Annotated in this window: 44 protein-coding genes (1 of these 44 only partly in view); 27 read left to right on the forward strand and 17 right to left on the reverse strand. The window is 39.1% G+C overall.

The features are described from left to right. Positions 1–705 carry the 3' portion of a hypothetical protein gene (locus AC23ME_RS04275; RefSeq protein ID WP_487726505.1) on the forward strand. 246 nt of this gene lie to the left of the window's left edge, so the window shows 705 of its 951 coding nt (coding positions 247–951); its start codon lies beyond the left edge, outside the window; its stop codon occupies positions 703–705. Between the two features lie 16 nt (positions 706–721). On the opposite strand, the gene AC23ME_RS04280 is transcribed toward AC23ME_RS04275, so the two are convergent. After that, the gene (locus AC23ME_RS04280; RefSeq protein WP_487726506.1) at positions 722–1207 is read right to left on the reverse strand and encodes a hypothetical protein; all 486 of its coding nucleotides are present in this window, start codon (positions 1205–1207) and stop codon (positions 722–724) included. Between the two features lie 96 nt (positions 1208–1303). On the opposite strand from AC23ME_RS04280, the gene AC23ME_RS04285 reads away from it, so the two are divergent. From AC23ME_RS04285 to AC23ME_RS04300, 4 genes are all read left to right on the forward strand, one after another. Then, a complete protein-coding gene (locus tag AC23ME_RS04285; protein ID WP_487726507.1) occupies positions 1304–1960 on the forward strand; it encodes an SGNH/GDSL hydrolase family protein in 657 nt (218 codons plus the stop codon). A 164-nt stretch (positions 1961–2124) separates the two neighbouring features. Further along, positions 2125–4077 carry a DNA primase gene (gene dnaG, locus AC23ME_RS04290; protein WP_487726508.1) on the forward strand — a complete coding sequence of 651 codons (1953 nt, stop codon included), beginning with the start codon at positions 2125–2127 and terminating at the stop codon, positions 4075–4077. A 16-nt stretch (positions 4078–4093) separates the two neighbouring features. Continuing rightward, positions 4094–4459, forward strand: coding sequence for a YraN family protein (locus tag AC23ME_RS04295; protein WP_487726509.1), 366 nt, complete (start codon positions 4094–4096; stop codon positions 4457–4459). Further along, complete coding sequence (locus tag AC23ME_RS04300) at positions 4437–5516, forward strand: glutaminyl-peptide cyclotransferase (RefSeq protein ID WP_487726510.1); 1080 nt, start codon at positions 4437–4439, stop codon at positions 5514–5516. The genes AC23ME_RS04295 and AC23ME_RS04300 overlap by 23 nt, the downstream gene beginning before the upstream one ends. 310 nt (positions 5517–5826) lie before the next feature. On the opposite strand, the gene AC23ME_RS04305 is transcribed toward AC23ME_RS04300, so the two are convergent. Next, positions 5827–6354, reverse strand: coding sequence for a DUF4251 domain-containing protein (locus tag AC23ME_RS04305; protein ID WP_487726511.1), 528 nt, complete (start codon positions 6352–6354; stop codon positions 5827–5829). Positions 6355–6519: 165 nt separating this feature from the next. Next, entirely contained in the window at positions 6520–8166 is a 1647-nt protein-coding gene (gene pgi / locus AC23ME_RS04310; protein ID WP_487726512.1) for a glucose-6-phosphate isomerase, read from the reverse strand. Positions 8167–8336: 170 nt separating this feature from the next. Here pgi and AC23ME_RS04315 point away from each other — a divergent pair, with 170 nt between their 5' ends. Together AC23ME_RS04315 and AC23ME_RS04320 are read left to right on the forward strand one after the other, a co-directional pair. Further along, positions 8337–8849, forward strand: coding sequence for a hypothetical protein (locus AC23ME_RS04315; RefSeq protein WP_487726513.1), 513 nt, complete (start codon positions 8337–8339; stop codon positions 8847–8849). 89 nt (positions 8850–8938) lie between these two features. Further along, a complete protein-coding gene (locus AC23ME_RS04320) occupies positions 8939–10243 on the forward strand; it encodes an amidohydrolase (protein ID WP_487726514.1) in 1305 nt (434 codons plus the stop codon). A gap of 563 nt (positions 10244–10806) precedes the next feature. Here the strand turns inward: AC23ME_RS04320 and AC23ME_RS04325 are convergent. The 3 genes from AC23ME_RS04325 to AC23ME_RS04335 all read right to left on the reverse strand — a co-directional run bounded on the left by AC23ME_RS04325 (position 10807) and on the right by AC23ME_RS04335 (position 13743). Then, entirely contained in the window at positions 10807–12012 is a 1206-nt protein-coding gene (locus tag AC23ME_RS04325; RefSeq protein ID WP_487726515.1) for a DUF418 domain-containing protein, read from the reverse strand. A gap of 497 nt (positions 12013–12509) precedes the next feature. Then, complete coding sequence (locus AC23ME_RS04330) at positions 12510–13139, reverse strand: NAD(P)H-dependent oxidoreductase (RefSeq protein WP_487726516.1); 630 nt, start codon at positions 13137–13139, stop codon at positions 12510–12512. A 7-nt stretch (positions 13140–13146) separates the two neighbouring features. Next, on the reverse strand, positions 13147–13743 hold the full coding sequence (locus tag AC23ME_RS04335) for a TetR/AcrR family transcriptional regulator (RefSeq protein ID WP_487726517.1): 597 nt from the start codon (positions 13741–13743) through the stop codon (positions 13147–13149). Positions 13744–13997: 254 nt separating this feature from the next. On the opposite strand from AC23ME_RS04335, the gene AC23ME_RS04340 reads away from it, so the two are divergent. Continuing rightward, a complete protein-coding gene (locus tag AC23ME_RS04340; protein ID WP_487726518.1) occupies positions 13998–14954 on the forward strand; it encodes an outer membrane beta-barrel protein in 957 nt (318 codons plus the stop codon). A 170-nt stretch (positions 14955–15124) separates the two neighbouring features. Here the strand turns inward: AC23ME_RS04340 and AC23ME_RS04345 are convergent, their stop codons facing one another. The 3 genes from AC23ME_RS04345 to msrA all read right to left on the reverse strand — a co-directional run bounded on the left by AC23ME_RS04345 (position 15125) and on the right by msrA (position 16959). Further along, complete coding sequence (locus AC23ME_RS04345) at positions 15125–15514, reverse strand: DUF1398 domain-containing protein (RefSeq protein WP_487726519.1); 390 nt, start codon at positions 15512–15514, stop codon at positions 15125–15127. Positions 15515–15588: 74 nt separating this feature from the next. Next, positions 15589–16350, reverse strand: a complete 762-nt coding sequence (locus AC23ME_RS04350; protein ID WP_487726520.1) for a helix-turn-helix domain-containing protein — start codon at positions 16348–16350, stop codon at positions 15589–15591. 9 nt (positions 16351–16359) lie between these two features. Then, a complete protein-coding gene (gene msrA, locus AC23ME_RS04355; protein WP_487726521.1) occupies positions 16360–16959 on the reverse strand; it encodes a peptide-methionine (S)-S-oxide reductase MsrA in 600 nt (199 codons plus the stop codon). A 508-nt stretch (positions 16960–17467) separates the two neighbouring features. Between msrA and AC23ME_RS04360 the strand changes: the two genes are divergently transcribed. Then, on the forward strand, positions 17468–18430 hold the full coding sequence (locus AC23ME_RS04360; RefSeq protein ID WP_487726522.1) for an isopenicillin N synthase family dioxygenase: 963 nt from the start codon (positions 17468–17470) through the stop codon (positions 18428–18430). 60 nt (positions 18431–18490) lie between these two features. Here the strand turns inward: AC23ME_RS04360 and AC23ME_RS04365 are convergent, their stop codons facing one another. Beyond that, positions 18491–20641 carry an OstA-like protein gene (locus AC23ME_RS04365; protein WP_487726523.1) on the reverse strand — a complete coding sequence of 717 codons (2151 nt, stop codon included), beginning with the start codon at positions 20639–20641 and terminating at the stop codon, positions 18491–18493. A 200-nt stretch (positions 20642–20841) separates the two neighbouring features. Here AC23ME_RS04365 and tilS point away from each other — a divergent pair, with 200 nt between their 5' ends. From tilS to bshA, 4 genes are all read left to right on the forward strand, one after another. Then, positions 20842–22173, forward strand: coding sequence for a tRNA lysidine(34) synthetase TilS (gene tilS / locus AC23ME_RS04370; RefSeq protein WP_487726524.1), 1332 nt, complete (start codon positions 20842–20844; stop codon positions 22171–22173). Between the two features lie 3 nt (positions 22174–22176). Further along, the gene (locus AC23ME_RS04375) at positions 22177–22659 is read left to right on the forward strand and encodes a hypothetical protein (RefSeq protein ID WP_487726525.1); all 483 of its coding nucleotides are present in this window, start codon (positions 22177–22179) and stop codon (positions 22657–22659) included. 127 nt (positions 22660–22786) lie between these two features. Then, positions 22787–23254 carry a hypothetical protein gene (locus tag AC23ME_RS04380; protein ID WP_487726526.1) on the forward strand — a complete coding sequence of 156 codons (468 nt, stop codon included), beginning with the start codon at positions 22787–22789 and terminating at the stop codon, positions 23252–23254. Between the two features lie 139 nt (positions 23255–23393). Then, a complete protein-coding gene (gene bshA / locus AC23ME_RS04385) occupies positions 23394–24524 on the forward strand; it encodes an N-acetyl-alpha-D-glucosaminyl L-malate synthase BshA (RefSeq protein ID WP_487726527.1) in 1131 nt (376 codons plus the stop codon). Between the two features lie 17 nt (positions 24525–24541). Here the strand turns inward: bshA and AC23ME_RS04390 are convergent, their stop codons facing one another. From AC23ME_RS04390 to AC23ME_RS04405, 4 genes are all read right to left on the reverse strand, one after another. After that, positions 24542–25075 carry a hypothetical protein gene (locus tag AC23ME_RS04390; RefSeq protein WP_487726528.1) on the reverse strand — a complete coding sequence of 178 codons (534 nt, stop codon included), beginning with the start codon at positions 25073–25075 and terminating at the stop codon, positions 24542–24544. Positions 25076–25097: 22 nt separating this feature from the next. Continuing rightward, positions 25098–25589 (reverse strand): hypothetical protein, encoded by a 492-nt coding sequence (locus AC23ME_RS04395; protein ID WP_487726529.1) that lies wholly within the window; start codon positions 25587–25589, stop codon positions 25098–25100. Positions 25590–25630: 41 nt separating this feature from the next. After that, on the reverse strand, positions 25631–26731 hold the full coding sequence (locus AC23ME_RS04400) for a lactonase family protein (RefSeq protein ID WP_487726530.1): 1101 nt from the start codon (positions 26729–26731) through the stop codon (positions 25631–25633). A 70-nt stretch (positions 26732–26801) separates the two neighbouring features. Continuing rightward, positions 26802–28139 carry a pseudouridine synthase gene (locus AC23ME_RS04405; protein ID WP_487726531.1) on the reverse strand — a complete coding sequence of 446 codons (1338 nt, stop codon included), beginning with the start codon at positions 28137–28139 and terminating at the stop codon, positions 26802–26804. A 230-nt stretch (positions 28140–28369) separates the two neighbouring features. Here AC23ME_RS04405 and AC23ME_RS04410 point away from each other — a divergent pair, with 230 nt between their 5' ends. From AC23ME_RS04410 to AC23ME_RS04420, 3 genes are all read left to right on the forward strand, one after another. Beyond that, the gene (locus tag AC23ME_RS04410; protein WP_487726532.1) at positions 28370–29152 is read left to right on the forward strand and encodes a lytic transglycosylase domain-containing protein; all 783 of its coding nucleotides are present in this window, start codon (positions 28370–28372) and stop codon (positions 29150–29152) included. 201 nt (positions 29153–29353) lie between these two features. Continuing rightward, entirely contained in the window at positions 29354–30403 is a 1050-nt protein-coding gene (locus AC23ME_RS04415; protein WP_487726533.1) for a 2Fe-2S iron-sulfur cluster-binding protein, read from the forward strand. A gap of 105 nt (positions 30404–30508) precedes the next feature. Continuing rightward, a complete protein-coding gene (locus tag AC23ME_RS04420; RefSeq protein WP_487726534.1) occupies positions 30509–30904 on the forward strand; it encodes an endonuclease domain-containing protein in 396 nt (131 codons plus the stop codon). Between the two features lie 149 nt (positions 30905–31053). On the opposite strand, the gene AC23ME_RS04425 is transcribed toward AC23ME_RS04420, so the two are convergent. Beyond that, positions 31054–31941 (reverse strand): pirin family protein, encoded by an 888-nt coding sequence (locus AC23ME_RS04425; protein WP_487726535.1) that lies wholly within the window; start codon positions 31939–31941, stop codon positions 31054–31056. 283 nt (positions 31942–32224) lie between these two features. Between AC23ME_RS04425 and AC23ME_RS04430 the strand changes: the two genes are divergently transcribed. Next, positions 32225–33736, forward strand: a complete 1512-nt coding sequence (locus AC23ME_RS04430; protein WP_487726536.1) for a SulP family inorganic anion transporter — start codon at positions 32225–32227, stop codon at positions 33734–33736. Between the two features lie 174 nt (positions 33737–33910). On the opposite strand, the gene fabV is transcribed toward AC23ME_RS04430, so the two are convergent. After that, the gene (fabV, locus tag AC23ME_RS04435) at positions 33911–35113 is read right to left on the reverse strand and encodes an enoyl-ACP reductase FabV (protein WP_487726537.1); all 1203 of its coding nucleotides are present in this window, start codon (positions 35111–35113) and stop codon (positions 33911–33913) included. Positions 35114–35901: 788 nt separating this feature from the next. Here fabV and AC23ME_RS04440 point away from each other — a divergent pair. The 6 genes from AC23ME_RS04440 (at position 35902) to AC23ME_RS04465 (ending at position 49637) form a co-directional block, all read left to right on the forward strand. Continuing rightward, the gene (locus AC23ME_RS04440; RefSeq protein WP_487726538.1) at positions 35902–36426 is read left to right on the forward strand and encodes a tetratricopeptide repeat protein; all 525 of its coding nucleotides are present in this window, start codon (positions 35902–35904) and stop codon (positions 36424–36426) included. Positions 36427–36516: 90 nt separating this feature from the next. Beyond that, on the forward strand, positions 36517–37497 hold the full coding sequence (locus tag AC23ME_RS04445) for a helix-turn-helix domain-containing protein (RefSeq protein ID WP_487726539.1): 981 nt from the start codon (positions 36517–36519) through the stop codon (positions 37495–37497). A gap of 144 nt (positions 37498–37641) precedes the next feature. After that, positions 37642–38655, forward strand: a complete 1014-nt coding sequence (locus tag AC23ME_RS04450) for a hypothetical protein (protein WP_487726540.1) — start codon at positions 37642–37644, stop codon at positions 38653–38655. A 404-nt stretch (positions 38656–39059) separates the two neighbouring features. Continuing rightward, on the forward strand, positions 39060–45803 hold the full coding sequence (locus AC23ME_RS04455; protein ID WP_487726741.1) for a T9SS type A sorting domain-containing protein: 6744 nt from the start codon (positions 39060–39062) through the stop codon (positions 45801–45803). A 356-nt stretch (positions 45804–46159) separates the two neighbouring features. Then, positions 46160–48997, forward strand: a complete 2838-nt coding sequence (gene uvrA / locus AC23ME_RS04460) for an excinuclease ABC subunit UvrA (RefSeq protein WP_487726541.1) — start codon at positions 46160–46162, stop codon at positions 48995–48997. A 331-nt stretch (positions 48998–49328) separates the two neighbouring features. After that, entirely contained in the window at positions 49329–49637 is a 309-nt protein-coding gene (locus AC23ME_RS04465; protein ID WP_487726542.1) for a GIY-YIG nuclease family protein, read from the forward strand. Positions 49638–49816: 179 nt separating this feature from the next. Here AC23ME_RS04465 and yiaA read toward each other — a convergent pair whose 3' ends face one another. Continuing rightward, positions 49817–50224 carry an inner membrane protein YiaA gene (gene yiaA / locus AC23ME_RS04470; protein WP_487726543.1) on the reverse strand — a complete coding sequence of 136 codons (408 nt, stop codon included), beginning with the start codon at positions 50222–50224 and terminating at the stop codon, positions 49817–49819. Between the two features lie 232 nt (positions 50225–50456). Here yiaA and AC23ME_RS04475 point away from each other — a divergent pair, with 232 nt between their 5' ends. The 4 genes from AC23ME_RS04475 (at position 50457) to AC23ME_RS04490 (ending at position 57400) form a co-directional block, all read left to right on the forward strand. After that, positions 50457–52370, forward strand: a complete 1914-nt coding sequence (locus tag AC23ME_RS04475) for an ATP-dependent DNA helicase (RefSeq protein ID WP_487726544.1) — start codon at positions 50457–50459, stop codon at positions 52368–52370. A gap of 301 nt (positions 52371–52671) precedes the next feature. After that, positions 52672–53745, forward strand: a complete 1074-nt coding sequence (locus AC23ME_RS04480; protein ID WP_487726545.1) for a T9SS type A sorting domain-containing protein — start codon at positions 52672–52674, stop codon at positions 53743–53745. A gap of 74 nt (positions 53746–53819) precedes the next feature. Next, positions 53820–54695, forward strand: a complete 876-nt coding sequence (locus tag AC23ME_RS04485) for a hypothetical protein (protein WP_487726546.1) — start codon at positions 53820–53822, stop codon at positions 54693–54695. After that, on the forward strand, positions 54578–57400 hold the full coding sequence (locus tag AC23ME_RS04490; protein WP_487726547.1) for a pectate lyase family protein: 2823 nt from the start codon (positions 54578–54580) through the stop codon (positions 57398–57400). Before AC23ME_RS04485 ends, AC23ME_RS04490 begins: the two co-directional genes overlap by 118 nt. Positions 57401–57671 lie beyond the last annotated feature (271 nt).

Raw genomic sequence — 57671 nt, forward strand, 5'->3', positions numbered from 1 at the left:
GATAAAAAGAACAAAGTTGATGGGAAGATCTATCGTAAGATTAAACACAACAACGATGGTCCATACAGAATGGAATATCTGGTTAAAGAAGATAATGGGAAGGTCTACAAAAAGAATGGAAAATATCAGTTGTACACAGTAGAAATGTTCGATTACATTTTTATGAACGCCTATAACACCGATTTTGTACCAAACTCAGCGCCTAGTGCTAGCAAAGGAAAAAAGGGAGGAAACGAGGGTTATAAAGACAAGCTTAAAACGTTAATATTTAATCCAGGCAGACCAATTAAAGGTATTCCTTTTATAGGTAGCAAAACCGAAATTTTTACGGCTAATATGCGTCAGTATTATGATTATGCTTTCCATAGCGGTACCTACTTAGATTCAATTCCAGTATATCGGTTCAAGGTATCTGTAAAGGAAGATCTTTCCAAATGGACCAAAGATGGGATCATGATTAAAGAGCTGGTAACCATTTTCGATAAGCGTAATTTCGAGATTTTAGGCCGCTACGTAGACATGAAATACAGTAATATGCTTTTTGATTTCGATGTGCAAATGAATATCGAAATGAGCTATTTTGATGAAGTAAAACTGCCCACCAAAATCACCTACCAAGGTAATTGGGACTATCCTTTAAAGAAAGAAGAACGGGCTAGCTTTTTAGTGCTCCACAAAGATTACCGATTGGGCAAGGGAAAATAAACTGAAGGCTTCGCTGTTATTGAGTAACTACGTATTTGCTTAATTTTTGCGAAACACTGTTGTAGTCAATCTTCTCTTTGCTTGCTTTCATTTTAACTTCAGCACCATGTATCACATCGTGTAACACCATGCTTAAGCCAACTACAGCTACTGTTCCACCCACGCCTACTAGCAGAGCAACATTTGCATCATCTATAGATTGTGCAGTTACAATCGTGCCAGCAGCTAACGCACCGGTAACTACGGCATAGCCCACATCACCGTGTGTTTTAAATACTTTAATACGATTGATCTTGTTGTACGATAGCTGATGTGTAGTTTCTTTTTTGTCTACCAATACAAGCTCTGTTTGGTTAATCGCAGTAATTTTTCCGTGATATTTCACATCTTCTGCTATTACCACAGCATGGTAAGGTGCCCTTTTTTTCTTTTGAGCATAGCTGATATTAACGAGAAGAAGCATTAGGAAGATGGTAAATGAAGATTTAACCAGTAATTTCATTCAGAGTGATTTGATAATTCAATACAAAGATAGAAAATAATAAGCATGTTGTTATTTGATGCCAAACAATTAAATTCGCTTTACAAAATAATTGAGATGAAAACCCTTTTAAAACTATCAGTTGTGGCTTGCGCCATTTTTCTGCTATCTTCTATGAAACCTAAAGCAAAAAGAGTAATATTCTTTGGCGATTCCATTACACAGGCGGGCGCACAAGGAAACGGCTATATCAATTTGTTGAAGAAACAAGTAGATAGCAATAAATTTGAGCTACTGGGTGCTGGAATTGGCGGCAACAAAGTTTATGATCTTTACTTAAGAATGGAAGAAGATGTGCTGAACAAAAAACCTGATTTGGTATTCATCTACGTTGGAATTAATGATGTTTGGCATAAAGTAGGCGCTCGAACTGGGACAGACTATCCAAAATATATCAAGTTTTATCAAGCCCTAATTAATAAAATACAGGCAGGCGGTAGTAAGGTTGTGTTGTGCACGCCATCGGTTATTGGTGAGAAAAAAAGTGGTGCAAATGAATTAGATGCAGAATTGGATAAATACGCTGAAGGAATTAGAGAATTGGCAACTAAAAATAATCTTCCACTATGTGATTTAAGAAAAGCCTTTTTAACTTACGAAGAAAAAAACAATCCTCAAGATTTAGAGAAAGGTGTGTTAACGAGCGATAGAGTTCACTTAAACGACAAAGGAAATCAGTTTGTTGCAGAGCAGATACTGCCTTTTATCAAATAATACATTTAAACAACCTGAGACACCTTAGTTTACTTGAAGTGAGTTATCTGATAGCTTTCGTCGAATAGTTGCTCATAATAAATGTGCTAAGGTTTTCTTAAATGTCTTAGGTGGTGAAATAAAATCGTTAAATTTGAAGCCCATTTAGGTGAGATTAGCAGCAGATGATTACAGCGGAAACTATTGAAAAAATTAAGGAAACAGCCCGAATTGAAGAGGTTGTTGGCGATTTTGTGCACCTTAAAAAACGTGGTTCTAGCTTAATCGGAAATTGCCCTTTTCATGGAGAGAAAACGCCCTCATTTCACGTATCGGTAAATAAAGGTATCTATAAGTGCTTTGGCTGCGGTGTTGCTGGTGATTCCGTTCGCTTCGTCATGGAGCACGAGAAGTACAGCTATCCAGAAGCGCTGAAATTTCTCGCCAACAAATACAATATCGAAGTTGAGGAAACGGTAGAAAGTAAGGAAAATATCGAGCTAAATAGTGCTCGCGAAAGTCTTTACATCGTTTCACAATTTGCGGCTAACTTTTTCGAAGAACAACTATGGAATAGTGCCGATGGCCGAGCAATTGGTTTAAGCTATTTCAAAGAGCGTGGTTTTAGGGAAGATATCATTAAGAAATTCAATTTGGGCTATTCGCCTGATGTTTGGGACGCCCTAACATTGGATGCCGAAAAAAACGGTCATGCGGTAGAGTACCTAGAAAAAACAGGACTTTCCATCAGAAATGATAAAGGGAAGCTGTATGATAGGTTCCGTGGGCGGGTAATGTTCCCCATCCATAATTTTACGGGCAGGGTAATTGGTTTTGGTGGTCGTACCTTAAAAACCGATAAAAACGTACCTAAATACGTTAACTCACCAGAAAGCGATATTTACCACAAGTCGAACGTACTGTATGGTTTGTTCCATGCGAAAAAGGCCATTCGAGATCAGGATAACTGTTATTTGGTAGAGGGTTATGCCGATGTTTTGGCGGTACACCAAGCCTATATTGAGAATGTTGTAGCCTCTTCGGGAACATCATTAACCATAGAACAGATTAAGCTTATTGCTCGCTTCACGCAAAACGTAACCATTTTATATGATGGCGATGCTGCAGGTATCAAAGCTTCGTTGCGTGGTTTGGATATGATTTTGGAGGAGGGATTGAACGTTAAAGTTGTTTCTTTTCCCGATGGTGATGATCCAGACTCTTACATGCACAAGGTTGGTGCTGGTGCTTTCAAAACTTATATCGAAGAGCAGCGTCAAGATTTTATCCTTTACAAAGCCAATATTTTACTGGCGGAAGCTGGAAAAGATCCAATCAAAAAGGCGGGAATTATCAGGGATATTGTAGAAAGTATTGCTAAAATTCCAGATAACATCAAAGCTTCGGTATTCATTAAGGAATGCAGTCATTTACTCGAAATTGAAGAGCGGGTACTGCTTACCGAACTGAATGCGATAAAGGTTGCTAAACAGAAAAAAGCGTCGGCACCGCCGAAGTCTTCTAGTTATGGACAGCCAGATATGCCGCCAGATGATTTGTTTGCAGATGAAACACAGGGAGAGCCAATTAGAGAAATTTCTAATTCAGCAGATGATATACATATAGAGAAAGAAATTTTGAGAGTTCTTATTACCCATGGACATGAACTTGTTACATGGGAAGAAATCGAAAATATGTATATAGGGACTTTTATAATACAGAATTTAAGTGATGTTGTATTCAAAAGTGGTTTGGTTGATAGAATTGTAAAACATTACTGGAGTAGTATTGAGGGTGGTTATCTCCCGACTTTAACGAGCTTTCTGCATAATGAAGACAGTGAAATATCGAATATTTCTATTGATTTATCTTCTTCGAAATATGAGCTAAGCCCAAATTGGGAGAATGTGCATAAGATCTATGTGAAGGCACTCGATGAGAATATTAAAAAGACAATTTTGGATGCTATATTTCACTTGAAGAGAAATAAAATAAGAATTATGAAGGTTGATGCTAGAGAAGAGTTAAAGTATGAAAAGGATCCAGCAAATGTTGAAATTCTTTTGAATCAGTTTATGCTTATTAAGCGAGTTGAAATCACGATAGCAAATTATTTTGGTATAGTAATAGCTGAATAAGATATACGTCTAATTTATGGCAACCCACAACGATACAGGAAAAGCTGGAGAAAAAGCAGCAGTGCAGTTTCTGAAGCAAAAGGGTTATGAAATTTTGGATGAAAACTGGACCTATCGTAAATGTGAAGTAGACATTGTTGCGCTTCAATCAAATACCATTATCTTTATCGAAGTTAAAACACGCAGCTCTGTGGCTTTTGGAATGCCCGAAGATTTTGTAAGTTCGGCTAAACAACATCAGTTGCAAAAGGCAGCACAAGCTTACATCGAAATTATGGACCACAAAGGAGAAATAAGATTTGACATTGTAGCGGTGTTATTAACTAAAGACAATCAGTTTAAAATTAACCACATAGAAGATGCTTTTTGGCCATACGCGTAGAATTACTGTAACCGCTTTCATATTGTTGTCTGCAACTTTATTCCAACTCGCTTGTAATAATAAAGTGGCTAACTATATTACTTTTAAAAACCCTTTGCAGGGCGAAAGCTTTAATAGCGGTAAACCTGTAAAAATAGAATTAGATATTCCTGAGAAAACGAATATTGAAGCTATTAGTTATTTGGTGGATGGAAAGCAATTTGCGGAAAGTAAAACCAAAGAGTCTGTAACGCTTGATACGCAAAATCTGCCTTTGGGTTATCGAATGTTAACTGCCATTGTGAAAAGCGGAAACCAAACGGATACCATTACCAATAATATTATTCTTACTACCGATAAGAAACCTGTAAAGTTGAAATACACTTTGGTGAATACTTTTCAGCATGATACTTCTTCGTACACGCAAGGTTTGAGCTTTGTAGATGGAAAATTATTGGAGAGTACAGGTAGAAAGGGGCAATCGCATTTAAAGTATGTTGATTTGAAAAGCGGTAAAGCAATCAAATCGGCGGCTTTAAAACCTGAATATTTTGGTGAAGGTTCTGTAAAAGTTGGCAATAAAATTATTGTACTTACTTGGGAAGAAAATGTTGGTTTAGTGTACGATGCCAATACTTTCGAAGAAATTGCTACTTTTCCGTACCAAGCTAGTCGACAAGGTTGGGGTTTAACTTACGATGGCAAGCAATTGCTACGCAGCGATGGCAGCAACAAAATTTGGTTCATGAATACTGAAACCTACAGAGAGGAAAGCTTCATTGAAGTGTATGATAACAAGGGTGCTGTTGAGCGTTTAAACGAGCTAGAATTTATTGACGGTAAATTATATGCTAATGTTTATGGAAGTAACAAGATTGTAATCATAGATACTAAAACGGGTATCGTAGAAGCGGAAGTAGATTTGAGTAAACTTGTTCCCAAGAATTTCTTTAAAGATGATTACGATGAAGCCAATAATGTATTAAACGGCATAGCCTATGATGTTGCTGGCAAACGTTTATTTGTAACTGGCAAGAAATGGCCAAATCTGTTTGAAATTAAATTGCAAGGGCTGTAGAGACGCAAAATCTTGCGTCTGTATTTGTACAATTTAAAAGTAGGCATCTTGCTGGTAAGAACGTTCAAAAATAGACCCGATTAAAGCGGAAATACTTTTTTGTTACGTCATTTCGAAGAAGGAACGACTGAGAAATCTGTTAGTTAGAAGTGCTTAGCTTGGAGATTTCTCTCTAAGGTTGAAATTGCGCATTAACAGAATACAAAAAAGATTGTAGCAAAAAGCGGGACTGCGTTTGCCACGAAGAACAGTTATGGCTCTTCTAAAAAAAGAAAAACCACTCGTTTGAGTGGCTTCTCTAATTTTAATACTATTTCTTAGTATCGTTTTCTTTTAAATATCCTTGATAAGTGATTGATTGCTTTGCGTTGCTGTTTAAAGACAAACTAGCATAGCCGCCTTCACCAATATCTAAGGCTAAACGATAGCTTTCTTTTGCATCATTTGGCTGAATTGTGATGTTCCAGCCACGTTTTTTGCCCTTCTTCTCTTTATACTCGAACTTTGTAGAAGTGAATTTTACACCGCCCTCGTTTTGATTAATTGGTGCTGTAAATGATCTTCCAAAATAAGGTAAAAAGGCAATTACGCTATCTGGAGTAACCTTCACTTCGTAATAGGTTTCGTTAAGTTGGATGGAACCGCCTTGCATATTGCCAGGCATTCGGCTCATTACTGCGCTAATATCCATTACGTTTAATGGTGTAGCACTTCTAGCCACGAAGGTGTAGGTTTTTGCTTCTACTATTTTTGCCGTAGTTGCTTTATCGGTTTGGGCTGCAGCATTCATAGAAATGAAAGCTATTGCTGCGGCACATAATGTTTTTAACTTATTCATGTGTCTGTTATTTAATCAATTTACAGCTATGATGATAAAAACGTTCGAAATCCATAAAAAGTTTAAAAGTTAGCCCGTCATTTCGACGAGGCACGAGGAGAAATCTACAAGTTTAAAGCGATTTACTAACAGATTTCTCCCAATGGTCGAAATGACGGGATAAATTTATCTCCAGCTTTTATACTGATTAATCAATCCGTTGGTAGAAGAATCATGCGACGCTACTGGCGAATTATCTTTCAATTCTGGTTGTATTTTTTGCGCCAATTGTTTCCCCAGTTCTACACCCCATTGGTCGAAACTGAAAATATTCCAGATAATACCTTGTACAAAAATCTTGTGTTCGTAAACAGCAATTAAGCTTCCCAAGCTAAATGGCGTAACTTTCTTTAATAAAATTGAGTTCGTTGGGCGATTGCCTTCAAAAACTTTAAACGGAGCTAGTTTCTCAATTTGCTCGTGGGTTTTTCCTGCTTTGGTTAATTCAGCAACTACTTCTTCTTCGTCTTTACCGTTCATTAAAGCTTCGGTTTGTGCAAAAAAGTTAGATAATAACACAGGGTGATGTTCGCCAATTGGGTTTAAGCTTTGTGCTGGAGCAATAAAATCTGAAGGAATTAATTTAGTGCCTTGGTGTATCAATTGGTAAAAAGCATGCTGGCCGTTTGTACCTGGTTCGCCCCAAATTACTGGCCCAGTTTCGTACATCACAATATCGCCATTGCGGTCTACATATTTTCCGTTACTTTCCATATCTCCTTGCTGGAAATATGCCGCAAAGCGATGTAAATATTGGTCGTAAGGTAAAATAGCTTGCGTTTCTGCACCGAAGAAGTTAGTATACCAAACACCCAGCATCGCTAAAATTACAGGAACGTTTTGTTCAAAAGGAGTTTCAGCAAAATGTTTGTCGGTAGCGTGGGCACCAGCCAATAATTGCTTAAAATTATCGAAACCGATACCTAATGAAATTGATAAACCGATAGCACTCCACAATGAGTAACGACCGCCAACCCAATCCCAAAACTCGAACATATTTTCAGTATCGATACCAAAAGCAGCGACGTCTTTTGCGTTTGTAGATAAAGCAGCGAAATGTTTAGCGATATCAGCTTCTGTAGCGCCTTGCTCTAAAAACCAACTTCTTGCCGTGTTGGCGTTGCTCATGGTTTCTTGTGTAGTAAACGTTTTAGAGGCTACTAAAAACAAAGTAGTTTCTGGATTTACAGTCTTTAAAGTTTCGGCAATGTGTGTGCCATCTACGTTAGAAACAAAGTGCAAATTTAACCTCGTTTTGTAATGCTTTAAAGCTTCGGTAACCATCACGGGGCCTAAATCTGAACCGCCAATACCAATATTAACTACATCAGTAATTTCTTTGCCTGTGTAGCCTTTCCACTCGCCAGAAATAATAGCAGTGCTAAATTTTTCCATCTTCGCCAAGACCGCATTTACTTCGGGCATCACATCCTTACCATCAACTAAAATTGGGGTGTTGCTTTGGTTACGCAAAGCGATGTGTAATACTTCTCTTCCCTCGGTTTCGTTAATTTTTTCGCCGTTATACATCGCCTTAATGGCTTCGTCTAACTTACATTCTTTGGCTAATTGCGTTAACAAAGCCATCGTTTCATCGTCAATTCTGTTCTTCGAATAATCGAAAAGAATATCCTCAAATAAAATTGAAAACTTGCTAAAACGCTCTGGGTCTGCTGCAAAAAGTGATTTAATATCTGTTTGGTTGATATTGATATAGTGGTCGGCTAAATATTGATAGGCCTTTGTAGTGGTAAAATTTATTTTAGGTAACATAATGTGATGTTTTAGTATTTCCGTAAAAATACAAATCTGTAAGTTAAATGCTAATTAATTAAAATTTGGTACGTAATGTGCTAAGCCAATACTACGGTTAAGTAGGCGAGATTAGATATATTTTTATTTTGGCTGTTTGCTTATCTTAGATAATAATAAAATACATACCTATGTTAGAAAATTTAGTACAATTAGTACGAGAAAATGCACAAGAAGCAATTGTAAACAATTCGGCTTTGCCAAACGAAAAAAATGAAGTTGCTATAGAGGCAGCATCTAGTTCTATTTTTGATACTTTAAAGGAGCAGTTAGCTTCTGGAAACGTATCGCAGATTGCGGAAATATTTAACCAAGGCCAAGCAAATGAGGCTAATCCGGTAGTGCAACAAGCTACCTCTAGCTTAACAGATAAGCTTGGTGCTTTTGGTATTAATGCTGATACCGCAAAGTCTATTGGTGCTGCTTTAATTCCTGTAATTTTAGGCAAGTTAGCCAACAAAACGAACGACCCTAACGATAGTTCTTTCAATATTCAAGACGTGTTAGGCAAATTAGCTGGCGGTGCCGATGGTAAATTTGATTTGACTGACGTTATTGGAATGTTTAATGGTGGACAAAACCAAGCCAACGGCGAGCAAGCTGGAGGTGGAATGTTAGATAAGCTAAAAGGATTATTTAATTAATCGAATTTCATTCATTTGAAGCCGAATTCTTAATTTGAGTTCGGCTTTTTTATTGCTTTTTGTTACCTTGTTCTATCAATTTTCTCGGCATGAAAACTACTCTTTCGTCAGTATTACTGATAATTCCATTTTTTGCGATAGCGCAAAGTAATTTAAGGCAAGATGCCGCAAAGCGGACAGATGCCATTACCCAAAAAATAATAGATTGGCGCAGAGATTTTCATCAACATCCCGAATTGGGAAATAGCGAGGTGCGAACAGCTGGGATTATTGCCAAGCATTTGCAGGCTTTAGGTTTGGAAGTGAAAACTGGTGTTGCAAAAACTGGTGTGGTAGCTGTTTTAAAAGGCGGGAAACCTGGTCCGGTGGTGGCGCTACGTGCCGATATGGATGGTTTGCCTGTAACCGAGCGTGTCAAATTGCCATTTGCCTCGAAAGTGCGTACTACTTATAACGGACAGGAAGTTGGTACCATGCATGCCTGCGGTCACGACTCGCATGTGGCAATTTTGATGGGTGTAGCTGAAGTGCTTACCGCAATGAAAAAGGATTTGGCAGGAACGGTGAAGTTTATTTTTCAGCCTGCAGAAGAAGGTGCGCCAGTTGGCGAAGAAGGCGGAGCAGAGCTGATGGTGAAAGAAGGTGTGTTGGAAAATCCGAAAGTGGAGGTGATTTTTGGCTTGCACATTAATTCGCAAACGCCGGTTGGTCAGCTGACTTACAAGCCGGGCGGAACCATGGCCGCTGTAAACGATATGAAAATTACGGTAACCGGACAGCAGGCACATGGGGCTTACCCTTGGAGCAGCATTGACCCAATTGTAGTTTCTGCGCAGATTGTAAATAACTTGCAAACTATTGTCAGTAGAAATTTGAATGTTACCGAGAACCCTGGTGTGGTTACTATTGGAAGTATTCAAGGAGGAGTGAGGTCTAATATCATTCCCGAAAAAGTAGAGATGTTGGGCACAGTGAGAAATTTCACTAAAGAAGATGAAGCGATGTTTATTGAGCGTATTAAAACTATTGCAACCAAAACTGCGGAAGCTGCTGGCGCAAAAGCTGAAGTTCAAATTCCTTACAGTGCACATTACCCTGTAACATTTAACGATTTGGCTTTAACTGAAAAAATGTTGCCGAGTTTGCAATATACCGCAGGGGCGGATAACGTTAAACTGAAACCGCCTGTAACTGGTGCCGAAGATTTTTCTTTCTATCAGGAGAAAGTGCCGGGTTTGTTTTTCTTTTTAGGCGCATTACCAAAAGGGCAAGACCCGTTGAAAGCGCCATCGCACCATACGCCAGATTTCTTTATTGATGAAAGCAGTTTTAATTTGGGTGTAAAAGCATTGTGCAATTTAACGTTGGATTATATGGGGATGAAGAAGAAGTAAGCTCATTCCGTCATTTCGAAGAAGGTACGACTGAGAAATCTAACAATTAATGATTTGAGTTTTCCTAGCAGGATGGCGTAATGTATTTTGAAGTTCGATATTTGTAATGCCTAGTTTTCTATTTGGAATTTGTAGTTCTTCGGTTAGTTTGATTGGTGATAACACCAACCAAAGGAGAAATTAGAGTTGACCCTTAGCTAGCGTACGCCTGTGGCGTTTGAAAATCAGCACAAGCGACACGCTTGCGCTACCATAAGCTGTAAATAAATTTGTCTAACCGTTTTTTACCATACGTCATTCTTCCCAGGTGCTGGCGCACGCCTGTGGCGTGTGAAGATTAGACTTTTCTTCGCGGTACTTGGCGAAAACTTCATAAACCTTTGCGGTTGAATTTTAACGCAAAGAAAAGCAAGAGTTCGCAAAGAACGCAAAGGCTTTTACTTTGTCAATCCTGTAGATGAGTTGAAAATTAGAGTTGACCCTTAGCTAGCGCACGCCTGTAGCGTGTGAAGATAAGCACAAAAGACACGCTTGCACTAGCCATTAACTACAAACAAATTTGCCTATCTATTCTTTCCATAAGTCATTCTTCTCCACATCTTTTCCATTGGACCAATTTTATAATATTTAAACCAAATGTTACTGTAGATAATTTGGAAAATGTAGATTAAAACTGCAACTAAAAAAGATTGTAACAGGCTAAGCTTTCCACCTAAGCCAAATCCATAGCCATAAAGGAGTAACATGCAAATTAAGGTTTGAGCGAGATAGTTGGTTAAACCCATACGGCCTGTGTGAGCAATCCATGTTTGTAATTTTGATGAATGTTTGCTTAGCATGGAAGTTAGTAACACTAGATAAACAAAAGTGAGCAGTAAACTTCCAACGCTTTCGCTAATGTTATCGATGAAGATTTCCCATGTTGGCTGGTTTGGCAATAGTTGAATTTGCATTGCATCTAAACTGGGAATTGCTTTAATCGCCAATGCAAACGGAAGGATAATTAAAGCCCATTTCGTGAATTTTGCGCCTAGCTCGGCAACACGCTGAAATATATTGGTTTTTCCGGCTATCAGCCCAAGTAAGAATAGGATTTCGAAGTGGATAATGCTAATCATGCCGCCGCTTATTGATTTAAACCAGCCCATTGCTACACCCAATTTTTGCATACTGAATACCTGTAGTACTGTGCCGTTTTTCCAAGTGTCTAGCACTTCCATAATTACTTTATCAAACTCTTTATCGTTTGCTGCAATTGATTGCGGAGTAACAGGTAGGAAAATGGCTAATGCTAGCTGAATGACTAGCATGAAGAACAATAAACCTATAATCCATTTTATTAAATAGCTTACAGATTTTCTATTGAAGTAGATTAACGAAAAACCCAAAATCGCATACTTGTGTAATATATCACCGAACCAAAAAACAAAAGCATGTATTAATCCAATCAATAACAACGACCATAATCTGCGTTTGAAAAGCTTATCTGCATTTAAACCTGTCTGGTTGTTTTTTTGCCACATTAGGTAAAAGCCTAAACCAAAAAGAAAGCTGTAGATGGTATAGAACTGACCTTTAACCAACAGGTTGATTAAAAACTGCAACGGTCCGTAGGTTTCTGGTTTGTCTAAACCTAAATTATATACCTGTTCTGGACGAAGAAAGGCAAAAAAGGCATAAGTCTGTATGTTGAAGATGAGTATGCCGAGTAATGCAATTCCTCTAATTTGATCTATGGTTTGTATTCTCGGATTGTTAGTTTGGGTCATGCGCTAAATGTAGCAATTTGGGTTGGTTTTTTTTAGGGGTCAAAATACGCTATTTGCTTGATTTGTAGTGAGTAATTGGGTTTTGTTATTGTCGATCTAGTAAGCATGATGCCGGTGAGATTGACAAAATAGAGTTAGGCTTTCGTAGACTAAACCCGGTAGTAGCGGAAATACTTTTTGTTGTGGTATCATCCTGAGCTTGTCGAAGGATTGTTTGGTGATAGATGCTTCGATAAACTCAGTATGACAATTATTAATGGGCAGTGCCAAACAAAAAGATTGCAGCGAATAACGGGGCTTTCGGAAGAGAAGAATTACTGCAATTGCTTTTTAAAAGGTCTTAGGAAAGCTCATTGGAGAAGATGGAGGATAAGGTGCAGTTATAGAAACACCAATTGCAAAAAGTTACGATAATTTTTGTGCTCCGAATAAAGTAAGCCCGCAGATATCGCCTTTCTATCATTTGTTGGTAAATCGGCGAAATCTGCGGGTAAAAACTATTTCTGGATTAAGAAACTTTCTTTAGATTGACGTACTTTCTTCAAACCAACCAACCAATCGTTAGCTTCGTCGCGGTAGCCTAAAGGTAAAACGGTAACACTTTTTAAACCCTGTTCTTTGAGGTTTAAAATCTCATCGTACTTTGCGTTATCGAAACCTTCCATAGGTGTAGCATCTACTTTAAGCAAAGCTGCCTCGGCAATAGCGGTACCAAATGAAATGTAAGCTTGACGAGCTGCGTGGTTAAAATTAACCTCTGCATCTCTATGTAAATACGTTTTCTTTAAAGTAGCTACATAATCTGCAGTAGCCTCGTTAGGTACGCCACGTTCTGCGTTGGTGCGGTTAAAAACTTCGTCAATACGCTCTTCGGTATAGTTATCCCATGCGGCGAAAACCAACACATGAGAAGCGTCTACAATTTGCGATTGATTGAAAGAATGTGGCAATAACTCTTGTTTTAAAGCCGGATCGGTAATTACGATAACCTTGAAAGGCTGTAAGCCCGATGAAGAAGGAGCCAAGCGAGCAGCTTCTAAAATTTGATCTACTTTTTCTTGAGGAACGGGCTCTCCGTTCATTTTTTTAGTGGCGTAACGCCAGTTTAATGCTTCAATTAAGCTCATGATCTTTTTAACGATTGATATTTTTAATAAATCCTTGTATGGCATCCAGAAGAATATGCTGCTGCATTTCGTCGGGAGCCGCTGTTAGGTTAACCATACTGATAGAGGTTAGTCCGTGGAGAATTGACCAAAGTGTGTGAAATTTTAGCAGTTTTCGCTGCTCGTCGTTATCCATCATTAAACTACTAATGGCATTAATAACGATACCGCTAAATTTTGCTATTTCTTCAATTTCTCGTACTTTTTGACAGCTTGGAATTCCCAAGCCGAACATCATTTTGTAATAAGCTGAATTACGAAAAGCGAAATCAAAATAAGTTAATGCCATTTGGGTAAGCTGTTGCTCTGGTTCCGAGTATTCCTCTTTTGTGCTTTGCATAGCAGTTGCAAGCATGTTAAAACCGTTCTTCACAAATTCTTCCTGTATGGCATCTTTGCTTTCGAAATGGTTGTACACCACAGGTAGGCTGTAACCAATAGCTTCCGCAATTTTACGGATAGAAACGGCCTGCCATCCTTCTTTTAGCACAATTTCTTCTGCCACTTTCAGGATAGCGTTTTTGGTAATTTCCTTCTGTTTTTGCCTATCGTTTTTAACTAACATTTATATAAGTTAACACTGTTAGCAAAGTTATAAGTTAACACTGTTAACCAAAAATGTTTTGTCTGTTTTTGACTAAAGGATGATAGAGTGCTTATTCATTAATGAGAGTTAATACTCGATTGTGATTTGTTTATCCTATGGTTAAATAAAAGAAACTGACAAACAATTTGATGTTAATCAAGGTTCTTTTTATGCGAGCATAGCTTTTTGCTTTGCTTTAAATATGAGTAATACTAGATATTAAAATTAAGACGATGAAAAAACTAATATTATCAGCCGTTTTGGTGGTTGCTGCGGTTGCAGGAGCGATGGCGCAAGAGGTGAGAGGTTTTTATTTGAAACCTACAGGGAGTTATTTCTTAAAAGTTACTCCGGTTGAGTTCCCGAACGTTGGCGAATTACAACCGAGAGATAGGGTTGTGAATATCAATCCACTTAATGGTAATCAGACTTTAGTATCGGAAGAAGCGATTACGGGTTCTTTTGGTCAGGGTTGGAGAGCAGGAGTAACGGGTGGATTTAGATTTAGTCCCGTAGTGGCGTTTGAAATGGGTATAAATTATTTTCAAAGCGATAAGCAGACGATGGCTCGCCAAACTGGATACAACGAAAATAATGGTGCTACTTTATTGTCTATCCATTCGCAAGGACAGGTGAAGGCAATTGATTTAACACCAACTTTGGTTTTTCACGTACCTACTTCTAAGAACTTTAGGCCATACTTAAAAATGGGAGCAGTATTGCCAGTTTACGGTTATTTAGATATTAGTACTACTCTGAATGACCAAACAGGAACAATTGCAAGCGAAATTAACCCAGGTTTAAGGGCGGTTCAATTAACTAGGGAAGAAAGAGTAGAGCCCAGACCAACCATTGGTTTTTTAGGTGCTGCAGGTTTTAGTGTGCCTATTGGTTCTAAAGTAAGTTTCTTCAGTGAGATCGAATATCGTAATGTATCGGTAAGCAGTAAGGAAAAAGAGATTAGAAAATTTGAAGGTACTGGAACTACGCTTTTAGGAACGCAAGTGCCAATTACAATAAATGATGTGCCAAGAGCGCAACGTTACACCGATTATCATAAGAAAATCGATGCTAATTCTAATGTGCCGGGTAATGCCGGTTATGATGAAGATAGAAGAGGTGACGATTTGAGATCTTACATCAATATTGGTGGCTTGGGTATGAATGTAGGTTTGAAATTGGCGTTTTAGATGGCCTTTGTTATTCTGAGCGTAGCGAAGAATCTATTGATAATATAATAGATTCCTCGTGCCTCGGAATGACAGTACCTAGAGGAAGATATTCCCGCAGCTAAATAAAAATTCTAATTATATTAACCATTAAGGAGTTAAGATTTTTTAAGGCTTCTTAATGTTTTAACCTAAGCTGGAATTTGCTCCACCACTAACTCGTTGTCTGTTTTATCGAAATAAATACAGGTCATCTTGTTCAAATCTACCACCCATTTCTCAATACCGTTTACTGCACAATCTTTACAAAATGTGTAATAGTCAGTTTGCCCTTGCTGGTGTGCTTTCAGTTGTTTTACGAACTCATCTTTGTTTACTTCATCAGTAATGGTGAGGTTTTCGTATTGAGGCTCCGATGAGGTTCTGTAACCATTTGCACCAAAATATTCGGTGTGGCTGTCTTTTACCCAAGTTTCGAAACCTAAAACGCCCATTGCTTTAATTTCTTGGATATATTTAGGGAAATCTGCACCAGATTTTACTTTTTCGTGCGCTTGTTCTATTTGTGCTACTGTAAACATTTTTCTTTGCTTTAAATTGATATTGCAAAGATGAGGTGAATTATTGGATGGTAATTGTAAAAAATCGTTTTTGGCTAAAAAATCTTAAAACTTTCAGGAGTATATCCGGTGTGTTGTTTAAAGTCTTTGATGAAATGAGATTGATCAAAAAAGTTGTTGTCATAGCAAATTTGTGCCAGAGATTTCTCTGTGTTTAATTCGCTCAGCACATTGTTAAACCGAACGATGGACGAAAATTTCTTTGCTGAAACACCTACTAGTCTTCTAAATCTTTTCTCAAAAGGGCTTTGGCTGATATTGAAATATTCGTTAATCTCTTTGATTTTGATATTGCCTTTGTGCTGATAAATCAGTTTTACTGCATTTACAATAACTTGATCTTGTACTATCTCTTTCAACTGAGAAAGCAGAAATTGCTCTACCACTTTGATGCGGCTAAGATCTGTGGTGGCTAAATGTAGCTTCTCTTCGGTTTCATTGATCTCGTGTTTGTCGAAAATTTCAGACAAGGAAATGCTTTCGTTAAACAGTTGGTTTGCTGGGCAGGTGCTAAACGAAGCTAGGCCAACCTCCGTGAAATAAACTAGAATGGTACCGATGTTTGCAGAGTTTTTGAAAATCTTGAAAGTATCGGCAACACCACTGATACCAGCATTGGATAATACGGTTTCTTTAGAATCGCTGATGCTAGAAAGTTGCCCCCGATATTGAAAACCTATCACCAAGCCTGTCGACGGCAAGACTTTGTAAGTGTTTGCTTCACCGTTTTCGGATATCACAAAATACTTAATGTACGGTTTTAGTCGTTCGGTAGGGGCAACCTTTTCAAATCGCATTTGCTTAAGCTAGTTCTTTATCTTCGATTTGAACAGTTTCTCTAGTTTATCCATTTTAGGCAGGATAACTGCTCTGCAATAGGGCGCTTGCCCGTTTTTGATGTAGTAATCTTGATGATAATTTTCTGCTACGTAAAAAGTTTGAGCTTTATCAATAGCTGTTACCACAGGTTTGCCAAAAGCGTTTTCTTTGTTAAGCAAAGCTTTGTATTTCTCGGCAGTGGCCTTTTGTTGCTCATTGTGGTAAAAAATTACAGAACGATATTGCGTGCCAACATCTGCGCCTTGTCTGTTCAACGTAGTTGGATCATGCAATTTCCAGAAAATTTCTAACAGTTCTTCGTAGCTAATTTTTGTTGGGTCGTACTGCATTTCAATTACTTCTGCGTGGTTAGTGGTGCCAGTACAAATATCTTCGTAAGTTGGATTTGGCAAATGCCCGCCTTCATAGCCCGAGCGTACATTGCTCACGCCATTTAAACGTTGAAATACAGCTTCGGTACACCAAAAGCAGCCCATTCCAAAAGTTGCTTTTTCAAGTTTTGTTTTCTGCGCATCGGCGCCAAGTATAGAGAAGAGAATTAAGGATGTCATAATTAACCTTTTCATTTTATAGTGTTATTTTATACAGTTTACCCTCATTGCAAGGCATGAAACAATCTCCAGTATTGTTTATAAGCGAAATTTGCTTTAGGATTACTTCGTGCCTGGCAATGACGAGCTGGTTTTTAGCTCGCTAATAAAGATACGTAAAAGCCATTGCAATAGTTTTAGCTGGCGATAAAATGACATGAGGCTTAATAATGTTTGTGGTATGTACTGGCTTTTGTAAGATAGCCCCGATTGAAGTGAAATACTTTTTTGGAGCACCTCCATCCGTTCGGTGTTAGCGATACAAAAAAGATTGAACTGAAAGCGGGACTATCGGGAAATAGTGCTGCCGCAATTGCGCTTCAGATTTAAAACGCCATCCGTTATCCACATAATATTGTGTTTATTTCAGTGTGTTAATAACTTAAAATGTTGATTTTTAATTTTTTATATTGATATTTTTAAGGTAAATGAGGTTTGTTAACATATCTTTTCTAAATTTAACTTGAACATTAAAATAAACGATATGTCAACACCTTATATTCCGTGTTTAGACTTAAACACCTACGTTAACGGAACTGAAGAACAACGTAAGAAATTTTCTGATGAGTTAGGGAAAGCTTTTAACGATTCGGGTTTTGTAACGATTACCAATCATGGCGTTAGTCAGGAACTGATAGATAAACTCTATACAAACATTAAAGAGTTATTTGCATTGCCAGTGGAGACGAAGCGCAAGTATGAAAAAGTTGAATTAGCGGGGCAACGCGGTTACACGAGTGCGGGTAAGGAAACTGCAAAAGGTGCAAAAACTGCCGATTTAAAGGAGTTTTGGCAAATTGGGCAAACGGTTACTGATGGGGATTCGATTAAAAATGAATATCCAGAAAATGAGGTTGTAGAAGAATTGGCAGAATTTAACACGGTAACTAGAGAGATTTATCAAAAATTAGAGGAGAACGGTAAACATTTGTTGAGGGCTATTGCCACGTATTTAGCATTGCCGATCGATTATTTTGACAAGCATGTGCACAACGGAAATTCAATTTTGAGAGGTATTCATTACTTTCCAATTGAAAATCCAGATTCTATTGCGCCTGATGCGGTACGTGCTGGTGCGCATGAGGATATTAATTTAATTACGTTGTTGATTGGCGCTAGTGCAGATGGTTTAGAAGTGTTAACTCGTAGCAATGAGTGGTTGCCAATTAAGGCGCATCATACTGATATTGTAGTGAATGTAGGCGATATGTTGCAACGTTTAACTAACAACAAACTGCGTTCTACTACACATAGAGTGGTAAACCCACCTCGAGAATTGATGAAGACTTCGCGTTTTTCGGTGCCTTTCTTTTTGCATCCGCGTAGCAATATGAGTTTAGCTAGTTTGGATTCTTGCATAGATGCGGCGCATCCAAAAGCTTATACCGATATGACTGCTGGTGAGTATTTAGATGAACGTTTGAGAGAAATTGGCTTGAAGATGTAATCTTGGAATACGATACGATTTAAGTAAAAAAGCTCCGGTTATCATCGGAGCTTTTTTATTTTATTGCTTTTTGATTAGGCTATCAATTTTTATAGAGTCTGCAACTTTTGGTATTAACTTTGGAAGTTCCTCAGGGTTAGCCAAAGGTTTTACTGCTTCTTTTACAACAGACTTAGATGGTATTTTTGTAGTGCTAGTTGTTTTTGCCTTTACATTATTTTTTGCTGCGGGCTTAGCTGCACTGGCTTTAGGCTTCGGTTTTACAGGGACGCCTTTAATGATATCGGCTTTGCTGGTTGGACGTAGTTCTGGCTTCCAAATAAAGCCTGTTAGTAGTGCTTCTTTAGCGAGTTTATCTAAAGGATCTACGGCGCCTTCTACCTCACGCACGGTTACAATGTGGGTAAGTTCTTTGTCTGAGAACCTAAAACGAAGCCGACTGCTTACCGTTTGGTTTACGTTATCGTACTCGCCTTTGTTGTTTTTGCTGTAGTAAATACTTTCTGCATTACCGTCAACATACATATTACGGAGTTCTCCTTCTACAAAAAATCCGGTAATGACTTTTCCCTTCACCTGGTTAAACTTGGTAGAATCGCCTTCTACGTTCACCAAAAATCCGTTTTGCAACACTTGGAAATTGTGTATTTTACTGTTTTTGAAGAACACGTTGATGGTGTCACCAGTTTGTTGTGTGCCGTTAGACCATAGAATTGGGTTATTATACCAACGCAAAGTAGAATCGGCAGAGGTGTAAAACAGCGAGTCGGCTTTTGCCTGCATATTCGCTTTGTACACTCTTACATTATGAAAAGCCTTGATTACACGAGCCCTAACCGTATCTGTCGGGTTGGTTACGACTGTATCTTTCGCCAAAGTTTTAACAGCGGTACTTGCTGCATTTTTTGCTACGGTTACAGTTGCAGCATTTGGTTTAGTGCTTTGCTTGGCTTTTGTTACCACAGCTTTAGTCGGTTTGTCGATAGTTTTTTTCGTCGAATCCGCGACAACAGCAGCAATTTTTAACAAGCTGTCGGCTTGCAAGCTATCTTGTTGTAGTTTATTTTTAGCAAGCGTTAAGCTGTCGGGCAGCTTGGGTGGAGGTTCTACTTTTGTACTCCCACCATTTTTTTCCAGCTCTTCACGCTCTCTACGTTCTTTTCTGCTCAGTTTTCTATCTGTAGCTGTTGTTGGAACCTTTTTGTTTTTTAGTTCCTCGCTTTGCTGCTGAAATAATTTTCGTGCTTCTGCCTTTTCTTTTTCCTTTTCAGCTTTTTCCTGCTCGTCTTCTACACCAATTTCATTGTCTTTTTTAACTTCCGGTCTGCTCAATAAACTTAGATCTTTCACGAGTGGGCGTTGGCTTTCTAAAGTATCGGCGCCAAGCCAAAGTGTATCTGGAATTCGTTTCTCGTTTACGGTTATGGTATCCTTTGTGCCAATGGCTACGTATGCCTTTTTGGTTACTACAATACGTTCTTCGTTTCTGTAGTACTCGCCTAACTGCCCCCAGATATTAGTTTGGTCTTTGGTGTCCTTAAAAAGGATGTTTTTAACCGCCTTGCCATATCCTGTTTTGCCGTAATAATATAAACTATCTCCCTTTAAAGATCTACTGCCGTTGGTATATAAATTCTTTTTCCCGAACATGGCGTTTTCACTTTTCGTGTTGTACGTGCCATTTTCAGTGTAAAGTTTATCTTCTTTATTTTTGATGTGCGTTGGACCGTAAAAATAAGTCCAGTTGGTGCCCGTATTATAGCGTAAAGTTTCTTCCGAAGTTATGGTGGTTTTTTCGGCAGTTACCACTAAAACGTTAACTTTAAAATAAGCATCTCGGGTATTAGAAAAATAAAATCCCTCTTTACTGGTGATGGTCGCATCTTTGTTGACAAGCTTTCCTCCAGTAGTGTAGGTGCCGATTTTAGCCACCATATCGTAATCTAGGACGTTACTAGTAAGTGTGTTTTCCCTATCTAACAAGCGTACATTTTTATCCAAGTGTGCCTTTTTAGCATTTCCATCGTAGTTCAACAAATCTGAATAGATGTTTAGGGTATCGCCTTGATTAATGTGGACATTTCCAAAAGCCTCGAAGTAATTGCGGTCGCCACCATAAAGTACAGCACTATCGCATTTAAGAATGGCGCCATCATGACTAAATATTGGTTTACGTAAATAACTAATGTTTGCTTTAGTAACACCAGACATGTTTTCAGCCCCTTCCAGTTTTATTTGGGTACGGTTCTGCGCAAGCAATGCGAATGGACAGATTAAAAGAAGTAATAAAAGGCGTAACTTTTGCACAGTACAAATTTACAATTTTAGATTCAGTTTATAGTTAGCAGCAATCTATCAATTCAACAATCAAACAATTTAGCAATTCAACAATTACTTCCTATTTTTGGATAATGTTACCACTACAGCAATTTACCGATTACATTTCCCAGCATCAACTTTTTAAAGAGGCTGATCATATCTTGTTGGCTGTAAGTGGAGGCAAAGATTCGGTGTTGATGGCACAGCTATTTAAACTCGCTGGTTTTCATTTTAGTATAGCGCACTGTAACTTTAATTTAAGAGCTGATGAAGCAATGCGTGACCAAGCTTTTGTGAAGTTATTAGCAGAAGAAATGGAGGTGCCTTTCCACGGAGTTCAGTTTGATACCAAGGCCTTTGCCAAGGAACAGGGAATTTCTACGCAAATGGCCGCTAGGGAGCTGCGTTACAATTGGTTCGAAGAAATTCGTTCGCAGCACAACTATCAGGCTATTGCCGTAGCGCAACATCAAAATGATGCCATAGAAACGGTTTTATTGAATTTAGTTCGTGGTACCGGAATTAGCGGTTTGCATGGTATTTTGCCCAAGCGTGGAAACATCATTAGACCTTTACTTTTTTTATCGCGGCAGCAAATAGATAACCTGGTTGAAGATAATAACCTGCCTTTTGTAGAGGATAGTTCAAATTTGAGCAGTAAATATGCCCGTAATAACATTCGTTTGAATGTAGTGCCGCACCTGCAGGAAATTAATCCGAATTTGGAAGATACTTTTGCGCAGAACATGCATCGCTTTGCGGAAACCGAAACTTTGGTGGAACAAGTGGTGGCACAAACCAGCGAAAGGGTGTTGAGGCGAGAGAACGGATTCACAATCTTGAGCTTGGCAGATATTCGGGCGCTCCATCCCCAAAAGTTGTTGCTGTATGAATTGCTAAAGCCTTTCTGTTTTACTAATAAATTGGTTGATGAAATTTTGTTTTCGCTCGATAAACAGAGCGGAACTTCTTTTTACAGTGCTAGCCATAGGGCTACCATAGATCGTGATCAGTTGTTGATTTCGGGTTTAGATAAGCAGTTAAAAGGCGAGTTGCAGTTTTTTCACGATGAAGGAAATTTGAGGGTAGATGATGTGCACACTTTGTCTTTAACATTTTCTGAAAACCTCAACTTTATGGCAGATAAGAATTATGCCTATGTAGATGCTAACTTGCTCATTTTTCCGGTGATATTGAGGTTTAAGGAAGATGGAGACAGATTTAAGCCACTTGGCATGAAATCGTTTAAAAAGCTAAGTGACTTTTTTGTGGATGAAAAAGTGCCTTTGCCTCAGAAGGATAAGGTGCCTTTGCTAGTCAATGGGAATGGAGAAGTTATTTGGGTTGTAGGGATGCGCCAAGATGAAAGGTATAAATTAACAGCAACAACAAAAAAAGTTGCTATATTCGAATTATCAAAATAATAAATGGACAGTAGATACACCTATATCGAAAAACAATACATCGGTCGCGATTATATCCGTATTAGCATACGCTTAATTATGGCAGCGTTCTGTTTTGCCGTTTATGTGTACGAAAGAGATAGAGATAATACTGTTGATTTATTTTTGGTAGTTGGTTTTGGTATCATAGGCGTTTCTATCATTTTACTATTCATGGTGCAGTATAAAACTGTTATTGAGAACAAAAAAGTTGTAATAGACGGTTTGTGGACCACTAAAAAAGTGATGATTGACCTTAATAATGTTGTAGATATCCGTAAGGAAACTTACAGCAGGTATTTTTTTAATAATCCGGTTTATAATCTTCATAAGAACGGTACAGTTCGCTTTTTTTCGTCTGGAAGAGATGCAGTAGTATTAACGGATAGAGATGGGCTCCAGTACTATATAGGTACCCAGCGCCCTAATGAAATGTACTTAGTTTTGCAGAACGAAATGAAGGCTTAAAGCCTGCTATTGTGAAATCCATTTCCCAGTTTTTCCCTTTTTTCATTTAAAGTCAGCGTATTTTCTGTGTTGTAAGCTGTTTTGGCTAAAGGCATCGAATTTGCAATACCCCCGAAAATACATAACCATGAAAAAGTACATCTATCTATTTCTTACGCCGTTTGCGCTGGGAATTTCTGTTGCTAAAGCACAAACTTATACAGCAAAAGTATCTAAAGATTCTGTAGGGATTTTAACAAATAGGCTCGAAGCTTTAAAAGTCAACCAGAAAATACAAGAGTTGAAAATTGAAGAAGCAAAAGAAGAAGCCGAGGTTGAAAAGCTAAGGGTAAAGCTTCTGGATGCCAATGATAGAGCTAAAGAATCTGCAGCTAAAAGCAGCAGCAATATTGCTGGTACTGGTAGTACCAATGTTAACGTTAAAGAGACAGAAAAGCTAGCTAAGAAGGCTAAAAGCGATATGCTCGACTCTCAAAAAGCTTTAGAGCGATTTAATAAGCAAATAAGTGCGGTAGAAAAGGTGAGGTCGCAAATACAAGCCGAAGAAAGAAAGGCAGGTTATAAAAAACCTGCAATCGTGTTTAGTTATCAGTAATTAATTATTAAGGTGCCAATGGCACCTTTTTTTGTGCGCTTGGTTTTTATCAATTTTATTACCCACAGATAACAATGTTTAAATAAGATATCATTTACATTTGCCTTCGTAATCTTCAATAGAATTACTTAACAACCACATGAAAATAGGAATAGTTTGTTACCCTACCTTTGGAGGTAGTGGAGTAGTAGCTACCGAGTTAGGCAAGGCATTGGCTAATCAAGGACATCAAGTTCATTTTATTACGTACAGTCAGCCAGCTAGGTTAGATTTCTTTTCTGCCAATCTGTTCTATCATGAAGTTTCGGTAAGAGATTATCCATTATTTGATTATGCTCCTTACGAATCTGCTTTAGCTAGTAAGCTAGTTGATGTGGTTCGTTTCGAACAGCTCGACATTTTGCACGTTCATTATGCTATTCCGCATGCTTCGGCGGCGTTTATGGCCAAACAGATTTTAGCTACTTACGGAATCAATATTCCATTTGTAACTACCTTACACGGTACCGATATCACCTTGGTAGGAAAAGATGCTACTTATAAACCAGTAGTAACATTTTCTATTAACCAGAGTGATGGTATTACTACGGTTTCAGAAGATTTGAAGGAAGATACCTACGGTCATTTTGATATTAAGAAGGAAATAAAAGTAATACCAAACTTTATCGATTTTAACCGTTTTAGTTTACAGCCGAAAGATCACTTCAAAAAAGCAATTGCACCAAATAACGAACGTATTCTTATTCATACTTCTAATTTTAGAAAAGTAAAGCGAACTGAAGATGTAATCAGGATGTTTGAAAAGGTACAGCAAAAAATTCCTTCAAAATTGTTGATGGTAGGAGACGGCCCAGAACGTTCGGCTAATGAACAACTGTGCAGAGAATTAGGTATTGGCGATAACGTTAGGTTTTTAGGTAAACAAGATGCTGTAGAAGAAATTTTATCGGTATCCGATTTGTTTATCATTCCTTCAGAAAATGAAAGCTTTGGTTTAGCGGCACTAGAGGCAATGGCCTGCAAAGTGCCTGTAATTTCTTCTAATGCCGGTGGTTTGCCAGAGCTAAATATTGATGATTTTTGTGGCTATATGTGCAACGTTGGTGATGTAGATGACATGGCAAATAAAGCCATCACCATTTTAAGCGACCAAAAAACACTGGATTACTTTAAGGAAAATGCGCTAACTAGGGCAAAAGATTTCGACCTTAAAAAGATATTGCCACAGTATGTTTCATACTATGAAGAGGTTATAGCTGGAAATAAATAACGCTAAAAAAGCGTTATTTATTTGTGTGCAGCGAAAACGATAGAAGTATAAATAGTTGTTGTTATCGTTTGCCCTTCTGCTGTAACAGTAATAGTTTCTTTAACCGAGAGTGTAAGTTTCGAATTGGTAACTACAACATCATAAGTAATTGGGTCTGGGTCGTCATTTAATGCGCTAGAGGTTAGGGTTAACTTTTTCTTATCTGCTGAAAGTACCCATTTTCCTTTTTCTTGTTGAGGGTCGCCACTTTCACATTTAGTAGGCCCTTCATCATATATAAAAACGCCTTGTTTTTCAAACGACATAATGTTGTCTTTAGAGCAATCATCAGCATCTTTAAACAAGTCTAGTTCAACTTTTTGCCCAGCTATTTCCTGCCCAAAAAGAAGTGCAGTCATTTTCCATTTGGTGCCTTCTAATGTAGCTGTTGAAGTGCCGCCACCACCGCCACCACTACCTGTATCTTCGCCTGGCGTTAGATAAAAAGTATCCTTTGCGCAAGAGCTAAGCAAAATGACTGTAGAAATTAGTAAATAAATAAGCTTTTTCATGATTTTTTAATGATATAATTTTTTACTTAACTCTTTTATAAGAGGATGTTGTTATTGAGACCATGCCATTTGCAGTTGTCTGGTATCGCATTTGAAAATTGTTTTCGTTCAATGCAAGTATTTCGCATTTCAGCACATCTGTGCCAACTACATTGAAAGCCTTGCTAGATAGTTCTAATTGTTTTTTGTCGGCAGATAGCTTCCAAGTCCCAAAGTCTCCGTAATTGCTATAGTTTTGGTTTGGACACTCTAACTTTCCTGGAGACCCTGTAACTGTGTTATTCTTGTGAAATATCATCAGATCGTCTTTGCCGCATTCGGGCATTAACGCATAAAGATCAAATTCCATTTTATCTTGTCCGAAATTAATGACGCTAGTAGACGCAATTAGATTCCATGTAGTGCCGCCAAGAGAAAACCCTGCATCCGAACCAGGATCTATATGAAATGGCTCTTTGGCACAAGAACTTAATAGAATGATAACTGAGGTTAAAGCATAGATGAGCTTTTTCATCTGAGGTTAATTTAAATTTGATGCAAAATATTAAAAATAAACTACTTGTCAAAAATTAAACAAACAGGTGTGCCTACATTTATTCGTTTGCCGCTGTCTGTCAATTTTCCGGTTTTGGCATTGCGATTAAAAATTACTACATCATTGGTATACTGGTGAGCTACCAAAAGATACCTTCCGCTAGGATCAATGTTAAAGTTTCGAGGTCCTTTTCCTAGCGTGCTCACTGTTTCAACGAAATTTAACTTTCCGTTTTTTTGTACCGCAAAAACATTGATGGTATTTACGTCACCACGGTTGCTTTCGTATAAGAACTTTCCATCGCTTGATAGATGGATATCGGCCGCGTCTATCTTCCCATTAAAATCTTTGACAACCGTTTCTGCTTCTTGCAATAGAGTCAGGTTACCATCAGTATAGCTAAATGCACTTACTTTTCCGTTAAATTCATGGGCTACGTATGCATATTTGCCATTCGGGCTAAATGCCAAATGACGAGGGCCAGAACCTGCATTGGTTTTAATGCTTGTTTTTAACTTCAAAGGTTGCGCTGCAGCCGCATCATAATGATAAATGTAAACTTTGTCTTCGCCCAAGTCTGTAGCAATTACATATTTTTTGTCTGGTGAAAATTGTACCTGATGCACGTGTGCACTAGTTTGGCGTTTGTCTGGGCCACTGCCAGTGTGTTGTATGTTTTGCTTTAATGCCGAAAGTGAACCATCACTATTTATTCCGAAAACGCTGATACTACCGCCACTATAATTTGCGGTTAGCACATTTTTGCTATCGGTTAAGATAAAACAAGGATTAGTTCCTTTGGTTGCTTCCTTGTTTAAGAACGAAGCTTCGCCTGTTTGCTGGTTAAATTTGAATGCACTTGCTGCACTATTGGTGCCATCTTCGTAAACGCTGTATAAAAAATCTTTGTTTTTGCTTAACGTTAGGTAGCTCGGGTTCGATACGTTTTTGATCACATTTAGCTGTTTAGCATTGGCTGTTTTGCTATCAAAATCATAAACATAAATGCCTTCACTGTTTCCTTTATTGGTATAGGTGCCAACAATTAACTTAAAATTTTGTGCGTTAGCTACTAGCGTAGATATGCAAATTAATAAGGTAAGCAAAAAGTATTTACGCATTTTATTCAAATTAGGAGTGAAAGATAAATAAAAAATGCGCAAAATATGAATTCTGCGCATGCTATTTAGGTTACTTAATTAAGTGTTTAATTTGGATGAGCTCATGCTCGTCTAAGTATCTCCATCTGCCTCTCGGTAAATCTTTTTTGGTCAAATTGCCGTAAACTACACGGTCAAGTTTTACCACATCATAACCTAGATGTTCGAAAATACGACGTACAATCCTGTTCTTGCCGCTATGTATTTGGATGCCGATTTCTTTTTTGCTTCCGCCAGCTACATAAGAAATGCTATCCGGCTTAATAAAACCGTCTTCTAATTCTAAACCAAATTGAATCTTATTAAGGTCGCCCTGAACAAGATTCTTGTTTAGCTCAACCTGATAAATTTTTGTGATACCATTACGAGGATGAGATAGCTTATCTGCTAATTCTCCATCATTAGTCATTAATATCAATCCCGTGGTATTTCTATCTAAACGACCAACTGGATAAATACGCTCTTTGCTGGCTTTATCAACCAAGTGCATTACCGTTTTGCGTTCTTGTGGATCATCGGTAGTAGTGATATAATCTTTTGGTTTGTTCAAAAGAACGTAAACCCTCTTTTCGCGTTTTAATAGCTCGCCGTTATATCTTACCTCGTCTTTATAAGGATCCACTTTGTGGCCTAGTTCGGTAACTACTTTGCCATTTACACTAACTACTCCAGCTTCGATTAATTCGTCGGCTTTACGACGAGAGCAAATGCCTGCATTAGCGATGTAGCGGTTCAAACGTACTAAATCTTCTTCGGCTTTGGTTTTTCTACTTCTTAAAGTAGGAGCAACTCTTTCGCCTTTATCTTCTTTTTTGCCTTTATAGCTGCTACCTTCTTCGCGTTTTCTAAATGGACGGTTGTCACCGTATTTATCGCCTTTTCTATCCGAAAATTTAGAAGCAGCTCCATCTTTCGCATAGCTATCTCTTTTTACGTAGCTTCTTTTGCTGTCGTTATTTTCTTCACGACTGCTGTTTCCTCTCGCAGAAAAAGGTTTGTCTCTTTTCTCCCAAGATTTATTATCTCTTTTGTCTGATGAGCCTTCCTCACGTTTGCCTCTGCCAGAAAAAGGTCTGTCAGATTTTTCCCAAGGTTTGCTGTCTTTTTTATCGAATGATTTTTTGAAGCTTGATGATTCACTAGAATCTGTTCTAGGTCTGGTAGAGCGAGATAGAGAATCTCCGCTTCTGGTTTTACCGCCTTTGAAATCTCTTTTGTCTTCGGTGCCAAAACTTCTGCTTCTGCTATCGTCTTTTGCACTAAATCTTTTTGGCTTGTCACTGTCTGTCTTCTCGGTTCTTCTTCCGGTAGTGTTTCTGCCTGGTTTGGACTTGTCATCCCGACTTTTCCCTTTGTTACTATTTGTCATTGATACGCTTTTAATCGCATAAAATAATGCGGACGCAAAGTTAATAATTTTGCATGGATAAACAATCTGGAAATATACTCATTTTTAGGAAAAATACTTGTCGTAAAATCTAGCCTCAGAGTATTTTAAACGTGCATTTTAGAGCTAATATTTGTAAGTGCTTGATAATTAAACTAATAAATTGTACCTTTGCGCACCAAGTATTAAGTGTTAACTAAAAAAGGAGGAAGATGTTAAAGAAACACCTCATTCCATTAACAGTAGTTTTAGGACTATTTGTGATGGCAAATGTGTTTGCTTATAAGCTACCAACCAAAGTAGAAAATCTTAAGAAAGATAACTATACCAAGAGTAAAATAGAAACCGAAGAGCCGGTATTTTCAATAGCTCAATTAGAGTTTGCCGAAGAAACGTTGCCAATTGGCGATACTAAGGTAAACAGTAAAATGAAGAGGACTTTGGCTTCATTTTCTTACGGAAATTTGCAAACTACTCGTTTGCATAAAAAAGCAGCTGAATGGTTTCCTGTGATAGAGCCAATTTTGGAGGCATATGGTATTCCTAATGATTTTAAGTACATCGCACTTGTCGAGTCGGGCTTAAGAGGGGGAGTATCGCCTAAAGGTGCGGCTGGTTATTGGCAATTTATGCCAGGTACTGCTCGTATGTATGGCCTAAAGGTAAATAAGAAAGTAGATGAACGCTACAATCTTAAAAAATCTAGCATCGCAGCTGCAAAGTATCTGAAGGAACTTTATGGCGTTTTTGATAGCTGGACATTGGTTGCTGCTGCCTACAATGTAGGTGATGGCCATATGAAAAGACAGATTAACCGCCAAAAGCAGGATAATTATTTCAAGATGAAGCTTAACCGAGAAACTGGTGCCTATGTGTACAAGCTGATTTCGGTTAAAGAAATTTTGGAAAACCCGAAGCGTAATGGCTACAAAAATCAAGAGGCGTTAATTGCCTACAAACCGGTAGAGGAAGTAAGTACCACTACTGTAGAATAAAATATTGGTATAGCTTTTTTATAAGCATTTTAAAAGGCTGTTTCCCGGATAGTGGGAGGCAGCCTTTTTGTTTTAAAGCTTTTTTTAGCTAGCCACAGATGCATAGATTTTTTATACTTAGTATTAAACAATTCATTTATCTGTGCATCTGTGGCTAATTTACTTTCTACTTTTTCCTTTTAACTTTCTACTTTTGAAGATATGGCATTACAGCAATTAAAGGTTACCAGCGTTCAGCAAGAAGTAAATGAAGTGATTACCGTGGTATTAGAACCGTTACATTGCGATAAACCATTTTACAAAGCTGGGCAGTTTTTAACCTTATCATTTCGTGTGGGTGATAAGGAATTGCGTAGATCATATTCTGCTTATAGTTCACCTTTGGTGGATGAGCCTTTGGCTATTGCGGTAAAGTTGGTAGAGAACGGTGAGATTTCGAGGTTTTTGCATCATTCGCTTAGGGAAGGAGATATAGTAGAAGTAACCGAACCTAACGGGATGTTCTTTTACGAACCTGATGATAAAGAACGGACTGTTTTCTTGTTTGGTGCAGGAGTGGGGATTACCCCTTTATATTCAATTCTGAAAACTGCGTTGGTGGGAGAGCAGCTATCTAAAATTGTACTGATTTATAGCAGTCGCTCAGCGGATGAAACTTTATTTCTCGAAGAGTTAATGGAGTGGCAAAACATTTATCCCGACAGGTTTAAACTAATTAATCTGTTTAGTAATTCAAAAAACTTGATGCGGGCACGTTTAAATGGGTTTTTGATTAATGAGTTGATTAGAGAGCAATTGCCTTTTGTTAAAGAAGATGCGCTTTTTTATACTTGTGGTCCGGTTGATTATATGGATGTTTGCCGCATTTCCATTTTAGGTGCTGGCTATAAGCCTCATCAGGTAAAACGAGAAACATTTGTACTGCCGGAAGATGAAATAGATGAAGACGACGCTACGGAGAAAGTTATCGATAAAAATACGTATTCGGTTAATCTGATATTTCAGGGAGAAACGCATCATTTGCAAGTGCCTTGGCCTAAAAGGATATTAGATGTAGCACTCGAAAATAAAATCAAAATACCTTACAGTTGCAGCGGCGGGGTATGTAGCACTTGTGCGGCTACCTGTATTTCGGGTGGTGTGCGTATGGATTACAATGAAGTGCTTACAGATGATGAAATTGCCAGAGGCAGAGTATTGGTTTGTACTGGGCATCCAACGGAAAATGATACGACAATAACTTGGGGATGATTAGTTGTGGCTTTAGCAATTTTTAATTACTTTTCGCTATAAGCAATTTGCATATCCCCCTCTTCGAGGGGGCAAGGGGGAGGATTAAATCATAATCATTTTTAAATGAAAGATGCTGGTAAACAAAATCTTTGGCACTATAATTCTGGATTGAAAGAGTTTGCTCGGCAGAATAGAAAAGATATGACTAAAGCAGAAGCTAGTATATGGAAATTCTTGTTGAGTAAACGACAAATGATGGGATATCAATTTAGAAGGCAGCGACCCATCTTAAATTATATCGCTGATTTTTTGTGTAAAGATTTAATGCTAATTATTGAGGTCGATGGTTTAACACACCAATGGGAAGGTAGTGCTGAAAAAGATATTTTACGACAAGGAGAATTAGAGAAAATAGGCTTTACCGTTTTAAGATTTCATGATAGTGAGGTGTTAAATGATTTAGGAAATGTGAACAGAACTATTTCAAAATATATTGAAGTATATAAGACGGGGATTTAATTCCTCCCTCTTAATCTCCCTCCAAAGGGAGAGATGAGTAAGTGCTTTTATCTCATTTTCTGCAAAATATTAAAGGCTGGGAAAGCAGTAGCCTCGCTTAGATTTAAAGGCACTGCTCTAGTTAAAAGGAGAAGGAATAGTTTGTGCTACTATTTCACATTCTTACTCTGTGGTGGCAAAGGCACAAAATCCGTTTCCCCTGGTACTTGACCAAACTCTTGGTTTAGCCATCTTTGTTTAGCATCTTCAATTAATTCTCTACTGGTAGCTACAAAATTCCAATATATAAAGCGCTCTTCGGGAAAAGGCTCGCCACCAAAAATATAAACTGTGGTGTTGGCTGCAATAGTAAATTCGCAAAGCTTAGCATCTTTAGCTACTAAGAAGTTTTTAGGGCCAAAAGTATTGCCTTCACTGCTTACACTTCCTTCCAAAATGTATAAGCCGCTTTCGCCAAATAAATCATCACCTATTTTAAGCGTTTTTTCTTCGCTGCTTTTAATCTCAATAAAGTACAGTGGGCTGTAAACTGGGATTGGAGATTTTCTGCCAAAAGCCTCACCTGCTACTAATTTAAATTTGACACCATCTTCTTCCCAAGCAGGAATATCTGCACTATCAGCGTGGTAAAATTCTGGTTCCATTAGCTCTAGGTGCTTGGGTAGTGCCACCCAAATTTGTAGGCCGTGCATCTTCCTTTCCGTACCTCGCAAATAATCTGGTGTACGTTCAGAGTGAGCGATGCCTTTACCTGCGGTCATCCAATTTACTTGGCCAGGTTTAATTTCAACTTCAGTGCCTAAGCCATCGCGGTGCATAATAGCTCCTTCGAATAAGAAAGTAAGGGTTGATAGGCCAATGTGCGGATGCGGTGCGATATCAAAATTTTCATTTTCACCAAGTGTTACGGGGCCCATGTGGTCTATAAAACAAAACGGGCCTACCAATCTTTTTTCCCTAAAAGGAAGTAACCTGCCGACTAAAAAATTACCAATATCACTTGGTCTTTCTTCTATAATGAGTTGGATATTTGACATGATATAAAGATAGGGAATTGTTGGTATTCGTTTAGCCACAGATGCACAGATTTTGTTTTGTACTGACATTCCTATTTCGTCATTCCAGATTCAGTCTGGAATCTTAATGCGATAGTTTAGTTTTTCTTTATGTCGCATTACGATTCCCGCTTACGCGGGAATGACGGACGATGAAAGAAAGAGATGCCCGAAGGGCAGAGAGGGTTTTCAAATATTATCTGTGCATCTGTGGCAAACAAAGCCTTAGATAAACGTACTTTTGTACCCAACAAAACCAACATACATGCCCCTTTTCGATTTCTCCCAAAAAATAAACTACAAAAATGAAATACTTGCTGGCTTAACCGTAGCCATGACGATGATACCAGAGTCGCTGTCATTTGCGATTTTGGCTGGTTTCCCTCCGTTGACAGGATTGTATGCCGCATTCATTATGGGTTTGGTCACTGCGGTTTTAGGCGGTAGACCAGGTTTGGTTTCTGGCGGAGCGGGAGCAACAGTAATTACTTTAATTGCGCTAATGAAACTTCACGGTTTAGAATATGTATTTGCTGCGGTAGTAGTAGCGGGTGTAATTCAAATTGCTGTTGGATTGTTTAAGTTGGGGAAATTCATCAGGCTGGTGCCGCAATCTGTAATGTATGGTTTTGTAAATGGTTTGGCCATTGTGATTTTTATGTCGCAATTAACGCAGTTTAAAGTGCAAGGGACTGAAGAATGGCTAAGCTGTACACCTTTATATACGATGTTGGGTTTGGTGGCACTAACTATCTTTACCGTGTGGGTTTGGCCTAAAATTACTAAGGCAGTTCCAGCTTCCTTAGTGGCAATTATGGTTGTTTTTGCGGTAGTGTTAATTTTCGGTATCCAAACTAAAACGGTAAGCGATATTGCTTCGGTAGCTGGTGGATTTCCTCCATTTCATATTCCAGAAGTGCCATTCACTTTCGAAACCTTGAAAATAGTCTTCCCCTTTGGGTTAATTATGGCGATGGTAGGTTTAACCGAAGGCTTGCTTACGCTAAACTTAGTAGATGAAATTGTAGGGAACAAAGGCGATGGCAATAAAGAAAGCATGGCACAAGGAACGGCGAATATCTTGAACGGTTTCTTCTTCGGTATGGGCGGTTGCCCAATGATTGCACAAACTTTGGTCAACCTTTCTGCGGGTGCAAGGGCAAGGTTATCTGCAATTATCGGTTCGCTAACTATCCTGCTCATTATCCTAGTAGGTGCACCAGTGATTGGCAAATTACCAATGGCTGCTTTAGTGGGCGTAATGATGATGGTTGCCGTAGGGACTTTCGAATGGAGCAGTTTCCGTATCATCAAAAAAATGCCCAAAGCAGACATTCTGATTGGGGTAATTGTGGCAGCCATCACAGTGTTTCTACATAATTTAGCTTTAGCGGTATTGATTGGTGTAATTATGTCGGCATTGGTATTTGCTTGGGAAAGTGCCCGACGCATTAGAGCTAGAAAACACATTGATGAAAATGGTGTGAAGCATTACGAAATCTACGGTCCGCTTTTCTTTGGTTCTACCACTGCATTTCTAGAAAAGTTCGATGTACAGGAAGACCCAGCAGAAATTATCATCGATTTTAAGGAAAGTAGAATTAGCGATATGAGTGCCATTGATGCGGTACATAAAATTACCGACCGTTACCGAAAGCTCAATAAATCGGTTACCTTAAAACACCTCAGTGCAGATAGTAGAAAGTTGCTAAGAAATGCAGCGGGAGCAATTGAAGTAAATATCGATGACCCTGTTTATGCAGTGGCGGATAGGTAATGTGATGATTGGTTGATATGATAATTAGCTAATTGTTTTGCAGTAGCTTTAATCACGCGTCATTGCGAGGAAGAATGACGAAGCAATCTTATAGACGCTTTGTCATTCCGACGTTAGAAAGAATCTAGTTAAATAGATTCTTCGCTATGCTCAGAATGACAAAGCGCAGAAATATTAAGCCTCAGCTTTCTGCAAACCAGGTATCTCTACCATTTCATTTGCATCAGCAGCGTAATCTACGCCAGCCACATCAAAACCAAAAAGGTTTAAGAAATCTTTTTTATAACCAGCTAAATCGCCAGTTTCAGGTAAAGTATCGGTATCAGCAGTTTTCCAAAGCTCGGCAACTGCAGCCTGTACATCGTCTTGCATTTCCCAGTCGTCAATTCTGATACGACCTTTTTCATCCACAGGAACATCGCCGCCAGTATATAAACGTTGCGCAAATAAACGCTCAATTTGCTCAATACAACCTTCGTGTAAACCTTTTTCTTTCATCGTTTTGTACAAGAAAGAAATGTATAAAGGAATAACCGGAATAGCCGAACTCGCTTGTGTAACCAAAGCTTTGTTTACAGAAACATAAGCTTTTCCTTTCAAATCAGCTAATTTATCAGTGATAGTAAAAGCCGTAGCCTCTAAATGGTCTTTCGCTCTGCCAATCGTTCCTTTACGGTAAACTGCCTCAGTAACAGCAGGGCCAATGTAAGAATAAGCAACAGTAGTAAAGCCTTCGGCCAATACACCAGCAGCTTTCATGTCATCAATCCACATTTCCCAATCTTCGCCGCCCATTACAGCAACTGTATTTTCAATTTCTTCCTCGTTTGCAGGCTCTATCGTTACCGTAGAAACAATGCCAGTGTGGAAATCAACTGTTTTATCGCTAAACGTTCCGCCAATTGGTTTTAGAGTAGAACGGTGTGTAACACCAGTTTTTGGGTTAGTTCTTACCGGCGAAGCCAAACTGTAAATAATCAAATCCACCTGACCTAAATCAGCTTTAATCAAGTCGATAGTTTGTTGCTTAACCTCGTTAGAAAAAGCATCACCGTTAATGCTTTTTGCATATAAACCATCCGCTTGCGCTTGTTTTTCGAAAGCAGCAGTGTTGTACCAACCTGGCGAAGCAGTTTTGCCTTCTTTAGGTTCTTTCTCGAAATAAACACCAACTGTAGATGCACCAGAGCCGTAAGCTGCGGTAATTCTCGAAGCCAAACCAAAGCCCGTAGAAGCACCAATTACCAAAACTCTTTTCGGTCCGTTGTTAGCGCCTTTAGATTTTACATATTCAATTTGGTTTTTCACGTTCTGTGCAGCACCATCTGGATGAGCCGTTAAACAGATAAAACCACGCATTCTAGGTTCAATAATCATAATATTGTTTTGTTATAAAGCCAGCCTCGGCCAGCAATCCTTTGTCAAAGCTACCTAATTTTTTGTGGTCTGCAAATTAAGAAAAGTAGTAGCGCACCATCGTTTGGTGTTCTCAGCAAAAGAAATTGATTTTTTGAAAAGCAAAACCTGTGGTTCTTGGCAAATGTAGTCCTTTGCTCCGTTCTAATGCTTCATTGCGCTACGCTCCATTTCGCATACCACTTCGCCAAGGTTTATTTTACAGAGGCTGTGGTACATGGCTGGTTTAAATAGCAAAGTTCTTCGTTCAATAGCCCCGATTGTAGTGGAAATACTTTTTTGTTGCGTCATTTCGACGAGGAACGAGGAGAAATCTGTTAGATAGGAGCATTTAACTTGTAGATTTCTCTCTGCGTTCGAAATGACGGCAATAGGACACAAAAAAGATTGCAACGGAAAGCGGGAAGAGCGATGTGGACGGCATTGTCTTTGCGCTTCAAAACATTTTTTAAACATGAAGGGATTAAGAAAAATTAAGACTTCATTTACCTTCATTCCTTAATGTTTCGAATTTTTAAATCCTTAGTTTTTAAATAATTACTATCTTTGTCGAAAATTATACCAATGCTACGTCTAATACATATCCAAAAACAATGCGCTTGCCAGTCTTATTGGCCAAGTAGCTTGGGTATTGACTTTAGCTTTATCTCGGGCTACTAAAACAGCCATTCTAAAACGCTTTCAACAAAATTCAATTATTTATTAAAGTTTAAAACGACTTGATGTTTGCATCAAGCTCACAATATATTATGGACATTTTATATACTGTAGAAGAAAAATATCTGCAGGCCATGGAAGAGCTCAATTATGGCGAAACGCCTAAAGCGCTTCATTTGCTTCGAGCAATTATTGCCGAAGATGAGAACTACGCCAGAGCATATTACAGCATCGGCGTAATTTATCACTACTATTTGAAGGATTTCCAAGCGGCGGGGTATTACTACAAAACCAGCTTAACGCTCGATGCTAATTTTCCGGATGTGTACGAAGATTACCTGAAATTGTTGGTCAATTTGCAACTACATAAAACGATAAGTCAGGTGGCTGAGGCTGCGGTGAAAACAGCAGGGGTAAACCTATCGGCAATTTATGAAACACTAGGTTTGTACGAAGAGCAGCGACAAGATTTTGTATTGGCTAAACAGCATTATCAAAAAGCGGCTTTAATTGCCGTGGTTGATAAAGACCATAGCACGCTGCAAGACCACTTGCGCCGAGTAGGGACGAAAATTAAAGCAAAGCAGAAAATGGTTTACGCTTACGAAGGGAGTTAATTACTCCCTTTTTTTATTGCTTAATTAACAGTGAGTTATGTGAGATGTACTTCTAAAAGTTATATTTGTTACTCCTTTTAGATTTAACGCATGATACGCTATCAGAACGCACCTCGCCCCGACATAGAATATATTTTAGGAATTTTAGGCTCCGTCTATCCCTTAAGTGAGGAGCTGAGAGAAGCTTTTTTTGAAAAAACGGTGTGCCTTAAAGTTAAAAAAGGGGAGGTGCTTTTAAACGAAGGCGAATGTTGCCAGTATATGTACTTTATTAAAAAAGGTGCAATGATGGGGCAAACCACGCACCAGAAAAAGAAGATTGTAACTTATATTTCTATAGATAACGAGTTTGTAAGTTCTATTTCGGGTCTGCATGGCGTAGTAGCATCGCAAGAAGCTATTATAGCTGTAGAAAACTCGGAACTGCTGGCCATTCATAACGACCATTTGCAAGAGCTATTTATGGTTCATTTTGATATGAACTTTCTATTTAGGGTAATGGTAGAGCAATACTACCGCGATGCGCAAGAGCGTAGCCATATTATTCGTGTAGGTAATGCAAAAGAACGATACCTCTACTTTGTAAATACCAAGCCGGGTTATGTAGAACGCTTACCTTTAGATTTGGTAGCTTCTATGTTAGATATGAAATTGGCTACTCTGCTCAAGGTTCAAAAGCAACATCAGCTTTCTCGGCAAAAAGACAAGGACACTGAATTTTGGTGTAAAAAGATTGAAGATAAAATGCTTAAAGAGGAAGCTTTTAAGATTTCAAACATCAATCTAACTGATTTTGCAAAGTCTTTAGACGTAGCACCTCAAAAGCTATCGACAATACTAAACCATGTATATCGGTCTAATTTTACTGGTTTTATTAATAATTACCGAGTAAATAGTATCAAAACCCAAATGGATGATCCGTTAGTGATGCAACATTATACGGTTGAGGCATTGGCTCAAAATGCTGGTTTCGCATCACGTAGTGCGTTTTACAGTTCCTTTAAAAAAATAGTAGGTCTTAGCCCCACGCAGTACCTTAAAGACTTGAATGCGGCTGATATTGCCGTGTGAGAAACCCACGCTAGTATACAAAGAAGGCATTTTATTTAAATGAATTTGTCCTGTTTTATTAAACGGGACAAAGTTGCCCTTGTTTTGTTCGAGTACAAGCATTAGGCCTTTTATCTTTGCGGGATAAATCCAAACTCTCTGTATATGAAGATCATGCTACGTTTTTCGCTGTTCCTTTTAGTTTTAAATCTTTTATCGCCGAAGCTCTATGCGCAAACACCTGGAGCCGACAATATATTGTATGTAAATAAGTCTGTTAGTGGCGGTAATGGCTCTGGTGACAGTTGGGCAAACGCCATACCCGAATTGGCAGATGCACTGAAATGGGCAAAGCAAAATGAAGGGAGTTGGACTTCGGCGTCTCCCCTAAAGGTATGGGTTGCTAAAGGCACTTATTTGCCAAAATACACGCCCATAGATGGACAAAACTTTTCTGATAATCCCTCTAATTTACGACACAGGGCTTTCTTAATGGTTAAAAATGTACAACTATTTGGAGGGTTTGTAGGAACCGAATTTGCACTTGCAGATAGGAATTGGACTGCTAACCAAACAATAATGAGTGGAGATTTTAATGGGGATGATGTGATTAGTGGCAGTGCAATTACAAATACCCTATCAATAAACAATCAGGAAGAAAATGCTTATAACGTGTTAATTTCTGCAGGTGATGTTGGTGCTGCCGAGTTAAATGGCTTTTTTATTAAGGGAGGGAATACCAGTTATAATTCATTTATGTCAAAAATAAATGGTTTAGATGTATCATTCGATCGTGGAGGAGGGTTGGTTATTTGGGCTTCGTCTTTGACTATTAAAAATAATAGTTTTATAGGTAACTGTAGTGAACGTTATGGAGGAGGGATGTCCGTTGGCGGTTATTCTACTATTCTAGTTGAAAACTGTACTTTTTTACAAAATATTGCCACAGACGGAGCTGGTTTGTTTTTAGGAGGAGGGGCAACTATTGATGTTCGGAATTGTGGTTTTGTAGGAAACAAAGCTGTGCTTTATGGGGGGGAGTTGGCATGCTTTCTAGTCCTTCCTCTGCTCGTTTTAGTCATAATACATTTTCTGAAAACTATGCTCGCAGTGGCGGAGGTGGTGTCTATAGTCTGGGTTCATCTATTTTTAATAACAATCTGTTTTCAAATAATGTAAGCCATGAAGGGGGAGGTATGTATTCTTTGGCAGGTATGTATTCTTCGGGAGCAATAATTGTAAATAACACGTTTTCTGGTAATAAGACGCCTTTTGGCTTTGGAGGTGGATTGCATGCAACAGATGCGAAAATCTTTAATAATGGCTTTTATGGAAACAGTGCGGGAAGTGGGGGAGCGATAGTTTACTATGGAACTTTAGGTTCTATAGTAAATAATACTATTGTAGGGAATACCGCTTCGGCAAGTTATAATGGTGGTGGTGGTGGAATTTATGCTCGAGGAGGTAATTCTATCGTTAAAATTTATAATAACATTATTTTAGGTAATACTGCCCCTACAGATGCGGGAGTAGGAAGTGCTTCGGCTATTGCGTTGGATATCCAACATTCTCTGATACAGGGAATGAGCAGTACGCTAAATGGAAATCTCGATGCAACTTCATCTGCCTACGCTACAACTAATCTTTTTACCAATTATGCAGCTGGCGACTATACGCTAAAAAATGGGAGCCCTCTCATTAATAAAGGTAATAAATCCTTATATGAAGGCTTAGATTTAGAAACATTAGACTTAGCTGGAAAACAACGTTTATCGGGAGGTGTTATTGATATAGGTGCTTACGAGCATCAGGAGATAAATCCTAGTGCCAATAACATACTGTATGTAAATGCAAATGTAGTTGGAGGCACAGGTTTTGGAGGTTCTTGGGCAAATGCAATGCCCTCCCTAGCTGCTGCACTCAAATGGGCAAAGCAGCAAACCGGTTTTACCTTTACAGCGGCAAATCCTTTAAAAATTTACGTTGCCAAAGGCACTTATAAACCAATGTACAGTCCCAAAGATGGAGCTAATTTTGCAGACGCAGGTAGAAGCAATGCCTTTTTGATGGTAAAAGATGTGCAGCTTTATGGTGGTTTTGATCCCGCAAAAGGTATAAATGACCTAAGTAAATCACGTATTTACGGAGATAACGGCACAGTGTTGAGCGGAGATATTGGTACAGCAAATGTAAATATTGATAATCTCTATCATGTACTTATTGCTGCTGGAGACGTGGGTGCCGCTAAATTAGATGGTTTTACAGTGCGTAACGGCTATGCCAATGGCGGTGGTGGTACCGGAACAGTAGTGGGTAATACCATTGTAGATAATCATGGTGCGGGGATCTATCATGCAGGCGCATCGCCTAGTTACCAGAATGTCATCATTAAAAACAACCATACGGAATGGGATGGCGCTGGTATGTACAACATCGCTGCATCACCTGTTTTAACCAATGTACTGTTTGCCAAAAACAATGCGGTATTTAAAGGGGGTGGTATGGCCAATCGTAATAATGCTCATCCCCAATTAATTAATTCAACTATTGTCGATAATACAAGTGGCTACGAGGGAACAGGGATGTATAATCAAGATGCTTCTGCATCAGTTTACAACAGTATTTTTTGGGGAAATTTAAAAAGCGGTAGTAGCAGTGTTGCCGGTGCAGATATAGAACGTATTGGCGGTGGTACTTTTACTTTAAAGCACAGCATTACACAAAATTATACTACGGGTAATACGATAGATAAAAACTTGATAGGAATAGACCCTTTGTTTGTTAATGCTGGCAGTGGCGATTATAGCCTGCAAAGTAGCAGCCAGGCGATAGGTAATGGCGTAAACACTTATTTTACAGATTTAGGTACGGCTACATTTGATTTGGCAGGGAAGAAACGTTTAATGAATGGTTGGATTGATATGGGCGCCTATGAAAACCAGCGAACAGAGCTCATACCCGGGACTGACAATATCTTATATGTGGATATTAATGTATCTGGAGGTTCTAGTTTTGGCAACTCGTGGGCAAACGCAGTTCCCGAATTGGCAGATGCACTGAAATGGGCAAGGGAAAAGAATAATTTCACAGCAGGTAATCCCTTAAAAATTTATGTAGCTAAAGGCAAATACTTGCCGAAGTACAATGCTGTAAGCAATAGTTTTACTTCTAATACCGATAGGGATAATGCATTTGTTACTGTAGAAAGCGTAATGTGGTATGGTGGGTTTGATCCTGCAAATGGAATAACCGACCTTACAACCCCTAGGATATTTGGAGATGGTGGCACCTTATTAAGTGGTGATTTAGATGGTAATGATGTTTACGATACAACTACAGAACAAAATATCAACAATAGTAATTCAGGCAATGCATATCATGTAATAATAGCTGTAAATAGTTCTACTAGTATAGTTTCTTCCACAGAACTAGACGGTTTCAGTGTAAAAGGAGGGAATGCAAATGGGGTAGGCTCTATAAGACTTTATACGTGGGGGATAGTTCAAGGCTTTGGCAGTGGATTCGCTTCTTTAGCAAGTGCTACTACTAATACTATAGGTTTTACTAATTGCGAATTTACTGGGAATTCGGCAGTTAATGCAGGCACAATTGCAATTAGTGATTATAGTAAAACAACTACTACAATTCGCTTTACAAATAGTACAATTAAGGGGAATACCGCAAATAATGCAAGTGCGCTTCATTGTCCCTATTTAAATGTTGAATCAACAATTTCGATAAATGTCACTAATTCGAGTATTATTGGAAATACGGGGGGGAGCACAATTTTTTTTAGTGGACCTCCTGCTTCAGTTACACTAAATAATGCCACCTTAGCAGGGAATAAAGGGGCTAATTTGATTTACTTTGAGGCAAATTCGGCAATTACCTTTAAGGCCTATAATAGCTTGGTTTATGGTAACCAAGTTAGTGGAAGTAATAGTGCTAATAGTATTATGTTTAATAGGTTTGGTTCAATCGCTAAAGATATCAAATACAGCTTGGTACAGGGCGAAAACAGTACTCTAAACGGAAACCTAGATGCGAGTGCTACCGCCTATACAACTGCTAATATTTTTACAGATTTTACCAATGGCGATTATAGTCTTAAATATGGTAGCCCGGTAATTGCCAAAGGAAGTAATGCGCTGTTTGTGGGATTAACCACAGCAAGCCAAGATTTGGCAAAAAAGCCGAGGGTTTATAATTATGCCAATGGCGGTAGAATAGATCTGGGAGCTTATGAATATCAGGGGCTCTCTAAACCTATCCTTTCAGGCTTTGCCGATATCAACAAAACCTACGGCGATGCGGCATTTGAGCTTACCGCCCCTACTAGTGCCATTTTGGGTACATTTGTGTACACCAGTAGCAATACCAGCATAGCCACCATTAATGGCAATAAGGTAACCTTGGTAGGTGTGGGCAGGGTAACCATCACTGCTACACAAGCGGCAACTGCAGATTATGATGAGGCTACGATCAGTCTTACTTTAACCGTAGACCTTGTGCCACCAGGAACGGCACTTAAGTTTAACGGCAGTAGTAATTATGTCAATCTTGGCAATTCCAATGCTCTTAAACCTAAAGATGGGCTAAGCATTGGCGTCTGGGTGCACCGTGCCAACTGGGGCGTATCCACTTTACAGGCTATCGTTAGTAACACACAGGCCGGCGGTTATTCGCTAAACATTGGCAATGGCAATGCCGGAGGTCAGGGAACAAACATTACAGGACTGATACGCCGAAATTCGGGATACATTAGCCCTACTTTTAATGCGGCACGTTTAACTCCCGGTTGGCATTATATTGCGCTTACCTACGACGGGGAAGTGGCCAAACTTTATGTGGATGGTACAGAGGTGAACAGTAAGGCCGATTTGGGTAAAGTTCAGATTGACTATGCCCCCACTTCCAATTATACAATCGTAGGTGCAGAATCTGAAGGAGGTACTGCCGTGCCTACCTCTAGGTTTTTTGAAGGGAGCTTGGACGAACTACGAATTTACGGTGCAGCGCTAACCGCTACAGAAATCAAAGCGGATATGTTGGGAGTGGCAAGTGCAAACACCACTAGCCTATTGGCGCATTACCGCTTCGATACTGTTCTGCCAAGTGTAGCGAACAAACTATATGATATGAGTGGTAAAGACTTGGATGGAGATTTGAGCACCAGTTTCACCTTTTCGGGAAATAGCAATTGGGTAGAGAGCTACGCCATGGTAGTGCCAGAGGCCAAGCCCGCAACCAATGTTTCTGTAAATACATTCTTTGCTAACTGGTCGGCGCCAGTTTTTGATACTGCAGACAGTTATATGCTAGATGTGGCTACCGATGCTGGTTTTACTAATCCTGTGCTTGGTTCGCCATTTACGGTAAACGGTCTGGGCAAAACTATTATCGGGCTTAATCCGAGCACAAGTTATTATTATCGGGTACGTGCAGAAAAGGCGAGTGCAACGGGGCAGGGAACGATATCCGAAACCATCAAAGTGGACCTGGGACCATTGACCAGTCTGCCTGGTACGGCACTCACGTTTAACGGCAGTAGTAATTATGTCAATCTTGGCAATTCGAACCAGCTTAAACCTAAGGATGGGCTAAGCATTGGGGTCTGGGTGCACCGTGCCAGTTGGAGCGTATCCACTTTACAGGCTATTGTGAGCAACACGCAGGGCGGCGGTTATTCGCTAAACATTGGCAATGGCAATGCCGGAGGTACGGGAACCAACATTACAGGGCTGATACGCCGAAATTCGGGATACGTTAGCCCTACGTTTAATGCATCGGGTTTAACCCCAGGTTGGCATTACATTGCGCTTACCTACGATGGGGAAGTGGCCACGCTCTATGTAGATGGCGTACAGGTAAATAGTAGGGCCGATTTGGGTAAAGTTCAGATTGACTATGCCCCCACTTCCAATTATACAATCGTAGGTGCAGAATCGGAAGGTGGTACCAGCCTACCTACCTCTAGGTTTTTTGAAGGGAGTTTGGATGAACTGCGAATTTACGGTACAGCGCTAAGCGCCACCGAAATCAAAGCAGATATGTTGGGGGTGGCAAGTGTAAACGCTGCTAGCCTATTGGCGCATTACCGTTTCGATACTGTTCTGCCGAGTGTAGCAAACAAACTGTATGATATGAGCGGTGAAGAGCTACATGGAGATTTGAGCACCAGTTTTACCTTCTCTGGAAATAGCAATTGGGTAGAGAGCTATGCGATGGTAATGCCAGAAGTAGCAAACGCCACAGATAAATTGGCGAATGGCTTTAAAGCCAATTGGACGGCTCCAAGCATTGGCGAGGTCGGCAATTACTTTCTTGATGTAGCGACTAACACAACCTTTACTGAGCTTGTATCTGGCTCGCCGTTTACCATAGCGGCCGGAACTACAGGCAGTATAATTACCAACTTAAACGAAAATAAAACTTATTACTATCGTGTACGTGCCAACAAAAACATTCCTGTGGGGCAGGGAGCGCCATCGCAAACTATAGCTGTTACTACCAATAAGGCCGACCAAACCATTACTTTTAATGCTTTAACCAATAGAACCTATGGTAATGGAACCTTTAATCTTACGGCAACTGCCAGTAGTGGCCTTACCGTAAGCTATATCAGCAGCGATGAAACTGTGGCTAAGGTAAATGGCAGTACGGTAACCATTATTGGTGTGGGAACGACTACCATTACGGCATCTCAATCAGGAAATGCTTCCTACAACGCTGCGCCTAATGTACAGCAGGTATTAACGATAGGCAAGGCTAGCCAGACCATCACGTTTAATGCTTTAACCAATAGAACCTATGGTAATGCAAGCTTTAATCTTACGGCAACCGCCAGTAGTGCTTTGACGGTAAGCTATACTAGCAGCGATGAAACGGTGGCTACGGTGAGTGGCAGTACGGTAACCATTGTTGGTGCGGGAACGACTACAATTACAGCATCTCAATCAGGGAATGCTTCCTACAATGCTGCGGCTAACGTACAGCAGGTATTAACGGTAGGCAAGGCTAGCCAGACCATTACTTTTAACGCTTTGGCTGGAAAAACTTATGGTAATGCTACTTTTAACCTTACGGCAACCGCTAGCAGTACTTTGGCGGTAAGCTATACTAGTAGCGATGAAACTGTAGCGACGGTGAGCGGCAGTACGGTAACCATTGTTGGTGCGGGAACGACGACAATTACGGCATCGCAAGCTGGTAATACTTCCTACAACGCTGCGACCAATGTACAGCAGGTATTAACGGTAGGCAAGGCTAATCAGACCATCACGTTTAATGCTTTAACCAATAGAACCTATGGTAATGGAACTTTTAACCTAGCTGCAACTGCCAGTAGTAATTTGGCGGTAAGCTATACCAGTAGCGATGAAACTGTAGCGACGGTGAGTGGCAGTACGGTAACTATTGTTGGTGCGGGAACGACCACCATTACGGCATCGCAAGCAGGTAATACTTCCTACAATGCTGCGGCTAACCTACAGCAGGTGTTAACGGTAGGCAAGGCTAACCAGACCATCAACTTTGCTAGTCTAGACCCAAAAACTACTGCCAGTGCAGATTTTATATTGGGCGCTACGGCGAGTAGTAGTTTATCGGTAAGCTATGAAAGCGCTAACAATGCTGTTGCAGAAGTGTATGAAAGTGCTGGGATTTGGAGGGTAAAAGTTAAAGGTGTGGGTTTGGTAGAAATTACCGCTAAACAGGGCGGAGATGACAATTACAATGCAGCCAGTAATGAAAAGCAGACTTTGGTAGTGATAGACGGAGGAACTTTGCCTGTAACCTTGGTTTCTTATACAGCTAAAGTGGAAGGCAATTACGCTAAACTGCAATGGCAGACGACTAACGAAGTTAACAATAAGAAATTTATAGTTTACCGCAGTGGCGATGATAAGGCTTTTGTACAGATAGGCGAAGTGGCGGCTGCTATTAACCATCAACCATTAACCATTAACAATTATAACTACACTGACAAGCAGCCATTAAGTGGCAACAACTATTATAAGCTGGTACAAATAGATAATGACGGCAAACCAACAGAACTAGGCATTAAACCGCTAATTTTTAATCTTCAACTTTCTACTTTTAACGTTTATCCTAATCCCACTTTAAGCAAAGTGAACGTAACATTTGAACGTGGTAAATACCAGTCATTGGTGCTGAGCGATAATTTGGGAAGGGTACTGAAACAACAAAAAATAGATTTACAAACCGAACAGGTAATGATAGATTTAACACTTTATCCCACGGGTGTTTACTTTATTAACCTAAAATCTGAGGAAGGTAACGTAGTGAAGAAAGTAGTGAAACAGTAAAGGTCTTTTTCCGGACGCTAATATGAACCCTGTAGGCGAATTGCTTGCAGGGTTTTTTGTTTTATAGCCCCGATTGCAGTGGATGCCGATTTTTCATCGGCAGAAATGGAAAGCGGGACGAACGATGTAAATAGTACTGTCTTTGCGCTTCAAAATATTTTGAACATGAAGGAATTAAGAAAAGTTAAGACTTTATTTACCTTCATTTCTTTATGGTTTATAATGAGAAGTTACCTAAATGTAAAGACTTCCTATTTCTTGATTTATAAGTCGTTTTAAGTATTTGTATCCGTAGCTTTTGTGCTTAAAATTCGTTAATTTTGCAAGCTTATTTTTAAAACGGAGCGAATTAACATATGGCGAAGAACCACGTAGATTTGGGCGAGCAAAAAGAGGTTGAGGTTTATGGTGCGAGGGTGCATAATCTGAAGAATATTGACGTTAGTTTCCCTCGAAATAAGATGGTGGTGGTAACGGGTTTGAGTGGTAGCGGCAAGTCGAGTTTGGCTTTTGATACCATTTACGCCGAAGGACAACGCCGTTACATGGAGACTTTTAGTGCCTATTCGCGTCAGTTTATGGGCGGTATGGAACGTCCGGATGTTGACAAAGTTTCGGGTTTAAGTCCGGTGATTGCCATTGAGCAAAAAACTACGAGCAAAAACCCTCGTTCTACGGTAGGTACGATTACCGAAATCTACGATTTTATGCGTTTGCTATATGCTCGTGTGGGCGATGCTTTTTCGTACAATACTGGCGAAAAAATGGAACGCATGAGCGAAGACCAGATTTTGCAGAACATTTACAAGAAGTTCGAAAATTCTGCTGTGAACATTCTGGCTCCAGTGGTTAAAGGTCGTAAAGGACATTACCGCGAGTTGTTCGAGCAAATTCGTAAGCAGGGTTATGTGAAGGTGCGTGTAGATGGCGAAATCCAAGATATTACGCCTAAAATGCAGGTAGACCGTTACAAAATTCACGATATTGAAATTGTTGTAGACCGTTTAATTATAGACCCGAAAGACCATAAACGTTTGCTGGATAGTATTCAGACTGCCATGCGTTTGGGTAAAGGGATTATCAAAATCAGCGATAAAGAAAACAACGTAGCGCATTTCAGTAAGTTTTTGATGTGCCCAACAACGGGTATTTCTTACGATGAACCACAACCCAATAGCTTTTCATTTAACTCGCCTTATGGTGCTTGCGAAACTTGCGATGGTTTGGGTTATATTTTTGTGGTAGATAAAAAATCTATCATGCCAAACATGAAGCTGAGCATCTTAAATGGTGGTTTGGCTCCGCTGGGCGAATATCGTGATATTTGGGTTTTTCAGGTGTTGAAGGCTTTAGGGAAGAAGTATAATTTCTCGTTGTCGACACCTTTAGAGAAACTTAGCGAAGAACATATTGACATTCTTTTGAAAGGTGCACCAGATTTGATTTCGGTGGAAGTGACCTACAACAAATGGAACGTACAGAACTATCAAGTTACTTTCGACGGTATCATTAAGTTATTAGAAGAGCAGCAGGAGAAAAGGGGCGAAGGTGCTTCTGATGATATGGAAGCTTTCCGCAGGTTAGAAACTTGTCCGGATTGTCATGGTGCTCGTTTGAAAAAAGAAAGCCTGCATTTCAAAGTGGATGGCAAGAATATTTCTGAACTGGCTACGATGGATGTGGCTACTTTGCACCAATGGTTTGACGGGGTTGAGGAAAGATTGAACGAGCGTCAGAATACCATTGCGAAAGAGATACTGAAAGAAATTAGAGCTCGTATTGGTTTCTTGTTAGATGTAGGTTTGAACTACTTGACTCTAGACCGTACTTCGCGTACGCTTTCGGGTGGCGAGGCACAGCGTATTCGTTTGGCTACGCAAATTGGTTCGCAATTGATGAACGTAATGTACATCTTGGATGAGCCGAGTATTGGTTTACACCAACGTGATAACGAACGTTTAATTACTGCATTAAAGAACTTACGTGACCTAGGTAACACCGTTTTGGTGGTGGAGCACGATAAGGATATGATTTTAGAAGCCGACCATGTAATTGACGTTGGTCCGGCGGCGGGTGTGCATGGCGGACAGATTGTTGCCCAAGGAACACCAGCACAAATCTTAAAATCTGGCACTCTAACGGCGTCTTATTTGAATGGTAAGAAAGGTATTGAAGTTCCGAAAAAACGCAGAGAGGGCAACGGTCTTCATTTAGGTATTATCAAAGCTACTGGACATAATTTAAAAGAGGTTTCGGTTGATTTTCCTTTGGGTAAATTTATTGCCGTAACTGGGGTTTCTGGTAGTGGTAAATCGAGTTTAATTACCGAAACTTTGTATCCAATTTTAAATCACCACTTTTTTAGGGCGAAGAAAAAACCTTTGGCTTACGAGAAAGTAACTGGCTTAAAGGAAATTGATAAGGTAATTGAGATTGACCAAGCGCCAATTGGTCGTACACCGCGTTCAAATCCTTCTACTTACACTGGTGTTTTTTCTGATATCAGGAATTTGTTTGTGGCTTTGCCAGAGGCGAAGATTAGGGGTTACAAACCGGGTCGTTTCTCTTTCAACGTAAAAGGTGGAAGATGCGAAACTTGTCAGGGTGCAGGGATGAAGGTAATTGAAATGAATTTCTTGCCAGATGTGCAGGTGTCTTGTGAAGAATGTGGTGGCAGAAGATATAACCGAGAAACTCTGGAGGTTCGTTACAAAGGTAAATCGATTAGTGATGTGTTGGATATGAGTATTGAGGATGCTTGTCATTTCTTCGAGCACATGCCATCTATCTACCGTAAAATCAAAATCTTGAATGATGTTGGTTTGGGTTATATCCGTTTAGGGCAGGCTTCTACAACCTTGTCTGGTGGTGAGGCGCAGCGTGTTAAACTGGCGACGGAACTTTCTAAAAAAGATACTGGTAAAACCTTCTATATTTTAGATGAGCCAACAACGGGTCTGCATTTCGAAGATATTGCGGTGTTGTTAGGTGTACTGAATTCATTGGTAGATAAAGGCAATACGGTTTTGGTCATTGAGCATAATTTAGATGTAGTTAAAGTAGCCGATTGGGTAATTGATTTGGGTGAAGAAGGTGGTGCTGGCGGTGGTAGAATTATTTTCGAAGGCACACCAGAGGGATTGATTGAAAACCCGATTAGTTTAACCGGTAAGTTTTTGAAGAAGGAAATGTAATCCGCTTTAAAAGCCGATTTTTCTTCTGTGTCATTTTAACCTCCTTGTCATCCCGACTTTGGAGGGATCTATTATTAAAAGTATATTATACATCCTTCGCTGCACTCTGGATGACAAAACTTTAAGTACAGTTGTTTATAAATGTCCGTCTATTTGGCATTCCGAGGCACGAGGAATCTATTAAGCTCATAATAGATCCTTCGCTGTGCTCTGGATGACAAGATGCTTATGAATAGTTTTTATGCTAGTTACTCTCTGTCATTCCGAAGATAGGAGGAATCTATTGCTTATTTATAGTTAAGCGATTATCTTTAGTAAACATCTATCTAAAATGTCAAAACAACATAATTATTTTGTCTATATCCTAACCAATTATAATAAAACGGTACTATATATCGGTGTAACCAACGACTTAGAGATTAGAATTGCACAACATGTAGAAGGAAATAGTATAAATTCTTTTACTAATAAATATCAATGTTTCTACTTGGTGCATTACGAAATATTTCAATATGTAAATGATGCAATTGCTAGAGAGAAAGAAATAAAAGGATGGTCGAGAGTTAAGAAAAACGCATTGATTGAGATAGATAATCAGGATTGGAGATTTTTGAATGATGAGATTAAAGAGGAGAACTAATCATGAAGATTGGTGTTTCCTTTCTGTCATTCCGAGGTACGAGGAATCTAATAAATCAATAGACTTTTAACTAGATCCTTCGCTGCGCTCTGGATGACAGGGAGCATATATAGAATGATGAGAAACAAAAAAGCGCTGCAAGTCATCACCTGCAGCGCTTCCATTAATTTCAATTTTTCTTAATTCAATGGATGTTTTCCTCTAGCAATTTGCCCATCTCGGGTGTTCTTTTGCACTGTAATTGCGCCAAAAATAGCGAGGAGAAAAGCGAAGGCATAAAAGCCTTTTTCGCTGGGTAGCAAATCTGCATTCCAAAGTCCAATAATGAGCAATGCGATGGTTAGAATGGTTGCAAACCAGCTGATGCCATAGTAAAGTTCCGTTACGGGAATGCTTTCCAATTTGTCTCTTACTGCTTTTTGTAAAGAGATTACGGCAAACAAACCGAACATTAATACGGCGAAATAATAACCTTTTTCGTTGAGTAGCATGTCTGAGCGCCAAAGGCCGATAATAAATCCAATCATGCCAACGCCAAGAGCAATCCACGAGGCCGCTATAAAGGCATTTGAAGGTTTTAGGTTCATTGTTTTAAATTTTGGTTAATCATTTAACAATTGCTGTAAAGACTGCTGATGTTGCTAATTGTTACAGTAACTCGCTTTTTATGACAAACTTAGGAGAGCCACAGATGCACAGATTTGATATCTATTCATTATCAAAATCTAATCTTAAATTATATATCTGTGCATCTGTGGCGGAAAAAATAGATACAAATTGCTATTTTCTCTGCTAATTAATTTAGCTAAATTTGTGGCTATGGAGCAAGTCGTGGAGGAAAATCCAATAGCAGATAAAGTTTTCGAATTTATTGAATACACCAACCAATCTATCTTTTTAACGGGTAAAGCTGGTACTGGAAAAACTACTTTATTAAAGCGGATTAAAAAAGAAAGCTCCAAAAAAATGGCAATTGTAGCGCCCACTGGAGTTGCCGCCATGAATGCAAAAGGTACGACTATCAATTCCTTTTTTCAATTGCCTCCAGGTTCTTTTTTTCCTGGTGATGTAGGCTTTCAAAACTTGCAGGATGGTTTTGTTTCTATTTCTTCTGCAGTTAGTGATTTGAGTTATACTAACGACAAACTGAAACTTTTTAATGAGTTGGAGTTGCTGGTAATAGACGAAGTTTCGATGGTGCGTTGCGATGTAATGGATATGATTGATGCCTTGCTGCGGTCGGTGAGAAGAAATAGTAATCCCTTCGGAGGATTACAGCTGCTACTCATTGGGGATTTGTACCAATTACCACCAGTAGCAAAACGTGAGGATTGGGCTTTTTTGAGCAGGGCATATCCTTCGCCTTACTTTTTTCACTCCTTAGTTATCCAAAAACATCCAGTTTTACAAATTGAGTTGACTAAGGTTTTCAGACAAACTGAAGAAACCTTCATTAAAATATTAAATGATATTCGAAGTAATCAGATTGATGATGAAAGTTTGAGTTTACTTAATCAGCGGTTTGACCCATCGTTTAACGGGAATGCGGATATCAATCCAATTATTATTACTTCGCATAATGCGGAAGCCAACTTAATTAACAAACAAAAGCTGGATGAATTAGCTGGAGAAGCCTTTACTTTTGATGCCGAAATTAATGGCGAGTTTAAAGAAATGGGTTTACAGGCCGAACAGCAACTTACGTTGAAAGTTGGTGCTCAAATTATGTTCATCAAGAACGATACTGGCGAGGAACGTAAATTCTATAACGGTAAAATCGGTAAAATCAAATCTATTGATGCAGGAGATATCTACGTTTCATTTCCTGATGAAGAAGATTTACTGTTAGTCCAAAGTTCTTGGCAATCTTTCGAGTATAAATTGGATGATGACGAACAGGTTTCGCAAAATCAAGTAGGGGAGTTTTTACAGTATCCTATTAAGTTAGCTTGGGCAGTTACCATTCATAAAAGCCAGGGTTTAACATTTGATAATGCAATTATCGATGCAGGCAAATCATTTATCAGCGGACAGGTTTATGTGGCGCTGAGTAGGGTAAGAACCTTAGGTGGTTTGGTACTTAAATCGAAAATCAATAAAGATAGTTTAAGGTCGAATAATGAAGTGCTTAATTTCATGAAACCTTTGACCTTAGAAGAGTTAACCCAAAAGATTACTCACGCACAAGAACAATTTATTTTGCAATTGGTGCTTAACCATTTCCGATTTAACACCATCATTGCAGAGCTTAATTTAATAGACACAGACCCCGAAATCAATAAGGCCAATGTTGCTGATTTTAAAGCTCAGTTGAAGGAAGTTATCAACGCAACTTCATCACTGGCAGCAACCGTGGAAAAGCTGCAAGCGCAGGTAAAGCAACTCCATCAGCAAGGTGGTTTCCAAGCACAAGCTACATTTCAAGCTAGAATAGTGGCTGCAAATACTTATTTCGCAAAGGAGCTCTCATTGAAAGTCTTAAATCCGTTGCTGAAAATCATTAGGGTAAAACCGAAAAATAAAATTCAACAGCAAATCCAATATCAATTACAAAAAGTAAGACAGCAAATAGATAATAGCTTAACCTTAATGCATGTTGGTACGGGTTTGTTAGAGAACCCACTCGAAGCTGCGAATTATAAAAACTGGATTGCTGAACATCGAAAAAAACAGAAGCGGGTTCAGGATAGTTCTTCTGCTGCACAAGAACCTGTTACTCTACAACTGTTTTAATAAAGCCTTAAGATTTCATCTCGTTTAAAAATACTCTTCTTTGTCGGGAACGATTGCACAGTTTTATTATGCTTTGCACAATAAACCAAAATTGCTTGGTACGTGTTCTATGTGCATTTTTTGCCGGTTTTTCTTTACTTTTTCGTCGGGAACGATTGCATAGTTTTCTCTTTCATTACAAAAAACTAATGCTTAAATCTGTAATAGATTTGGATAAAGAAGTGTTTGCTAGCCTTTTGCATGCGAGGTAAATCTGCACCTACTCAAATCTATTTTAACCAAATTAATAAACCTGATTGATATGAAAAAACGTGTACTTTTTTTCGCATGCCTTTGTATGCTCTTTTCTTTAGGAGCGAAAGCTCAAACTCCATTATTTGATTATGATATAACAGCACAAAATACAGGAACTATTACCTCTGGTGCGGACGTTGCTGCAAATTATTCGTTAACACAGAATAATATCAGTATAAACGGTAGTGGCTTAAATAGTACTGTTGTTGGTGTTAGGCAAGATGGAACTTCTGGAATAAACTATCTAAATTTCACAACAAATAACAATCGAGTTAATCTTATTTCCAATACAAATGATATTAGAAGGGTGTCGGTTGTTTTCAGAGGAAGTGGAGATTCTGGGGCAGGAACTGTAATCGTAGCTTCCTCTGCTGATGGTACGGCATTTACTGATAGGGGAACAGGTACAACTACTGGCGTTTCACTAGCTAATAGGGTGTTGCTTGAGGTAGACATACCAGCTGGACAAAGATATATTCAAATTAGAAGGAGCGGAAGCACACTTAGAGTATATAGAATTGCAGCCGGGGATGCTAACTACACTCTTCCACTAGACCTCCTTTCTTTCTCGGCCAAACCAGATGCTTTAGGCAAATCGGTAAACCTTAATTGGAAAACTACTAACGAAGTAAATACCCAAGATTTTTTGGTAGAAAGAAGAACGGATGATACCGAGTTTGCTACTGTTGGTACAGTGTTGAGCAAAAATGTGGCGGGTACGCACAGTTATTCGTTTACTGATGCGAAACCTGTAGCTGGAAATTCATACTATCGTTTAAAACAACGCGATAAGGATGGTAAATCTTCTTACAGCGATATTGCTAATGTAAAAATTGATGGCATCGCATTGAACCTATATCCAAATCCGGTAAGTAAAGAATTGGTGGTTAGCCACGATTATGTTAAGCAATCGGCTTCGTTAAAAGTGATTGGATTAGATGGAAAAACACATATCAAAACTACGAGTGTTGTAGGTAGTTCATCTACAACTATCAATGTTGCATCTCTAGCATCGGGTACTTACTTATTGGTGCACGATGTAAACGGGAAAGCCCAATCTCAGAAATTTATTAAAAAGTAAAACAAGCTTTAACTCATTCTCAACTGCTCTTTTAGGGCAGTATGGGAATGCTTTTGCCTAAGAAATTTAAGGATATGAAGAAAATAAAACAACTATTACTGACGATTTGCTTGCTTTTCGGCTTGCAGAACATTGCTCAGGCGCAAGTAGCATTCGATAGTCAAGGAAAGTATACTTACGACTTCCAATTAACGGCATTGCCTGTCGGTCTAGCTTCTAATGGAGCACTTTCACCAACAAAATCGGCTGATGGGGTTTGCTCTAAAGGAATGGTACAGATCAACGGAGGATCATCTGCACAATATTTGGAGGTTAATTTGCCAAGTTGCAGCGTATTTAAAGTAAATATGAAAAGTACTGCTTCATCTACAAGAACGGTAGCCGTAAGCTATAGTACAGATGGTGGAAATGCATTTCAAAACATTAGTACTTTGCTAAGCGTAACTGGTCCAGAAACTTTCGATTTGACTAGTCAGGCAGCATATAGTGCTTTAAAAAACAATGGTCCCGTTAAAATTCGCTTAACGGCTATTTCTGGAAATACACAAATACACGACTTGTTTGTAGAGGGTAGTAGTACACCCGTAACTAGTACCGATGTAGATGTAACAGCTTTCAAATTACCAGGTCAAGTAGGGAGTGAAGTAATCAGCTATGCTGCAGGAACAATTGCTTTAAATATTGCTACGGGAACAGATATTAGCAATGTTGCGCCAAGTACATTCACTATTTCTAGTGGCGCTACTGTAAGTCCGTTGGCTAATGCAGCACAAAATTTTAACAACCCAGTAAACTACACCGTTACAGCACAAGATGGCACTACTACTAAATCTTGGACAGTGACAACCACTTTGTACAATCATCTGAAAAGGAAATTACTGCATTTAAACTTTCTAACCTTCAAATTGGCAATGCGTCTATCAATGGCAATACCGGACAGATTTTGGTAACCATGCCTCTTGGCGAAAGTTTAGCATCTTTAGTGCCAACTACATTTACACTGTCTAACTCGGCAAGTGTAAACCCTGGTATTTCAACTGCACAAAACTTTGCTAGTCCAGTTAATTATGTAGTTACCGCACAAGATGGTACTACTAAACAATGGACAGTTACAGTTGCCATCGTAGATCCTAACTTAACCTTTACCGCTTACCAAGCAGAAACTGCTGATTTTACAGGTAAGGTAGATGCGCAACACGCAGGTTTTACAGGTACCGGTTTTGTCGATTTTCTGGCCACAGGCGAAAACCATATCAATTTTACGGTATGTAATCAAGCAGCTGGGGTACAGACAGCCAAATTTAGATACTCTTTTGCAAAAGATGAAAGTCGTTCTGCCGCATTATATGTAAATGATGTTTTTATTCAAAATGTAGATTTCCCGCGTACTGCCTTATTTACAGATTGGGCTGAAGCAATTGTGTCGGTTCACCTCGTAGCAGGCGTTAATAATATCAAATTAACTTGGGAAACTACCGATGGACCAAACTTAGATAAGCTTGATTTATCTGGAGCGCAGTGTGCAACCTATACATTAACAGCAAATGCAACCAATGGCGGAACTATTTCGCTAAGTCCGGTAAGAGCTAACAATAACTATTTTTCTGGAGAGGTTGTAACGCTTTTGGCAGAAGAAAAACCTGCTTTGAAATTAGACAATTGGTCGGGAGCTTTAAGCGGTACTACAAATCCTCAGACCTTAACTATGAACGGCAACACAAGTGTTACCGCTAATTTTAGAGTGATTAGCACCTACAAGCTTAATGTAAATACCGTGGGTATTGGTAGTGTAACTTTAAATCCCGCTGGTGGAGAATATGCCGATGGAACTGTGGTAACTGTAACAGCAGGTTCTGTGTTAGGCTCAACTTTTCAAGGTTGGTCTGGAGATTTAACAGGCGCAAATGCAACACAAAACATTACGGTTAATGCCAATAAAAATGTAACAGCAACTTTTACCGATAACTTAAATATCGACTTTAAAAAACCGGTTGGTTTTGCTTCGGTAACCGCAGATAATTTTACTGGACCAACTACGGGTGGCGATGCTGTAACGGCTTTGCCTAAAAAAGTAGTATATATCAACGGTCCAGCCGAGTTTAACAAGTTATGCGAAATTCTTTATAACAGAATTAGGTACAAATATATGGATGCCAGTCCATTGACTATAGTTTTGGAACCAGGTGTATACCCTGCTGTAGGTAGCAACGGCTTTAGCGTATGGGGAAATCACATGTTAGATATCCAAGAGCAAGCCAACTTAACGATTATTGGTCGTAAAAATGTAGTATTCAAATTCGGTATTAATATTAAAAGAAGTCATAATATCATTATCAGAAACATCACTTTCCAAGATTACTATGATGATGGTATCAACATTGGAAACTTAGAAACGCATCACATTTGGGTAGATCACTGTACAGTTGGACATCCTACAACTATGCCAACAGACTCTGAGCATCCAGATGGTGGTATTGATGTGAAAGATGGTGCAAGTTACATCACTATCTCTTGGACAGTTTATCGTAACAGTTGGAAAACAGGTTTAATTGGGCACTCTGATGGTAACGCAAGTAAAGATGTAGGTCGTTTAAAGGTAACGCATTACGCAAACCACTTTAAAAATACCAATTCAAGAAACCCAAGGGTGAGATTTGGAGAAGTGCACGTATTAAACTGTTTAAGTGAAAACGTAATGCTTTATGGTATTGCATCGGCAATTGGCGCTAATGTATTTGCCGAAAACAACTTCTATTTAAACACCAGATGGCCAATGTATGCCGATAGAACTGTTGCAGATTTTAGGGCTGTATTTGGTAATAATACGGACAATGGTATCACCTCAAAGACAGGAAATAAACCAGCATTTGGATTGAAGCAGGTAGGCAACGAATACGATGATAGCGGGCTACCTGTAATTACTTCGCAAATAAATCCGGCAATGTTAAACCCAGGCGGAAGATCAGTAAAGTTTGATGAACTGAATGCAGCAAATGTTTTCGATCCTTCTACTTACTATAGTTATGACGCTTTACCAGCGCAAGTAGTAAGAGTTTTGGTGCCAATTTATGCAGGTGCTGATAAAATAGACTGGTTTCCAGAAGCTTTACCGTTAGATTTATTGGCTTTTGATGCGAAGAAGTCTGGTACGGCTACCAACCCACAAGTTGCAGTAACTTGGAAAACCACTAACGAGGTAAATACAGAGAAATTTGAAGTTTTGAGAAGAACTGATAATACTGATTTCCAGGTTGTAAATACGCAAGCTTCTAAAAATGTTGGAGGCGTACACGATTACAGTTTTGTAGACCAATCGCCTTTAGCGGGTAAATCTTATTACCAACTTAAACAGATTGACAAAGATGGTAAGTTTACTACAAGCGATGTGAAAATTGTTACGATTGCTGAACTGGCTGCTGCTTTTGAAGCTTATCCAAATCCAACAGATGGTTTGGTAACTGTTAAACATCAGTTGTTAACTAGCGATGCTGAAATTACAGTGTCGGACTTGCAAGGCAAGAAACAGGTTACTGTGAAAGCTAAGAAAGGGGAGAGCAGTACAAAAGTTAATTTAAGTTCGCTTTCTACTGGAATGTATATCGTAAGCTTAACTAGCGAGGGTAAAAAACAAACCCTTAAAGTGATTAAGAAATAGATAAACTTAGGCGGGTGGGGACACCCGCCTATAGAATAAAATTAAGTTCGTACCTCGCAATGACGAAAGTAATTAAGTAATACTAACGAAAAACACCTCTAGCTGAAACGTTAGGGGTGTTTTTTGTTAGTTCAACCGCTCAATTATCTATTAATTTAAATCGTGCCTTCGTGTTCTTGGTGTCTTTGTGGTTATATTTTATTCGGGAAGATTTGAGTTTCTTGCACAGCATTTTGTAAACTAAACCTTACAGTAGCGGCAGCTCCCGATT

Source organism: Pedobacter sp. T50_32, from assembly GCF_057652195.1.

What these genes read in the sequence shown, in the direction of transcription:
- AC23ME_RS04390 (WP_487726528.1), bottom strand. Translation starts at nt 25,075, where the DNA reads ATGAAAAAGCTTATTTATTTACTAATTTCTACAGTCATTTTGCTTAGC.
- AC23ME_RS04415 (WP_487726533.1), top strand. Translation starts at nt 29,354, where the DNA reads ATGGCATTACAGCAATTAAAGGTTACCAGCGTTCAGCAAGAAGTAAAT.
- AC23ME_RS04335 (WP_487726517.1), bottom strand. Translation starts at nt 13,743, where the DNA reads ATGTTAGTTAAAAACGATAGGCAAAAACAGAAGGAAATTACCAAAAAC.
- AC23ME_RS04320 (WP_487726514.1), top strand. Translation starts at nt 8,939, where the DNA reads ATGAAAACTACTCTTTCGTCAGTATTACTGATAATTCCATTTTTTGCG.
- pgi (WP_487726512.1), bottom strand. Translation starts at nt 8,166, where the DNA reads ATGTTACCTAAAATAAATTTTACCACTACAAAGGCCTATCAATATTTA.
- dnaG (WP_487726508.1), top strand. Translation starts at nt 2,125, where the DNA reads ATGATTACAGCGGAAACTATTGAAAAAATTAAGGAAACAGCCCGAATT.
- AC23ME_RS04455 (WP_487726741.1), top strand. Translation starts at nt 39,060, where the DNA reads ATGAGCAGTACGCTAAATGGAAATCTCGATGCAACTTCATCTGCCTAC.
- AC23ME_RS04410 (WP_487726532.1), top strand. Translation starts at nt 28,370, where the DNA reads ATGTTAAAGAAACACCTCATTCCATTAACAGTAGTTTTAGGACTATTT.
- AC23ME_RS04375 (WP_487726525.1), top strand. Translation starts at nt 22,177, where the DNA reads ATGGACAGTAGATACACCTATATCGAAAAACAATACATCGGTCGCGAT.
- AC23ME_RS04325 (WP_487726515.1), bottom strand. Translation starts at nt 12,012, where the DNA reads ATGACCCAAACTAACAATCCGAGAATACAAACCATAGATCAAATTAGA.
- AC23ME_RS04485 (WP_487726546.1), top strand. Translation starts at nt 53,820, where the DNA reads ATGAAGAAAATAAAACAACTATTACTGACGATTTGCTTGCTTTTCGGC.
- AC23ME_RS04280 (WP_487726506.1), bottom strand. Translation starts at nt 1,207, where the DNA reads ATGAAATTACTGGTTAAATCTTCATTTACCATCTTCCTAATGCTTCTT.
- AC23ME_RS04480 (WP_487726545.1), top strand. Translation starts at nt 52,672, where the DNA reads ATGAAAAAACGTGTACTTTTTTTCGCATGCCTTTGTATGCTCTTTTCT.
- AC23ME_RS04330 (WP_487726516.1), bottom strand. Translation starts at nt 13,139, where the DNA reads ATGAGCTTAATTGAAGCATTAAACTGGCGTTACGCCACTAAAAAAATG.
- AC23ME_RS04305 (WP_487726511.1), bottom strand. Translation starts at nt 6,354, where the DNA reads ATGAATAAGTTAAAAACATTATGTGCCGCAGCAATAGCTTTCATTTCT.
- yiaA (WP_487726543.1), bottom strand. Translation starts at nt 50,224, where the DNA reads ATGAACCTAAAACCTTCAAATGCCTTTATAGCGGCCTCGTGGATTGCT.
- AC23ME_RS04345 (WP_487726519.1), bottom strand. Translation starts at nt 15,514, where the DNA reads ATGTTTACAGTAGCACAAATAGAACAAGCGCACGAAAAAGTAAAATCT.
- AC23ME_RS04380 (WP_487726526.1), top strand. Translation starts at nt 22,787, where the DNA reads ATGAAAAAGTACATCTATCTATTTCTTACGCCGTTTGCGCTGGGAATT.
- AC23ME_RS04450 (WP_487726540.1), top strand. Translation starts at nt 37,642, where the DNA reads ATGAAGATCATGCTACGTTTTTCGCTGTTCCTTTTAGTTTTAAATCTT.
- AC23ME_RS04315 (WP_487726513.1), top strand. Translation starts at nt 8,337, where the DNA reads ATGTTAGAAAATTTAGTACAATTAGTACGAGAAAATGCACAAGAAGCA.
- fabV (WP_487726537.1), bottom strand. Translation starts at nt 35,113, where the DNA reads ATGATTATTGAACCTAGAATGCGTGGTTTTATCTGTTTAACGGCTCAT.
- uvrA (WP_487726541.1), top strand. Translation starts at nt 46,160, where the DNA reads ATGGCGAAGAACCACGTAGATTTGGGCGAGCAAAAAGAGGTTGAGGTT.
- AC23ME_RS04430 (WP_487726536.1), top strand. Translation starts at nt 32,225, where the DNA reads ATGCCCCTTTTCGATTTCTCCCAAAAAATAAACTACAAAAATGAAATA.
- AC23ME_RS04440 (WP_487726538.1), top strand. Translation starts at nt 35,902, where the DNA reads ATGGACATTTTATATACTGTAGAAGAAAAATATCTGCAGGCCATGGAA.
- AC23ME_RS04295 (WP_487726509.1), top strand. Translation starts at nt 4,094, where the DNA reads ATGGCAACCCACAACGATACAGGAAAAGCTGGAGAAAAAGCAGCAGTG.
- tilS (WP_487726524.1), top strand. Translation starts at nt 20,842, where the DNA reads ATGTTACCACTACAGCAATTTACCGATTACATTTCCCAGCATCAACTT.
- AC23ME_RS04360 (WP_487726522.1), top strand. Translation starts at nt 17,468, where the DNA reads ATGTCAACACCTTATATTCCGTGTTTAGACTTAAACACCTACGTTAAC.
- AC23ME_RS04425 (WP_487726535.1), bottom strand. Translation starts at nt 31,941, where the DNA reads ATGTCAAATATCCAACTCATTATAGAAGAAAGACCAAGTGATATTGGT.
- AC23ME_RS04475 (WP_487726544.1), top strand. Translation starts at nt 50,457, where the DNA reads ATGGAGCAAGTCGTGGAGGAAAATCCAATAGCAGATAAAGTTTTCGAA.
- AC23ME_RS04340 (WP_487726518.1), top strand. Translation starts at nt 13,998, where the DNA reads ATGAAAAAACTAATATTATCAGCCGTTTTGGTGGTTGCTGCGGTTGCA.
- AC23ME_RS04405 (WP_487726531.1), bottom strand. Translation starts at nt 28,139, where the DNA reads ATGACAAATAGTAACAAAGGGAAAAGTCGGGATGACAAGTCCAAACCA.
- AC23ME_RS04285 (WP_487726507.1), top strand. Translation starts at nt 1,304, where the DNA reads ATGAAAACCCTTTTAAAACTATCAGTTGTGGCTTGCGCCATTTTTCTG.
- AC23ME_RS04395 (WP_487726529.1), bottom strand. Translation starts at nt 25,589, where the DNA reads ATGAAAAAGCTCATCTATGCTTTAACCTCAGTTATCATTCTATTAAGT.
- AC23ME_RS04365 (WP_487726523.1), bottom strand. Translation starts at nt 20,641, where the DNA reads ATGTCTGGTGTTACTAAAGCAAACATTAGTTATTTACGTAAACCAATA.
- AC23ME_RS04445 (WP_487726539.1), top strand. Translation starts at nt 36,517, where the DNA reads ATGATACGCTATCAGAACGCACCTCGCCCCGACATAGAATATATTTTA.
- AC23ME_RS04420 (WP_487726534.1), top strand. Translation starts at nt 30,509, where the DNA reads ATGAAAGATGCTGGTAAACAAAATCTTTGGCACTATAATTCTGGATTG.
- AC23ME_RS04350 (WP_487726520.1), bottom strand. Translation starts at nt 16,350, where the DNA reads ATGCGATTTGAAAAGGTTGCCCCTACCGAACGACTAAAACCGTACATT.
- AC23ME_RS04465 (WP_487726542.1), top strand. Translation starts at nt 49,329, where the DNA reads ATGTCAAAACAACATAATTATTTTGTCTATATCCTAACCAATTATAAT.
- AC23ME_RS04400 (WP_487726530.1), bottom strand. Translation starts at nt 26,731, where the DNA reads ATGCGTAAATACTTTTTGCTTACCTTATTAATTTGCATATCTACGCTA.
- msrA (WP_487726521.1), bottom strand. Translation starts at nt 16,959, where the DNA reads ATGAAAAGGTTAATTATGACATCCTTAATTCTCTTCTCTATACTTGGC.
- bshA (WP_487726527.1), top strand. Translation starts at nt 23,394, where the DNA reads ATGAAAATAGGAATAGTTTGTTACCCTACCTTTGGAGGTAGTGGAGTA.
- AC23ME_RS04300 (WP_487726510.1), top strand. Translation starts at nt 4,437, where the DNA reads ATGCTTTTTGGCCATACGCGTAGAATTACTGTAACCGCTTTCATATTG.